54 protein-coding genes, 1 tRNA gene, 1 other RNA gene and 1 pseudogene (2 of these 57 running past the window's edge) are annotated in these 57,025 nt (G+C 65.6%); 28 read left to right on the forward strand and 29 right to left on the reverse strand.

What is annotated here, in order from left to right:
- The 4 genes from smpB to ssrA form a co-directional block, all read left to right on the forward strand.
- Positions 1-126: the end of an SsrA-binding protein SmpB gene (smpB, locus tag K3U93_RS06990; protein WP_071511060.1), read on the forward strand. It extends 384 nt beyond the left edge of the window; the window shows 126 of its 510 coding nt (coding positions 385-510); its start codon lies beyond the left edge, outside the window; its stop codon occupies positions 124-126.
- Complete coding sequence (locus K3U93_RS06995; protein WP_491562391.1) at positions 123-968, forward strand: EamA family transporter; 846 nt, start codon at positions 123-125, stop codon at positions 966-968. Before smpB ends, K3U93_RS06995 begins: the two co-directional genes overlap by 4 nt.
- Positions 969-990: 22 nt before the next feature.
- A complete protein-coding gene (locus K3U93_RS07000) occupies positions 991-1,842 on the forward strand; it encodes a maleylpyruvate isomerase family mycothiol-dependent enzyme (RefSeq protein ID WP_083010339.1) in 852 nt (283 codons plus the stop codon).
- An 89-nt stretch (positions 1,843-1,931) separates the two neighbouring features.
- Positions 1,932-2,299: a transfer-messenger RNA gene (gene ssrA, locus K3U93_RS07005) on the forward strand.
- Positions 2,300-2,353: 54 nt separating this feature from the next.
- Here the strand turns inward: ssrA and K3U93_RS07010 are convergent.
- Both K3U93_RS07010 and K3U93_RS07015 read right to left on the reverse strand, forming a co-directional pair.
- Positions 2,354-3,406 (reverse strand): DUF2510 domain-containing protein, encoded by a 1,053-nt coding sequence (locus K3U93_RS07010; protein WP_217808419.1) that lies wholly within the window; start codon positions 3,404-3,406, stop codon positions 2,354-2,356.
- Entirely contained in the window at positions 3,369-3,548 is a 180-nt protein-coding gene (locus tag K3U93_RS07015) for a hypothetical protein (protein WP_071509317.1), read from the reverse strand. Before K3U93_RS07015 ends, K3U93_RS07010 begins: the two co-directional genes overlap by 38 nt.
- Positions 3,549-3,795: 247 nt before the next feature.
- Between K3U93_RS07015 and K3U93_RS07020 the strand changes: the two genes are divergently transcribed.
- Genes K3U93_RS07020 through K3U93_RS07030 form a run of 3 tightly spaced genes read left to right on the forward strand, consistent with a single transcriptional unit; the run spans position 3,796 to position 6,269 of the window.
- A complete protein-coding gene (locus K3U93_RS07020) occupies positions 3,796-4,098 on the forward strand; it encodes an RNA 2'-phosphotransferase (RefSeq protein ID WP_230981601.1) in 303 nt (100 codons plus the stop codon).
- A gap of 9 nt (positions 4,099-4,107) precedes the next feature.
- Positions 4,108-5,850, forward strand: coding sequence for a WXG100 family type VII secretion target (locus tag K3U93_RS07025; protein ID WP_230981602.1), 1,743 nt, complete (start codon positions 4,108-4,110; stop codon positions 5,848-5,850).
- A gap of 2 nt (positions 5,851-5,852) precedes the next feature.
- Positions 5,853-6,269 carry a hypothetical protein gene (locus K3U93_RS07030; RefSeq protein ID WP_071509320.1) on the forward strand — a complete coding sequence of 139 codons (417 nt, stop codon included), beginning with the start codon at positions 5,853-5,855 and terminating at the stop codon, positions 6,267-6,269.
- Between the two features lie 507 nt (positions 6,270-6,776).
- Here the strand turns inward: K3U93_RS07030 and K3U93_RS07035 are convergent.
- Both K3U93_RS07035 and K3U93_RS07040 read right to left on the reverse strand, forming a co-directional pair.
- On the reverse strand, positions 6,777-7,571 hold the full coding sequence (locus tag K3U93_RS07035; RefSeq protein ID WP_071509322.1) for a hypothetical protein: 795 nt from the start codon (positions 7,569-7,571) through the stop codon (positions 6,777-6,779).
- A gap of 320 nt (positions 7,572-7,891) precedes the next feature.
- Positions 7,892-8,055, reverse strand: a pseudogene (locus K3U93_RS07040) (ATP-binding protein); the annotation flags it as partial.
- A gap of 287 nt (positions 8,056-8,342) precedes the next feature.
- Here K3U93_RS07040 and K3U93_RS24780 point away from each other — a divergent pair.
- Positions 8,343-8,714, forward strand: coding sequence for a hypothetical protein (locus K3U93_RS24780; protein WP_230981603.1), 372 nt, complete (start codon positions 8,343-8,345; stop codon positions 8,712-8,714).
- A 284-nt stretch (positions 8,715-8,998) separates the two neighbouring features.
- Positions 8,999-10,183, forward strand: coding sequence for a hypothetical protein (locus K3U93_RS07050; protein ID WP_139796891.1), 1,185 nt, complete (start codon positions 8,999-9,001; stop codon positions 10,181-10,183).
- Between the two features lie 162 nt (positions 10,184-10,345).
- On the opposite strand, the gene K3U93_RS07055 is transcribed toward K3U93_RS07050, so the two are convergent.
- Together K3U93_RS07055 and K3U93_RS07060 are read right to left on the reverse strand one after the other, a co-directional pair.
- Positions 10,346-10,858 carry a DUF732 domain-containing protein gene (locus tag K3U93_RS07055; protein WP_176219939.1) on the reverse strand — a complete coding sequence of 171 codons (513 nt, stop codon included), beginning with the start codon at positions 10,856-10,858 and terminating at the stop codon, positions 10,346-10,348.
- 206 nt (positions 10,859-11,064) lie between these two features.
- Positions 11,065-11,673 (reverse strand): DUF732 domain-containing protein, encoded by a 609-nt coding sequence (locus K3U93_RS07060; protein ID WP_230981604.1) that lies wholly within the window; start codon positions 11,671-11,673, stop codon positions 11,065-11,067.
- Positions 11,674-11,883: 210 nt separating this feature from the next.
- Between K3U93_RS07060 and K3U93_RS07065 the strand changes: the two genes are divergently transcribed.
- Entirely contained in the window at positions 11,884-12,135 is a 252-nt protein-coding gene (locus K3U93_RS07065; RefSeq protein WP_071511859.1) for a hypothetical protein, read from the forward strand.
- A 33-nt stretch (positions 12,136-12,168) separates the two neighbouring features.
- Here the strand turns inward: K3U93_RS07065 and K3U93_RS07070 are convergent, their stop codons facing one another.
- Positions 12,169-12,825: a TetR/AcrR family transcriptional regulator gene (locus K3U93_RS07070; RefSeq protein ID WP_083010343.1), complete on the reverse strand. Its 657-nt coding sequence runs from the start codon at positions 12,823-12,825 to the stop codon at positions 12,169-12,171.
- Between the two features lie 177 nt (positions 12,826-13,002).
- Positions 13,003-13,707 carry a TetR/AcrR family transcriptional regulator gene (locus tag K3U93_RS07075; RefSeq protein WP_083010344.1) on the reverse strand — a complete coding sequence of 235 codons (705 nt, stop codon included), beginning with the start codon at positions 13,705-13,707 and terminating at the stop codon, positions 13,003-13,005.
- Positions 13,708-14,052: 345 nt separating this feature from the next.
- On the opposite strand from K3U93_RS07075, the gene K3U93_RS07080 reads away from it, so the two are divergent.
- Together K3U93_RS07080 and K3U93_RS07085 are read left to right on the forward strand one after the other, a co-directional pair.
- Positions 14,053-14,880: an LLM class F420-dependent oxidoreductase gene (locus K3U93_RS07080; protein ID WP_083010363.1), complete on the forward strand. Its 828-nt coding sequence runs from the start codon at positions 14,053-14,055 to the stop codon at positions 14,878-14,880.
- Positions 14,881-15,009: 129 nt separating this feature from the next.
- Positions 15,010-15,927 carry an HpcH/HpaI aldolase/citrate lyase family protein gene (locus K3U93_RS07085; RefSeq protein ID WP_083010345.1) on the forward strand — a complete coding sequence of 306 codons (918 nt, stop codon included), beginning with the start codon at positions 15,010-15,012 and terminating at the stop codon, positions 15,925-15,927.
- 18 nt (positions 15,928-15,945) lie between these two features.
- Here K3U93_RS07085 and K3U93_RS07090 read toward each other — a convergent pair whose 3' ends face one another.
- Positions 15,946-17,220 carry an HNH endonuclease gene (locus K3U93_RS07090; protein ID WP_083010346.1) on the reverse strand — a complete coding sequence of 425 codons (1,275 nt, stop codon included), beginning with the start codon at positions 17,218-17,220 and terminating at the stop codon, positions 15,946-15,948.
- A 47-nt stretch (positions 17,221-17,267) separates the two neighbouring features.
- Between K3U93_RS07090 and K3U93_RS07095 the strand changes: the two genes are divergently transcribed.
- The 3 genes from K3U93_RS07095 to K3U93_RS07105 all read left to right on the forward strand — a co-directional run bounded on the left by K3U93_RS07095 (position 17,268) and on the right by K3U93_RS07105 (position 19,939).
- Complete coding sequence (locus tag K3U93_RS07095; RefSeq protein ID WP_071513342.1) at positions 17,268-17,627, forward strand: DUF488 domain-containing protein; 360 nt, start codon at positions 17,268-17,270, stop codon at positions 17,625-17,627.
- Between the two features lie 17 nt (positions 17,628-17,644).
- The gene (locus K3U93_RS07100) at positions 17,645-18,517 is read left to right on the forward strand and encodes an LLM class F420-dependent oxidoreductase (protein ID WP_083010347.1); all 873 of its coding nucleotides are present in this window, start codon (positions 17,645-17,647) and stop codon (positions 18,515-18,517) included.
- A 282-nt stretch (positions 18,518-18,799) separates the two neighbouring features.
- The gene (locus K3U93_RS07105; RefSeq protein ID WP_139796893.1) at positions 18,800-19,939 is read left to right on the forward strand and encodes a hypothetical protein; all 1,140 of its coding nucleotides are present in this window, start codon (positions 18,800-18,802) and stop codon (positions 19,937-19,939) included.
- Positions 19,940-20,278: 339 nt separating this feature from the next.
- Here the strand turns inward: K3U93_RS07105 and K3U93_RS07110 are convergent, their stop codons facing one another.
- The 5 genes from K3U93_RS07110 to crcB (K3U93_RS07130) all read right to left on the reverse strand — a co-directional run bounded on the left by K3U93_RS07110 (position 20,279) and on the right by crcB (K3U93_RS07130) (position 24,346).
- Positions 20,279-21,496, reverse strand: coding sequence for a PPE family protein (locus K3U93_RS07110; RefSeq protein ID WP_220688593.1), 1,218 nt, complete (start codon positions 21,494-21,496; stop codon positions 20,279-20,281).
- Between the two features lie 15 nt (positions 21,497-21,511).
- A complete protein-coding gene (locus tag K3U93_RS07115) occupies positions 21,512-21,811 on the reverse strand; it encodes a PE family protein (protein ID WP_220688594.1) in 300 nt (99 codons plus the stop codon).
- A 330-nt stretch (positions 21,812-22,141) separates the two neighbouring features.
- Positions 22,142-23,311, reverse strand: a complete 1,170-nt coding sequence (locus K3U93_RS07120; RefSeq protein WP_071509260.1) for a hypothetical protein — start codon at positions 23,309-23,311, stop codon at positions 22,142-22,144.
- A gap of 265 nt (positions 23,312-23,576) precedes the next feature.
- Complete coding sequence (gene crcB, locus K3U93_RS07125) at positions 23,577-23,957, reverse strand: fluoride efflux transporter CrcB (protein WP_083010592.1); 381 nt, start codon at positions 23,955-23,957, stop codon at positions 23,577-23,579.
- Positions 23,954-24,346, reverse strand: coding sequence for a fluoride efflux transporter CrcB (gene crcB, locus K3U93_RS07130; RefSeq protein WP_083010591.1), 393 nt, complete (start codon positions 24,344-24,346; stop codon positions 23,954-23,956). The genes crcB (K3U93_RS07125) and crcB (K3U93_RS07130) overlap by 4 nt, the downstream gene beginning before the upstream one ends.
- A gap of 139 nt (positions 24,347-24,485) precedes the next feature.
- Here crcB (K3U93_RS07130) and pgm point away from each other — a divergent pair, with 139 nt between their 5' ends.
- Both pgm and K3U93_RS07140 read left to right on the forward strand, forming a co-directional pair.
- A complete protein-coding gene (gene pgm, locus K3U93_RS07135; RefSeq protein WP_083010590.1) occupies positions 24,486-26,129 on the forward strand; it encodes a phosphoglucomutase (alpha-D-glucose-1,6-bisphosphate-dependent) in 1,644 nt (547 codons plus the stop codon).
- A 65-nt stretch (positions 26,130-26,194) separates the two neighbouring features.
- Positions 26,195-26,267: transfer RNA gene (locus tag K3U93_RS07140), tRNA-Ala, on the forward strand.
- 198 nt (positions 26,268-26,465) lie between these two features.
- Here K3U93_RS07140 and K3U93_RS07145 read toward each other — a convergent pair.
- The 3 genes from K3U93_RS07145 to K3U93_RS07155 all read right to left on the reverse strand — a co-directional run bounded on the left by K3U93_RS07145 (position 26,466) and on the right by K3U93_RS07155 (position 27,670).
- Entirely contained in the window at positions 26,466-26,915 is a 450-nt protein-coding gene (locus K3U93_RS07145; RefSeq protein ID WP_083010589.1) for a hypothetical protein, read from the reverse strand.
- A 228-nt stretch (positions 26,916-27,143) separates the two neighbouring features.
- Positions 27,144-27,365 (reverse strand): YlcI/YnfO family protein, encoded by a 222-nt coding sequence (locus K3U93_RS07150; protein ID WP_071509979.1) that lies wholly within the window; start codon positions 27,363-27,365, stop codon positions 27,144-27,146.
- Complete coding sequence (locus K3U93_RS07155; RefSeq protein ID WP_071509980.1) at positions 27,362-27,670, reverse strand: hypothetical protein; 309 nt, start codon at positions 27,668-27,670, stop codon at positions 27,362-27,364. The genes K3U93_RS07150 and K3U93_RS07155 overlap by 4 nt, the downstream gene beginning before the upstream one ends.
- A gap of 292 nt (positions 27,671-27,962) precedes the next feature.
- Here K3U93_RS07155 and K3U93_RS07160 point away from each other — a divergent pair, with 292 nt between their 5' ends.
- Positions 27,963-30,764 carry a DUF2232 domain-containing protein gene (locus K3U93_RS07160; protein WP_083010588.1) on the forward strand — a complete coding sequence of 934 codons (2,802 nt, stop codon included), beginning with the start codon at positions 27,963-27,965 and terminating at the stop codon, positions 30,762-30,764.
- Between the two features lie 23 nt (positions 30,765-30,787).
- On the opposite strand, the gene eno is transcribed toward K3U93_RS07160, so the two are convergent.
- Together eno and K3U93_RS07170 are read right to left on the reverse strand one after the other, a co-directional pair.
- Positions 30,788-32,071: a phosphopyruvate hydratase gene (gene eno, locus K3U93_RS07165; RefSeq protein ID WP_083010607.1), complete on the reverse strand. Its 1,284-nt coding sequence runs from the start codon at positions 32,069-32,071 to the stop codon at positions 30,788-30,790.
- Positions 32,072-32,302: 231 nt separating this feature from the next.
- Positions 32,303-33,247, reverse strand: coding sequence for a DMT family transporter (locus K3U93_RS07170; RefSeq protein WP_083010587.1), 945 nt, complete (start codon positions 33,245-33,247; stop codon positions 32,303-32,305).
- Positions 33,248-33,645: 398 nt separating this feature from the next.
- Between K3U93_RS07170 and K3U93_RS07175 the strand changes: the two genes are divergently transcribed.
- Positions 33,646-34,956, forward strand: a complete 1,311-nt coding sequence (locus K3U93_RS07175) for a sensor histidine kinase (protein WP_230981605.1) — start codon at positions 33,646-33,648, stop codon at positions 34,954-34,956.
- Here the strand turns inward: K3U93_RS07175 and K3U93_RS07180 are convergent.
- Complete coding sequence (locus K3U93_RS07180) at positions 34,938-35,606, reverse strand: response regulator transcription factor (RefSeq protein WP_071509982.1); 669 nt, start codon at positions 35,604-35,606, stop codon at positions 34,938-34,940. The two genes, K3U93_RS07175 and K3U93_RS07180, sit on opposite strands and share 19 nt — an antisense overlap.
- Before the next feature lie 271 nt (positions 35,607-35,877).
- Between K3U93_RS07180 and K3U93_RS07185 the strand changes: the two genes are divergently transcribed.
- The gene (locus tag K3U93_RS07185; RefSeq protein ID WP_083010585.1) at positions 35,878-36,162 is read left to right on the forward strand and encodes a hypothetical protein; all 285 of its coding nucleotides are present in this window, start codon (positions 35,878-35,880) and stop codon (positions 36,160-36,162) included.
- 40 nt (positions 36,163-36,202) lie between these two features.
- On the forward strand, positions 36,203-36,943 hold the full coding sequence (locus K3U93_RS07190; RefSeq protein WP_083010584.1) for an SDR family NAD(P)-dependent oxidoreductase: 741 nt from the start codon (positions 36,203-36,205) through the stop codon (positions 36,941-36,943).
- On the opposite strand, the gene K3U93_RS07195 is transcribed toward K3U93_RS07190, so the two are convergent.
- The 3 genes from K3U93_RS07195 to K3U93_RS07205 form a co-directional block, all read right to left on the reverse strand.
- Positions 36,940-39,759, reverse strand: a complete 2,820-nt coding sequence (locus tag K3U93_RS07195) for an MMPL/RND family transporter (RefSeq protein WP_083010583.1) — start codon at positions 39,757-39,759, stop codon at positions 36,940-36,942. The genes K3U93_RS07190 and K3U93_RS07195 overlap by 4 nt on opposite strands.
- A complete protein-coding gene (locus K3U93_RS07200; protein WP_176219960.1) occupies positions 39,756-40,199 on the reverse strand; it encodes an MmpS family transport accessory protein in 444 nt (147 codons plus the stop codon). The genes K3U93_RS07195 and K3U93_RS07200 overlap by 4 nt, the downstream gene beginning before the upstream one ends.
- Positions 40,200-40,436: 237 nt before the next feature.
- Complete coding sequence (locus K3U93_RS07205) at positions 40,437-40,862, reverse strand: hypothetical protein (protein ID WP_071512220.1); 426 nt, start codon at positions 40,860-40,862, stop codon at positions 40,437-40,439.
- Positions 40,863-41,000: 138 nt separating this feature from the next.
- Between K3U93_RS07205 and K3U93_RS07210 the strand changes: the two genes are divergently transcribed.
- The gene (locus K3U93_RS07210) at positions 41,001-41,846 is read left to right on the forward strand and encodes an SDR family oxidoreductase (RefSeq protein ID WP_217808424.1); all 846 of its coding nucleotides are present in this window, start codon (positions 41,001-41,003) and stop codon (positions 41,844-41,846) included.
- Here K3U93_RS07210 and K3U93_RS07215 read toward each other — a convergent pair.
- The 4 genes from K3U93_RS07215 to K3U93_RS07230 all read right to left on the reverse strand — a co-directional run bounded on the left by K3U93_RS07215 (position 41,843) and on the right by K3U93_RS07230 (position 48,775).
- A complete protein-coding gene (locus K3U93_RS07215; RefSeq protein WP_083010581.1) occupies positions 41,843-44,332 on the reverse strand; it encodes a glycogen/starch/alpha-glucan phosphorylase in 2,490 nt (829 codons plus the stop codon). The genes K3U93_RS07210 and K3U93_RS07215 overlap by 4 nt on opposite strands.
- 320 nt (positions 44,333-44,652) lie before the next feature.
- A complete protein-coding gene (locus K3U93_RS07220; RefSeq protein ID WP_071510021.1) occupies positions 44,653-44,976 on the reverse strand; it encodes a DMT family transporter in 324 nt (107 codons plus the stop codon).
- Positions 44,973-47,186, reverse strand: a complete 2,214-nt coding sequence (locus K3U93_RS07225) for a carbon starvation CstA family protein (protein WP_230981606.1) — start codon at positions 47,184-47,186, stop codon at positions 44,973-44,975. The genes K3U93_RS07220 and K3U93_RS07225 overlap by 4 nt, the downstream gene beginning before the upstream one ends.
- A gap of 65 nt (positions 47,187-47,251) precedes the next feature.
- Positions 47,252-48,775 carry an ATP-dependent DNA ligase gene (locus K3U93_RS07230; protein WP_083010606.1) on the reverse strand — a complete coding sequence of 508 codons (1,524 nt, stop codon included), beginning with the start codon at positions 48,773-48,775 and terminating at the stop codon, positions 47,252-47,254.
- Between the two features lie 112 nt (positions 48,776-48,887).
- Here K3U93_RS07230 and K3U93_RS07235 point away from each other — a divergent pair, with 112 nt between their 5' ends.
- Together K3U93_RS07235 and K3U93_RS07240 are read left to right on the forward strand one after the other, a co-directional pair.
- Entirely contained in the window at positions 48,888-49,658 is a 771-nt protein-coding gene (locus tag K3U93_RS07235; protein WP_071509988.1) for an SDR family NAD(P)-dependent oxidoreductase, read from the forward strand.
- 83 nt (positions 49,659-49,741) lie between these two features.
- Complete coding sequence (locus K3U93_RS07240) at positions 49,742-51,916, forward strand: acyl-CoA dehydrogenase family protein (RefSeq protein ID WP_071509989.1); 2,175 nt, start codon at positions 49,742-49,744, stop codon at positions 51,914-51,916.
- Between the two features lie 76 nt (positions 51,917-51,992).
- Here K3U93_RS07240 and K3U93_RS07245 read toward each other — a convergent pair whose 3' ends face one another.
- Entirely contained in the window at positions 51,993-52,337 is a 345-nt protein-coding gene (locus K3U93_RS07245) for a Zn-ribbon domain-containing OB-fold protein (protein ID WP_230981607.1), read from the reverse strand.
- Between the two features lie 52 nt (positions 52,338-52,389).
- Between K3U93_RS07245 and K3U93_RS07250 the strand changes: the two genes are divergently transcribed.
- From K3U93_RS07250 to K3U93_RS07260, 3 genes are all read left to right on the forward strand, one after another.
- Positions 52,390-53,583 (forward strand): thiolase family protein, encoded by a 1,194-nt coding sequence (locus tag K3U93_RS07250; protein ID WP_071509991.1) that lies wholly within the window; start codon positions 52,390-52,392, stop codon positions 53,581-53,583.
- 33 nt (positions 53,584-53,616) lie between these two features.
- Positions 53,617-55,062, forward strand: coding sequence for a FadR/GntR family transcriptional regulator (locus K3U93_RS07255; protein ID WP_071509992.1), 1,446 nt, complete (start codon positions 53,617-53,619; stop codon positions 55,060-55,062).
- Between the two features lie 111 nt (positions 55,063-55,173).
- The gene (locus K3U93_RS07260; RefSeq protein WP_230981608.1) at positions 55,174-56,166 is read left to right on the forward strand and encodes a sensor histidine kinase; all 993 of its coding nucleotides are present in this window, start codon (positions 55,174-55,176) and stop codon (positions 56,164-56,166) included.
- Between the two features lie 29 nt (positions 56,167-56,195).
- Here the strand turns inward: K3U93_RS07260 and K3U93_RS07265 are convergent, their stop codons facing one another.
- On the reverse strand, positions 56,196-56,396 hold the full coding sequence (locus tag K3U93_RS07265) for a hypothetical protein (RefSeq protein WP_071509993.1): 201 nt from the start codon (positions 56,394-56,396) through the stop codon (positions 56,196-56,198).
- Between the two features lie 417 nt (positions 56,397-56,813).
- Here K3U93_RS07265 and K3U93_RS07270 point away from each other — a divergent pair, with 417 nt between their 5' ends.
- Positions 56,814-57,025: the 5' end (the start) of a 2-isopropylmalate synthase gene (locus tag K3U93_RS07270; RefSeq protein ID WP_230981657.1), read on the forward strand. It continues 256 nt past the right edge of the window; 212 of the gene's 468 nt are visible here — the first part of the coding sequence; the start codon lies at positions 56,814-56,816; the stop codon falls past the right edge of the window.

The raw sequence follows: 57,025 nt of genomic DNA on the forward strand, positions 1-57,025 counted from the left end.
GTCAAGGTCGAGCTCGCGTTGGCGCGAGGCAAGCGAGCACACGATAAACGTCAGGACATGGCCCGCCGGGACGCCCAGCGCGAAGTGCTTCGCGAACTGGGCCGCCGAGCCAAGGGCATGAACTGATCGGGGCCGCTTACGCCCAGCTGTCTGCCGTTACCTACGGCGTCAGCGATTTTGTGGGCGGCGTAGCAGCTCGGCGGGTGGCCGCGCTGCGGGTGATGCTCGTGGCCTACCCGCTCGAGACGGTGGTGCTAGGTGTGCTGGCCGTGGCCGTGGGCGGGCCGATCCAGTCCGGCGCGGTCTTTTGGGGCTGTCTGTACGGCGTCGGCATGGCGTTCGGCATGTGGGCGTTCTTCGCGGCGCTGGGTGCCGGGCCGATCTCGGTGGTTTCGCCGCTGGCGGCCGTGCTCAATGCCGCGGTGCCCGTGGCGGTCGGTGTGGCACTGGGCGAGCGGCCGGGCCAAGCGGCCTCGGTCGGCGTCGCGCTGGCCCTGGTCGCGGTGATGCTTGTCAGCCGCGAGGCGACGGTCAAGGGCGCCACGCCGTATCGGTTCACCCCGAAGGTGGCCTGGCTCACGGTCGTGGCGGGGTCGGCGATGGGGCTGAACCTGGTGTTCCTTCATCAGGCGCCACACGCCTGCAAACTCTGGCCGCTGGTGTTCGCCCGGCTGTCCGCCACCGCGGTGGTGCTGGTGATGGCCGCGGCGAGCAAGAACATGCGGCTGCCACACGGACAGCCGCTGAAGCTGGCGCTGGCCGTGGCCCTGCTGGACATCTGCGCCAACGTGACCATGTTGGTGGCGTTGCACACCTGGCTGCTCTCCTTGGCCAGCATCTTGATCTCGCTGTATCCGGCCGCGACGGTCGTGTTGGCGATGGTGGTGCTGCGCGAGCGGCTGAGTCGCTGGCAGGGGGTCGGCATGGTGATGGCCATGGGTTCTGTGGCGATGATCGCCGCCGGCTGAGCGCCCGGTTTAGCATCGCTAAGTGACCAAATCGGCGCGTCCCGTCACCGAACTCGACAAGTCCGAGGTGCTGACGGGCCTTTTTGCGGTGTGGGACTCCATCGACGCGTTGCTCGACGGGCTGCCCGAGACCGGCTGGCGGGCGGCGACGCCGCTGCCCGAGTGGGACGTGAAGGCCGTGGTCTCCCACATCATCGGGACCGAGTCGTTCCTGGCCGGCATCGCCGCACCGGAGCCCGACACGGACGTTTCGGCGCTCGGCCATGTGCACAACGACGTCGGAGCGATGAACGAGTGCTGGGTTCGCCACCTCAGCGGGGAATCGGGCACCAGCGTCCTTGAGCGGTTTCGCGCGGTCACCAAGAGTCGCCGCGCGGTCCTGACGGGCCTGTCCGGGGAGGAGTGGAACGCGCTGACGCCCACGCCCGTGGGCCCCGACAGCTACGGGCGGTTCATGCGGGTCCGCGTGTTCGACTGCTGGATGCACGAGCAAGACATGCGCGAGGCGTTGCCGCGGCCGTCGTCCGACGACGAACTCGACGGGGCCGCATCGCGACTGGCGCTCGACGAGATCGCGGCCACGATGGGGTACGTCGTGGGCAAGCTCGCCAAGGCGCCCGACGGTTCACGCGTCCTGTTCGAGCTGACCGGCCCGCTGGCCCGCAGCGTCCGCGTCAGCGTCGACGGCCGCGCTCACCTGGTCGACGACTTCGGTGGGCTGGAACCCACGGTGACGATCCGGCTCGACGGGCTGCAGTTCACCAGGCTGGCCGGTGGCCGTCCCATGAGCCCCGCCCGCGCCCGCGACGTCGAACTGGGCGGTGACAAAGGCGTGGCCACCCGGATCGTCAAGCACTTGAACTTTGTGATCTGACCGCGGCCTCGGCGGGAAGATAATCCCGTTGCCGCTCGTTGATGTCGGCGTACTATTGATTGTCCTGCCGAAAATCGGTGGGGATGCGAGGGGCTGAGAGGTTTCGACTTCGCGCATCGAATCAAGGGAAGCGTGCCGGTGCAGGCAAGAGACCACCGTAAGCGTCGTTGCAACCATATAAGCGCCGTTTCAACACAGCGCGACTACGCTCTCGCTGCCTAAGCGACAGCTAGTCCGTCAGACCGGGAACGCCCTCGACCCGGAGCCTGGCGTCAGCTAGAGGGATCCACCGGTGAGTCCGGTCGCGGGACTCATCGGGACATACACAGCGACTGGGATCGTCATCCTGGCTGGTTCGCGTGACCGGGAGATCCGAGCAGAGGCATAGCGAACTGCGCACGGAGAAGCCTTGAGGGAATGCCGTAGGACCCGGGTTCGATTCCCGGCAGCTCCACCGAGAACAGTGGTTTAGGCATCGTAGACCTAGCAAACAAATCCAGCAGAGCGTCTGTTACCTAGTGCTCCGCGGGTTCGATGCTGTGTGGTCCGTCCAAACCGCTCCATTCCAGTAACGCAAAAACTGCGGATAACGCGGGTCTGGGTACCAGCCTGCGGGTGGCAAGGGGGGAGGCGTTTCCGTCGGAGGTCGTCGGATCTCGGGCTGTTTCGCTGTCGGTGCTTCTTCGACGTGATAGAGATTCCCCCTCAAGTTGTAGGCTCGCGCGTCTTGCTCTTCGGCAATCAAACGCGGCACTTCAATCGCATCGCCATCGAGAACGCTAGGCGTCGCCTCATTTGCCTTGATAGCAGAGATCCGCACTTCGGCCGCGACGGCGGATCCGGTGATGTCCGCCCAGCAGGCTGGCAGAAGGTTGCGGCGGGATAGATGCTGGACCAGGGGCAGGAATCGCTGACTCGTCTGAGGGGTGAGTTGCCCAATGCATTCGTCGTCGATACGTACCTCGATCACTGAACGGCCAGAGGCAGCTAAATGTTCGTGGAGGGTAGCGATGAGCAATCCGTAGCCGCTCGGCGGCACAAATTTCAGCAGGGAGTTTGCGTGCTCGTTTTCTTTGGTGACCTGAACGATCGTTGACCGGGGGAGGAGTGTGTGCGGGACCTCGGGGGGGTTGTTGAGCGGCAGTGCGGTGGCTGGATCGCCAAGTTTCAATTGGACGGTTGCGCCGAAATCCTTTGGTGGATCGCCGGTTGCGTCCCAGTTTTCCCAGTCGGGTCTCTCAAATGCGTATATGCGGCCCGGGACGACAGGAATGTGTCCGGAGGCGCAGACCCGGCGCACGACGTTCGCCCATTGAGGTGCGTCGACGCGCTGGATATAGCCGACAGTCTTGTTATCAGCGCGCACCGAGATCGCCCACGGGTCGTAGCGATTGTCGGGCTCGGGAATCAATTCGAAATCACGTTGAATCTCAGTACCGCCGCCGTCCCAATCGTGTGGGAGCAGGTTTCGGATTGTTGCGCCGTAATGGCTTTCGCCAACCACGTCGTATTCACACCAAGAGCTGCTACTTGTACACCACAGTGTGTATCGCATCACGGTCATTCGGTGCGATCATCTCCTGGCTCCTGGGCACCATCCGCCTGGCTGCCCCCTCCCGGATTGCGACCAGGCTGGTCAGCTGCTCGGTTTCGGCGAGCGCATGCTCGGCGCGCTCGGCGTCCGGCGCAGCGTCGTCCGTGGCCAAGGCAGCACACTATGCGACGACCAGACAACGGCCGGTCGATCGGTGAAATGTATGCGAATAAGTCGGGAGCCACCAGCTGAAGTGACAACCCCAAGCTCCTTCATGGGTCGGCGATCGGTGTGGGAAAGCCTAGCCGGATCGTGTCTCGGCTTCGCAAATTTTCGGTGCTAAAGGGTGAAGGGCGCGCGCCGCAGCAACGACCTACGATTTCCGTGCGCAATGTCGGCGGGCCGAAGGGGGACTATCTGTGGCCGATGAGTTGAAGGTCGATCCCGTTGCACTGCACCTCGGCAGCAACGACATGTTCAACGCGATCGGTGAAGCCGCTATGGATTTCCTCAGCCATGAGGACGGGCTGGCCGCGGCCGCGCCGGGCTGGATCGGGTCCTCGGAGCTGGCGTTGGGTGAGCTGGTGGCGCGGTGGCAGGTCCGCCACGATCAGCACAAGGTGCAGGTGGACGGGCTCGGGTCGCGCGTGGCCGAGGCGATGTTCTGCTATGTCATGAACGAGGACGAGTCGGCGCGGGCTTTCAGGTTGGTGCGGGGGTAGGGGTCGCGGGTGGGGCAGTTGACCCCCTATGACGTCAAGCATTGGGACCTCGATGCGATCCAGAAGGTGTTCGAGACGGCCAACGGCCGCGCTAACACCTTGCAGCGGTTAGGGGAGGACCTGCAGCAGGTCCACAACGTTTTCAGCGGCTGGCAGGGGGAGGCCGGGGAAGCGTTTCGCGCCGATTTGGGTAAGGTTCGGCGCGACATCGAGGCGGACGGTCAGGAGTCCAGACAGATAGCCGCGGCGGTGTCGCGCGCCGAGGGCGACGTGCGTGCATGCAAGCGCGAGCTGGACGAGATCGAGCGGGCCGCCGATGCTCACGGTTGGGCCGTCACGCCTGATTGGCGAATAGAGGTCGGCGACACCTGGATTGGGCGCGATCGCATGGAGTTGGCTGCCCAGCAGCAGCTGTTGCAGGATCAGCTCAATGCCGTGAGGCAGCATGCCCATCGCGCCGACCAGGAGCTCGCCGCCGCCGTCCGCGGTGCCGTGAGCGACGTCCCGGTGGATGCCGGCGCACATCCGCCAAGCGGTGGGCAAGGTGTGCCAAATCCCGCTGGCGGGGGCCAGCCGCGGTCGCTGGAAGACATGCTGCCTACTGGCAAGCAGCCGACGAGCGGCCAAGGCGACCAGCCCCCACCTGGCAGTCTGCCGGACCTTTTGAGCCGACTTAACCAACCGGTTGCTCTCCGCGCACCATCGACCCAGCCGAAACCGGCAGAAGTGGAGAGTTTTAAGACGATGGCTCGCCAATCCATGATCCGCGATGGTGTGCCGCCGGATCAGATTGAGGCGCGCCTGGATGACGTCGTAGGCCGTACTCAGCGGTGGATCGACAAAGGGATGCCGAGCTACGTTCCGCCCGAGCCAAAGGCCCCGCCGCCACCGGGGTTCGCCGAAGGATTCGGTGACCGCTGGTTTGCTACCGAACAGGGGATCAAAAGCCTCGTCGGGCAAGGAGGACCGGGAGCACCCGGGGTGCTCGAGTCATGGGAGCAGATGCTCAAGGGCACCGTCGAGACGGTCCAAAACCCGGTCGGCACGGCGATCGGGGAAGTCAAGAACGCGTTTGACTCACCAACTCCGGCCTACTATCTAGGCGCCAAAACCTCCGATGCCGCCACTACGCTGCCCTGGCTGGTCTTCGGCGGCGAAGGGGCGGCGGCAGGTGAACTTGGCGACATTGGCCCCGGTGCGCTCGACACCGGTCCAGCGGTTTCACCGCACGCACCGGTCGGCTTCGATCACCCCTTCGGCTACAACCCGTGGGCGGAGCAGGCGGCCACGGATCTCACTTCCGCGTTCGGGCACGGAGGGCCCACGACGAGCCTCAGCCGGCAACTCGCTGACATGTCGACTCACTACGTTGGTGACGATCCAGACCGAGTAGTCCTGGGCAAGTTCGACGGCCAGCAGAATGGCTACATCGGCGACGCCAGAGGCCACGGCGGAATCTATTTCGACACCGGCGACCCAACCTGGGATGCCATCACTAGCGGACTTAGCGAGTCCGAGGCCAAAAGTCTGGCCTGGCAAGTCAACGAACAGTTCCTCCGCAGCCAACTGGAGAATCATGTCGGACGGATCGAATACCTCCTCGATCGTGACAAGTATTCTTCGCTGGAAGACATGATGTTTGGTCGTACCGGTTCCTTTTCCGCGATGGAGGTAGAGTTTCTGAGTAAGAATGCGGTGGCGTACGGATACCAACGCATTGGCGATGCTTGGGTTTATGTGGGAGGTGGATAGGGATGGCCTCTAAATTTTCCACAGACGTCCAAACAATCGTGGGACCATTGTTAACGGAACATGGCTTTGTTCTTGATGAGATTGACGACAGCCCGGACGAAGGCGGGAGAGGTCAGCACATCGTCTATTACCGTTCAGATGATTGTAAAATCCAGGTCTACGAGTCATCCCGGGAAGGCGAAGTGAATTGCATGATTGCGCCGTTGGATGTTCCGAACGAGTTCGGCTTACGGGCCAAGAAATGGCAGTACCTTACTCGGTTCGCTAAACGGCCCGATCTTCCACTGGAAGAGTTAGCCGAGTTAGCCAGAGTTGAGTACGAGGCCTACGCGAATCCGCTGGAGTGGGTGCGAGATCGCATCGTGAAGTACTATGAGGCGGCGCATGCTGGCATTCTCGAAATGTACGGAAAAGGGTGACCCCATATCACAGTCACTTCTAGGCATGACCGAATGAGTTTGAGAAATGCGCGGTCACCATCTGGCGGCTCAATTGCACCCGCGACAGGCGCATGCGACGTCACCCGTCCTAGCTGCGACGGAGGCCGCGACGCGGTCGAAGCGTACCAACTCGGACCAGTGGCGGACCCGTTCAAAATCGACTTTGCGCTTGAAGCGAAGTGCTACGCCGAGATGAACTCCGGTTGGCGTGCGACAGGTCAGCAGGCTGGTTTCGCGCCTGCGGCACCGCAATTTCGGGGTCTCCGTCACGCTTTCGTATTTCACCCGCAGGTATACGACGAAGTGCGCGCAGACGGCCGCCCCATCGCGCTGGTCTGCGGTCGCGACGTCGCGGATACCCTACGGGCCACGGATATGGGGACGTGGTGGCGGTGAAGTCGTCGCTCGATACCTCGTTCCCTGCCGAAGCGGAAGCTTGAATCCTGCTCATCGAAGGGTCGCTGCCCAACAACGGGTTCGGTCAGATCAGGACCTCTGGTCGAGCAACCGCACGACATCGACCATTAAGCGGAACGCCGAAAGAGTGGGGTAGAGCACGCGGCTGAGATCGCTCGTCAGTCTGAGGTTGAGCACGCCGGGGTCGGCGGTCTCGTACTGCTCCTGCTCCGACATGCCAAGGACGGCCCAGGGTCGACCGTGCGCGAACACGGAGCACAACTGCCATGGCAGCAGTGGAGCCGCGTCCGTCGAGTGCTCCTCGGTGTACTTAACCGCTGTACTGCTGCGATAGCCCTCCCGCACTTTCGCGGTCGAGATTTCGCGCGGGGTGGCGACGGAATCGAGTTTGGCCAGTTTGGCGTCGCGCGTCGTCTCGTCGGCCAGCCCGAGCGGTTCCAGCGCGATCCGTTGTTCGTTGAAGTTTCTCGCGTGCCAGCGCAACGTGCGCTCGATCCGTTCGTTGCGCAGCGACGGATGCAGAATCCAGAATGCCGCAGACAGGTTTTCAAGCGATCCGCGCACGAGACTGTAGACCGCATCAGCGTGCAACAGGCGCAGGTCGACTACGAGCGACTTTGCGGCATGAAGGTGATCCACTCCGCCTACGAGGCACATTCGAGCAGCGTGAGACACGCAGTACGGGCTGCTCTTCTTGTCGTCGCCTGACAGCGACGAACCGGGGCGTACCGGGAAGTCATTGGGATCTTGGATTCGTTCGGTCATCCTGTCGATGCTCGGCGCGATCTCCAACCATTTCGCCACCACCCGCTCTTCGGGCAGTTCGGCGGCCACCTCGTCAACACTCACCAGACGATCGTCCATCTTTCCACCGACAAGACCCCTTAGATGCGTTGGGGATATATCTCTCGAGCTGCGTAATCTCTACTCCGCCGTACCTCCGACTGCACCGATACCGCCGTGAACCCCTATACGACCGTAGCCAAACGAACCAGGGTGTCCAGGGGCATGAGGAATTTGTCAACGGCGGCCGAAAATTGACCCCTTTTTCACCGCGTCGACACAAGGTCAGTTTTCAGACGTCGCCGACCGAATTGCCCGGTGGTGATCAGAAGAACTGCCCGCTGGCGGCCACGAAATCTGCCCAGGGGTTGCCACCAACGGCGCCGGTATGGCGGTTGGGCCAAGGCGTTCACCCCCTTGCCGACCATGGCTTGGGTGAGTCGGATGTTGTCGCCGTTAGTTGGCAGACGCGAGCATGGTGGAGGAGTCGGCCGACGGTGGCGGTGGCCAGTGTCTTGGGCATGAGTTCGTCGAATCCTGCGGGGTGGAGGTTGCTCGACACGGCATTCCGCGCGACCACTCCTGACGCCGCCGCAGCTCCGGCGCCCACCGCAGCCGCCTCTGCCCGTCCCGCCAACCGGTCGGCCACTGACCGCCTCGCGGGACTCAGCACGGTGGAGGTCCTCGGCAAGAAGCACCGCATCGTCTTCTCGGCGCGGGCAGAGCAGGGTGTCGTGTTGATCGAGGTGATCTGCGCCGGCCCCCGTACCGGGAACGCGGTGTACGACGTCGCCAACGCCCTCGTGCGGTCGGGGCGGCTCACAAGAGGAAGCGACCCAGCTCTGGGATGCGTTGGCGCTGCTCGAGGTTGTCGCCGAGTGTGCGGGGATCGACGGCTGGGACTACCGGCCCCGCCCCGCCGAAGCGCATTTCGTCCGCGCGTTGGTGCAACTCGGCCTGCTTCCCGAGGATCTCGCTGGAGTTGTTTCCCGAGCCGAGGCGGAGGCCGCGATGCGGGACGGCTACGACGAGACCGGACAGCCCGACACCTACGCCGCGCTGACCGCCGTCATGCGGGCGGCCCGCACCCGGTCGGACTACGGGGACGTGACGGACATCCTCCGTCGCCGGTCCGAGGAACGGTGCGGCGCGGAGATGCCGCGGGCGCGGGCCACGTGCGTCCGCCGTGTCGGACACGCGGGTCCGCACCGCGCGACCGGATGAGGCCCGTGTCGGAGGGTTAGCTAGTGAAGTCGACATAGCTGAGCAAACTTATGTTTGCGGTTATCCGCTAGTAGTTGCGCATTGAACTAAAATTCGGGGGGGGGGGTAACTCCAGGCTTTTTAAAATATCTATGAACATTGGTTACTTTATCCAACAACGTTTGCGATACGCGACGTTCGCTGGCCCAACTTGGACGGTATCAGCCGAACTCGCCCGGAACTCAGGTTGTTCTCAGCTACCTTCTGACCATCGTCATCCGAATACCCGATCTAAGGAGATGGTCGTGGAACTTACAGCCCGCCCCCACATCACCGCTGGGGTCGCCCTGGCCAGCGCCGCCGTCCTCGCCGCCGGTCCGCTGGCCCAGCACCTGCCCGACCTTCGCCTGGCCCAACCGTTATCCCAGGTGAAGGTGTCCGACATTCGGCTTACCGACGCCGCCGACAGCGTGGTCGACCTGTTCACCGGGGTTGAAAGTGAACTCGCGGGACTTGCCGGCGGGGCCGCTGCGACCGCCGTACCCGCGGACGTCGTCAGCTCCATTACCGGGAACGTGATCGTCCAGACCTGGAACGACGCCTACAACACCGTCGTCACCAATCTGCCGCAGCTTGCCAATCAATGGCTTGCGGATCCATTCCCGGTGTTGCAGCAGATCGGTGACAACTGGGTCGGCTATGCCAACGCCTACGTCTTGGCCTACCAGCGGGCGGGCTTGGCGGCTGCCAATACTTTTGGCCCGGGCGGCACCGCCTGGCAGGCCATTACCACGGCGAATGCCACGCTCGCGGCGGGCGGCCCAAACGCTGTTACCAATGCGTTGAATCAATTTTTTATCGGGGTGGTAGAGAACCCGTTCATTAGTATCGGTGAGCCGCTGGAAGGAATCTTGCGTATCCCGGGTAATGTGCTGGCGAACGTCTCAAACCTGTACAACTGGACGGTTTCCGCGCCTAGCGTCTTAGACCCCAACTTACTGACGGATCTTGCCGACGACCTCACGGAGAAATTACCCCAGCTCGTAAGTTATGGTGTGGGGCCCTCTCTTGGTTCGGCGTTGCAGGCATGGAACGCTGGGAATCCGATAACGGCATTCACCTATTTATTGAATACTCCCGGTGCGTTCGTTGACACGCTGCTCAAGGGCATCCAAACCAACCCGAGAGTGGCGCCTAGGTCTGGACTCTTAACCCTGGCAATAAACGGATGGCTTGAGCAGCTGATCCATTTTGGCCCCACGTGGGGCCAACAAATGGCCGCCCCTCTGGCGGCCACGCCCCAGCAATTCGTGAACACGCTGACCAACGGGTGGAGTCCGATGATCAACAGCTTGAGCACTCAATTGACGGCAATGCTGCAGGGCCTGCCGTCGTTCGTGTCGAATCTCCCGTCGATGATAAGCAACTTCGGCGGAGCGCTGGCGGGCCAAATCGGATTGTTGATCGCCAATCTCCTCAAGTTGCTGTAACTCCGGCGGTGGTCGCCGATGCGAGCCGGTGACCGCCAAACGGCGATCGGTCCCCTTTGCGAGTTATCTGGCGAAGGGGACCGATTGTTTGTCGGCACGCTCATGCGATGGCTCACCGCGAGAACCGACGGGTATGGATTTTAGGCGGATCGCGTCGCACGCCTACTTTTGCGCACTTGGGCAGTAGGCGCCGATGGCGGCCTGAGCCAAGTGCTCGGCATCGTCATGCGTGAACCGCGGGGACCCTGCGGTGACATCCTGATTCTCGGCAGCCAAGATGTCGTTCACCGTCGAGTCGAGCGGCTCCGGCGTCGGCGGCAGCAGCGAAAAACAGGTGTGATGACCAAACTCCATGAACCGCTGACGGACGCCCTCGATGCCGTTATCCGTGATCCCGTAATTGGTCAACATGGACAGGAACCGACTGTCCGCTCCGTCAGCCGGGGCTGACGCTTTCCGCGATGCAGTAACCGTCACCGTCTGCAGCGCCGACGATGACGCCGTCCTGTCCCGCAGGAAATAGTCGGCCACGGCGCTCAGGCCGACCAAGGCAGCTAACGCGATGGCTGTCGCTAGGACGATGACCCCGATGGCCTTCGACCCGGGTGGGCGTGCCGGCCGTGGCTGCCTGTGGAGCTCCGATCGGGTCGGGACGCCGTGGTCCTCGGCAGTCATGCGCTGCCTCCTTTGACTCCCGGGTCGTCGCCACGGGCGCTCGCGCTGCATGGACTAGGTCCATACCCTGCCGGACTTTCCCAGGTCACGCCAAGTCCAATCACTATAACTACGATCGCATTTTCGCGAGGCAATCAGGGGCCTGGGTCCCAAACGGCGTAGTCACAGCTGTGCCGGCGGTGACCGGTCACCGGTGATCGCGACGATTACGACCCTCCGCTAACCAGATTGCCGTTTTGCGGGCAGTACGCGTGAACCGAGATGGCCACATAAGCGTCGGCATCGCCGGCGAGTGCCGGATTGCTCGCGCGAAACGCCGCGACTATCTGAGGCACCGTCATCCCTTGACGGATGTCGTCGCACACCATCTTGCCGTTGTAGACGGCGGCCTCGGGATTGGCGAATGAGATGCCCCGGTCGTTGAGGGCCTGTATGTACTTATTGTCCTGATCTGGTGTCGACGCGATCGACGGCGGCGCAGCGGATGGCGATGACGCCGTGGTCGGTGCGGTAGGGACAGATGTCGCGCCGGTGGGCGGCGGCTGCTGCCCCTTGGTATCCGGGGTTAACACCCAAAAAACCAGAATGATCGCCCCTGCCAGCGCGAGACCGCCCAGGAGCAGCGCACCGGCTTTGCGCCAAGTCGCGCTCCATGATTGGCGGCCGGCCGTCGGTTCGCTCCGTTTGCCATCGCCGTCGTCGTCGCGCGGGGATATGCGACCGACTTCATCCGAAGCCGCATGATTAGGCGCCGCTACCGTCTCGGCGCGGTCGACCGCGAAGGTTTCATCGGCACCTCCGAGCGGCTCGGCCATGAGGGCCATGGTAAGCCCGAGAACCAGATACGAAGTGCCGGGAATGACCGCGCCCACCTTTGCGCTTTCAACCGACGATGTGAGAGCCTCACATCGCTCGGTGCCAAAAGGTGTCCGGGCCGTCAGAAGCTCTGCCGTGCTTGGGAGTGCGGTTATGTCGGTCTCACGCGTCGCCGCCGGCATGGTGCCGCGGGTCGGATCGAGCGCGCGATGAACCTGCTTCGGCGCGTGCTGCGATATCAGGTCAGCATCGGGGCGCTGATCGAGGTGGCGCTGTGGCTGGCGATTCCATACCTGTCCATTGGCTTCGTGTGGGCGATCGTGCACGCCGAGCAGACACAGCGGGTTCAGGCGCGGCTAGAAAACGTATTGCCGGCAGGCGCCGACGTTGTGGCCTTCGGACTAACGGCGGCGCTGTGGCCGGCTTCGATCCAAATCACCGATGCGTGCCCGCCCGCGTGATAGGCAGCGGGACACGGCCTTTCGATGGGTCCGCTAGGGTGTACCGTTCTCGGCGATTTGATCGATCGTCCGCGGCGTCACGTCCAGTCCGCGCAGGCAGAACCGGAGCGTACGTTCGCGGACTTCGGCGCGGTCCCAGCGATGTGTCGTCCACTGCCGCTGAGTGGCCGCCCACACCACGCCGTCTATCGACTTTGCCGCGGTCGCCGGAACGACGTCTTGAAACACGCCAAGCTCCAGGCCGCGCTGAAGCTGCTCGACGAGCGGCTCGAGAATTGCGTCGTACGCCGGCGACGCCATCCCGGCGGAGGAGAACATCTCCGACTGGGCCTGCAGCGACAGGCGCCGTAGCTTGAACTCGGTGTTCTCGTCGAATGTGAGGTCGAGCCGCCCGTCGATCCAGGCGGCCACTCCCTCTACCGGGCTGGCGGTGTTCGCCATTTTTCTTCTCAGCCTTAGTGTTTCGACGCGGGCCAGCTCCAAAAAGACCGCCGCAACCAACTGGTCCTTCGATTCAAAATGTCGGTAGAACGCACGGGTACTCAGCTGAGCGCGTTCCAGGACCGCGGCGATGCTGAGCCCGCGGGCTCCCCCGTCGTGCATCGACTTCGACGCGGCGGTCAGGATCGCGCAACGCACATTGGGGTCGGGGGCAAGCTTGTCGCGTCGTCGCGACAACGGGCGGCTCATGTGCGCCTGCCAAGGGTGGTCAGGTTCTGCAGCTGTGTCATAGGTGCGTAAGTACCCCGCGAAACCGTCCGCGAAAACACTCCGTCGTTAGGCCGTAATCGAGCGGGCCCAAGTATCCGAAATCAACGTTTTCACTTAACGTGGCGAGGCTGCCGGCGGTGTCGGGCCAACCGAGGGCTAACCGGCGGGCACGTCAACCCTGGTGATTCGTTCGATCGTTTCTGGCGTCACGCCCAGCCCCCGCAGGCAGAACCGCAGCGCACGTTCGCGAACTTCCCCACGGTCCCAATGATTTACCGTCCACTGCCGCTGAGTGCCCGCCCACACCACACCGTGTATCGACTTTGCCGCGGTCACCGGAACGATGTCCTTGAACACCCCAAGTTCCAGGCCGCGCTGAAGCTGCTCGACGAGTGGCTCGAGGATCGCCGTGTGTGTGGGCGAGACCATCTCGGGGGAGGAGAACACCGTCGATTCGGCCTCCAAAGCCACTTGGCGTAGTTCTGTTTTGATGTCTTCGTCGAACGCGAGGTCGAGCCGTCCCTCGATCCAGGCGGCCACCGCCTCAACCGGTGTGGCGGCCGCCGCCATTTTTGTTCTTAGTCGAAGCACTTCGAGGCGGGTTATCTCGAGAAAGACCGCCGCGACCAGCTGGTCCTTCGATTGGAAGTGTCGGTAGAACGCGCGGGTGCTCAGCTGAGCTCGAGCGAGGACTGCGGCGACGTTGAGCCCTCGAACCCCCTGCTCCCGAACGCATTTCGACGCCGCGGTCACAATGGCGCGGCGCACATCAGGATCGGGAGCGAGCTTATTTCGTCGTCGCGTGCCCGGCTGGCCGTTGTATGACTGGTTGCGTGTGAGCGGATCCCCCTGTTCCGTCATAGATAACGAAAATAATCCGCTAATCGTTCGTACACATGCACTTTCGTCAAGCCGAAGTTAACAAAATTATCAGTCATGTGTGCAATGAGTCAGGCCCATGTTGGCGGGCGCATGACCCGGGCGAAGGCGCGACGGTGTCAGTCAACGCAGCTTCTCAGCCCGTCGAGCGCGGCATCGGCAAATCGATTGTCGTGGGAAGACGTTTGCCGGTATCCATGCCGGTTAGGTTCCTCACATCGCCGCGCCGGAGGCCAGGAACTCGCTATCTGAAAATGGACGCTCTCAATCAATCGGCCGATCACCGCCGGGCCTGACAGCGGAGCCGCGATGCGGTTGACTGTCGGCATGCGCTTCGGTGTCCTGACTTTTGTTACCGACGAGGGAATCGGCCCGGTGGAGCTGGGCGAGGCGCTTGAGCAGCGCGGGTTCGCGTCGCTGTTCCTCGCCGAGCACTCGCACATCCCGGTCAACAACAAGAGCCCCTACCCGGGCGGTGGCCCGATCCCGCCGAAGTACTACCGCACATTGGATCCGTTTGTGGCGTTGACGGCCGCGGCGGTTGCCACCGAAAGGCTGCTCGTGGGCACCGGAATCGCGTTGATCCCGCAACGCGATCCGATACACACGGCCAAGGAGGTGGCGTCGCTGGATCTGGTGTCCCAGGGCCGATTTCGCTTCGGCGTCGGCGTGGGCTGGTTACGCGAAGAAATCGCCAACCACGGTGTCGATCCCGCCGTACGCGGCCGCGTGGCGGAGGAGCGACTGCGCGCAATCATCGAGATCTGGACCCAGGAGAAAGCGGAGTTCCACGGGGAATTCGTGGACTTCGACCCCATCTACAGTTGGCCGAAGCCGGTGCAGAAGCCGTATCCGCCGCTGTACCTGGGTGGCGGGCCGGCGAGCTTCAAGCGCATCGCCCGGTTGGGTGCCGGCTGGATTTCGCTAAGCCAATCGGCGGAGGTTTTATCGGAACAGCTTGAGCAACTGCGCGCGGTCGCCGGTCAGGACGTGCCGGTCATCAACATCCATCAGGGTGAGTCGACGGCCAAAGACCTTGAGGGCTACCGCCGGTTGGGAGTCGACCATGTTTTGGTGGAGCTGCCGACCGAGCCTCGCGACCAGACGCTTCGACGTCTGGATGGGTTGCGGGCCGAGTTCGCCAAACTGGCGTAAAGCTCTGCGGCCAGTGACTCGCCGCCGCCGCGGATGCGGGGGCGCGCCGACCACCCGTTTTGCAATGCGGCTACGGTTTAGTGGACACGAGTTAGCACCCACGGAATCAAGATGACGACAGATCACGCAATGTACGAACAGGTCGACGGTCAGGCACCGGATCCCGCCGACATCGGCTCACGGATCGATCCTGTGCTCGCCCGCAGTTGGCTACTGGTCAACGGCGCGCACGCCGACCGGTTCCAGTCCGCGGCGCATTCCCGCGCCGACATCGTCGTGCTCGACATCGAGGATGCGGTCGCGCCCAAAGACAAACAGGCCGCCCGCGACAACGTCGTGCGGTGGCTCGGCGCCGAAAACACCGACTGGGTCCGCATCAACGGCTTCGGCACGCCTTGGTGGGCGGACGATATAGCGGCACTTTCCGACACCCCGGTCGGTGGGGTGATGCTGGCGATGGTCGAGTCGGTGGACCACGTCACCGAGACCGCCCGACGACTGCCCAACGTCCCCATCGTGGCGCTGGTCGAAACGGCCCGCGGCCTGGAGCGCATCACCGAAATCGCCGCGGCCAAGGGCACGTTCCGGCTTGCCTTTGGCATCGGCGATTTCCGCCGGGACACCGGTTTCGGCGAAGACCCGACGACGCTGGCCTACGCGCGGTCGCGCTTCACGATCGCCGCCAAGGCGGCCAACCTGCCCAGCGCCATCGACGGGCCGACGATCGGCTCCAACGCGTTGAAGCTCATCGAGGCTACGGCCGTTTCCGTCGAATTCGGGATGACGGGCAAGATCTGCCTGACGCCGGACCAATGCGCCGTCGTGAACGAGGGACTGTCCCCGTCGCAGGACGAAATCTCTTGGGCCAAAGAGTTTTTCACCGAGTTCGAGCGCGACGGGGGAGAGATCCGCAACGGCTCCGACCTGCCGCGCATCGCCCGGGCGACCAAGATCCTCGAGCTGGCCCGCGCTTACGGCATCGAGGTGTCCGACTTCGACGACGAACGGGTTCACTCGCCCGCGCCGTCGGATACCTATCACTACTGAGCCGAGGATCAAGACTACCTACGCGGCGTGCTTTGCGAGCGCGACGCCGATTCGTAATTCGACGCGGCTGAAGGCGATCGTGGGTGCGCGTGGTGGGGCCGCCGACCGGTAGGTTTTGCCCGTTGGCGTGGTGAATTCGGCTGTGTGAGTGTGGGTTTCGTCGATACTCGCGCTGACCCGCCAGCCGGCGCTCTCTTTCGTGTAGTTGCAGCGCTCGCACAAGCCGAGACCGTTGTCCGCGCTGGTGGCGCCGCCCTGGGCCCACGGCTGCGCATGGTCGCGGTGGCGGATCGGCGCGTCGCAGTAGGGGGTGCGACAGCGCTGGTCTCGCCACCCGATGAAGTCGGCCAGGCCGCGCGGAAAAAGCCGCGCCCGTGACTCCATCGCCACCAGCGCGCCGACCCGGGGATGGGCGTAGAGCCTGCGCAGCGTCGCCCGGGAGCGTCGGTCGGTGACAGCGTTGGACACCATCGCGCGGGCGACGGCCGCCGGGATCGGGCCATAGCCGCTGACATCGGCCGGCGCGCTGTCACCGCCCAGCAGCGTTTCATCGGAGAGGACCAGATTCACCGCGACCGGAACGGGAACCGCCGCGTCGCGGCCCGTGACCCGTTCAACGAGGGTGTCTGCCATGACCTGTCCGCGCGAGCGCCCGTCGCAGCGGGTGTCCGCCTCGCGGCGCAGCGCCGCGTACACCGAAACTCCCTGGGCCACCGGCAACAACGCGGTCAGATACGTCATGGTGTCGGGCGCGGGCCGGATGGTGACCGTGCGTTCGTTTTCGGCCTTGGCCGCTCGTTCCACGACGGCATGCGGGTCCAGCCGGTAGGCGATCTCCTTGGCGGCCGCGGCCACCCGCGCGTCGCCCATTCCCTCAAGCTTGGCCGGGTCGGCGCACAACTCGGCGTCCAACGTGCGGCGGTCCTCAACGTCCAGGCACGCGCTCTCCCGCACGATCAGCGTGGCCCGCCACTCCGACAGTTCCCCGCATTCCAGCGCCGCCAGCGTGTACGGCATCTCGTGCACCAAAGCCTTGGCAAAGCCCAGATGCCGGCCGCCCCGGGCCGGTGAATCCCGTCGCGCCAGCGCGATCTCGCCGGCCAGGCCACGTGCCCGCTGCGCGGTCGGCACACCCGCGGCCGCCTCGGCGGCTCGACGCGCCGTGTCCAGCGCGGCCGCCGCGCGGGCCTGGCCGGCCGCCGCCGCGGACTTGATTCGCTCCAGCTCGGCGATGCGCGCGATCAGCGCCGATTCGTCGGCCAGAGGGTCGGCCGCGGCCAGTGCTTCGAACATGTGTTCGAGTATAACAGGACCACCGACATTCCCGCTACCCTGGCGGGATGAGCGCCAAAAGCCGGATCCGGACGGCGCGCGTGTACGACGACGCCAGCCCCGACGACGGCCAGCGCGTCCTCGTCGACCGCATCTGGCCGCGTGGGCTCCGCAAGGACGACCCGCGGGTGGGCATCTGGTGCAAGGACGTGGCGCCGTCGAAGGAACTGCGCGAGTGGTATCAGCACAAGCCCGAACGGTTCGGCGAATTCGCGTCGCGCTACAAGGCCGAATTGCGGGACAGCCCCGCGCTGGAGGAGCTGCGCAAGCTGACCAAACGCGGCGTCGTCACCCTCGTCACGGCGACCCGCGAACTCGACATCAGTCAGGCGGCCGTCCTCGCAAAGGTCCTGAGCGCCTCCGCTTAGCGTGAGACGATCGTGCGATGCGGCTGGGATTGCACGCGCTCGGAATCGGGGCGGGCGCCGACCGGGCGGTGATCGACGCCGTCGCGTCGGCCGCGGACGGCTGCGGCTTCGCCACCCTATGGGCGGGCGAACACGTCGTCATGGTGGACCGGCCCGCGTCGCAATATCCATACTCCGACGACGGCGTCATTGCCGTTCCGGCACAGGCGGATTGGCTTGACCCGATGGTCGCGTTGAGCTTCGCCGCCGCGGCCACGTCGCGGATCGGCGTCGCGACGGGCGTGCTGCTGCTGCCCGAGCACAACCCGGTGGTGGTGGCCAAGCAGGCCGCGAGCCTAGATCGGCTGAGCGGCGGTCGGCTGACACTTGGGGTGGGCGTCGGCTGGTCCCGGGAGGAATTCGCCGCGCTCGGGGTGCCGTTCGAGGATCGCGCGGCACGCACCGCCGAATACGTTGCCGCGATGCGCACGTTGTGGCGTGAAGACGTCGCCTCGTTCGACGGGAAGTTCGTCGGCTTCGATTCGATCCGGGTCAACCCCAAACCCGTGCGCGACCGTCGCATCCCGATTGTGGTCGGGGGCAACAGCGATCCGGCGCTGCGGCGCGTGGCGGCATGGGCGGACGGCTGGTATGGGTTCAATCTCGACGGCGTGGCCGCGGTGCGCGAGCGGGTCGACAGACTGGAGCGGCTGTGTGCCGAGTTGGGGCGTGATCGTGTTGAGTTGCGGCTGTGCGTGGCGCTGCGCAGTCCCAGCGTCGGCGACATCGATGGGCTCGCCGAGTTGGGCGTCGACGAGTTGGTTCTTGTGGGAGCGCCGCCGGACCGCCCCAAGGACGCCGCCGGCTGGGTTGCGGCGCTCGCCGACCGCTGGACGGGAGCGCTCACGTAGAGCCCCCGCCGGCGGATTGCTGCTCAGGCGGGCAGGTTGAGCAAATTCATGTTTGCGGTTAACCATGGATAGTTTCGAACTGAACTAAAATTCGGGGGGGGGGTTAACTCCAGGCTAAAAAAATCCCATACAAGCACTGGTTACCTGTCTACAAAAAATTTGCGAAATCCGACTATTGCGTGGCCAAATTCGACCGTTCGACCCAAAAACACCCGCAACCGATATTCCACTCAGCTACCTTCTGACCATCGTCGTCCGAATACCAGATTCAAGGAGATGGTCGTGGAACTTACAGCCCGCCCCCACATCGCCACTGGAGTTGCCCTGGCCGCCGCCGGCGTCGTCGCCGCAGCTCCGGTCACCCAGCACCTGCCCGATTTAGCTCAACGCCTCTCTCAGATGAGCGTGTCCGAAATCCGCCTCACCGACGCCGCGGGCGGCATGGTCGACCTGTTCTCCGGCGTGGAAAACGAACTCGCCTCGTTCACCAACGGGGCAAGCGCGGCAGCGGTGCCCGCAAGCTTCCTCGGCGACGTCGTCAACCCGTACGTCAGCACGATCGAGACCGCATGGTCCGGTATCCAGACGATCGGCAACGACTGGCTCGCCAACCCTTTCCCGGTCCTGTCGCAGGTTCTGACCAACCAGGCCAAATACGCGAACATACTCATTCCCGACGTCACAAAATTCCTGCAATCAGAGTTCAGCTACGTGACGACGGGAATGGTGCCGGCCTTCCAATCGGCGGCCTACTTGTTCTTCAACGGCCAGCCCGAAACGGCGATGACAAACCTCACCAAGTCGCTGTACGACGGTTTGTTTATCTTCCCAGGATTCAGCCTCGCTTCTGCCTTGGCGATCCCGGGCGACATCGCAACCAACTTCACGAACGCGGTCAAGGCAGTGACGAGCGAGTTTACCCTTTTGGACAATGTCGGTTCGCTTTTCTGGCCATTTCTCCAGGCAACGAGAGCGTTCGGAATTGCCGCGCAAAATTTTGAAGACGCAACCACCCCGGCAGCGGCGCTACAGGCCATCGCACAGGCTCCTGCAGTGGTAGCGAATGGATTCCTCAATGGCGGTGCTGACTCATTTAGCGCATACCCCGGACTTCTAGGCGTTCCCAATGTTAATTCCGGAGCGGGCGCTGTCTATGAGTGGCTGATCTCTCTGCCCCAGTCGGTCGCGACGTCGCTGGGGGCGAAGGCCGGAACGAACATATCCGCCAACCTGCCGAATGTGTTCAATGGGGTTTTCAATACGCTGTCGACCAACCTCGGCAATTTCGCCAACAGCATCGGTAGTGGATTGACGTCGATTCTGCAAGGTATTCCGTCGGCACTCGCAAATCTGCCCTCGATGATCGGTGCCCTTGCTACCCAGATCGGATCGTGGATCACCGCCCTCCTTGGGCTCCTCTGAGTCCGCTGGTGGGTCGCCGATGCGAGCCGGTGACCCCCAACGGCGTTCGGCCCCCTTCTCAAGGGGGCCGAACGTTTTCGGCGCGGTTGTCGGCTGGGCACGCAGCTATTCGGTCCCCATGACCGATACCAGTCGGACGACGGGCGACCAGAATTCATCCATGACGCCACCGTTGGTGGCCTCATCTTCTATGGCCCGGACGCGCCCATCAAGGCGGCCCTCCCTACTGGGCGTCGCATGCGAATGAATTATCGGCCATGAGCATCTACGTATGGCCCGCGCCGGCGTCGGCAACCTGGCCCGACTGAGCTGAAAGCCATTGGGTTGCAATGGGGTTTGTTATCCGCCGAGGGGTGAGCGGGGCATGAATTTGATGGGTGGCATTTTGGTGGCGATGCCCGCGGGGCTGTGTTCACCGCCCAGAGCGCCCGCGAGGGCTTGGGCTAGTGGGCTGGTTTGCATCCCAGCCACAGCTTGAGACAGCGGCACGCTGCTCACACTGTTAGACGGCAACAACGGCGCGGCCCGGCTCAGCTCACCGAGCCCGCCCGCGGCATTCGACCAGCCCGGCGGAATCGAAAGCCCACCCAGCTGGGTGGCGCTGGCCAACTTCGCCGAGATCGAGGACCCGAACGTACTGAGCTGATTGCTGATCCCCCCCACCACCAGCTTCATCTTGTCATCCACAAAATTACCGATCGTGGTCAACAATTCCTCCGGCCCCGAGGACACCAACCCCGCCCCACCGTTTTGACCCATCGAACTCATCTGCATCAACATCTGCGCCGGATACATCGCAAACTGCGCCACCACCGCAGCCTGCTGCAAACTACTCGTCGAACTCACACTGCTCAACGCGGTCGTGCCCAACGACCCCAACCCCAACTGACTAAGCACCCCCGCCAACGGACCCGAGGTCGTCAACGCCCCCAACGTCCCATTCACGGTGGTACCCAGGCTCGTCAACCCCGCCAAAATGCTGGACCCGTCGGTGATCCCGGCCGCCGGCGCCCCCACCACCGCCGCCGCCGTGGTGGTGGTGGTGGCCGGCGGTGTACTAAACCCCTGCACCTGCACCGCACTCGTGGCCGCGGCGGCATAACCATTCATCGCCGCCACATCCTGAGCCCACATCTCCACGTATTCGGCCTCGGTGGCCGCGATCGCCGCAGTGTTCTGCCCAAAAATATTGCTCGCCACCAACCCCGCCAACAACACCCGATTCCCCGCCACCACCACCGGGGGCACCGTCATCGCAAACGCCGCCTCATAGGCCGCCGTCGCCGCCTTCACCTGCACACCAGCCTGCACCGCCTGAGCCGCCGTCGCACTCATCCACGACACATACGGCGCCGCCGCCGAAACCATCGCCGCCGCCGAGGGACCCGACCACCCCCCACTTAACCCCGCAAGCACCGACTCATAGGACCCCGCCGTCGCATACAAATCCGTGGCCAACCCCTCCCACGCCGCCGCCGCAGCCACCAACGGCCCCGACCCCGGACCCGTATACATCAACCCCGAATTCACCTCAGGCGGAAAAAACGCGAAAAACATCCCAACCCCACCCCCCTAACTAGCCGCAGCAATATTAGCCACCTCAGTCACCGCATACGCCGTACCCCCACCCGCCAACGCACTAACAAACGCCTCATGAATCTGCGTCGCCATCAACGCCACCGTCTGATACGCCAACCCATGCGCAGCAAACTGCGTCGCCACCAACCCCGACACCTGATCCGCCGCCGGCGCCACCACCTGCGTCGTCGGCCCCGCCACCACCCCATTCTGCGCCGCCATCGACGCACCAATACTCGACAAACTATCCGCCGCAGCGACCAACAATTCCGGCGTAGCCCGCACAAACGACATAACCCCCACCCCTCTCACAAAACCGCCAAATTTAGTTGCCAGCGGCTGCGCCTAAACCGCTGACGGATCCATGCTGCCGTTGGAGTCGGCGCCCAAAACACAGCTGGGCGACCGGAACGCGTTCAGGTCGTTCCTACAGCGGGCAACATTACGACGAACATCTCCCCCCACGGCGATCATGAGAGTCCTTGCCGAGCAAAGCTCACCACACTTTTCCGTACTGAATTGGGCACCGCGACTTCTGCCGCAGCGCGCGAAAGCTGCGGTGCGGGCGTCCTTCCTGCACAGTTGTGGTGCGCAGGAAGGACGCCCAGCCCCGATTCCCAACTCCTACAGCAACGCCAAGAGCAGCGACGGCAGATGCAGCAGCAGTCCGCTGATTAGGTTCGGCGTCAGGGTGGCCGACAGCTGCGCTGCGGCGTTGGCGAGCAGCGGGCCAATTGTCGAGCTGAGGTTTCCTGCCAGCAGCGACGGTTGCACCGCATCGGCCAAATTCGGCAGTAGCGACGCGGCCGGGGCCAACACATTGCTCAGCGATACCCCGGCTTGCGCCGACGCACTGGTCAACGTGCCCGTCGACGAGCCACCCAGCGCGGCGGCGAGTTCGTTGGGCCAGGTGTACAGCAGTTGCTGAAGCAGGCTGCCGCTATTGAGCAGGCCGGTGAATGCCTTGCCGGTGGGGTTGAACACGGTGTTCGGGTTGATGTAGCCATTGAGAAGGTCGCCGACCAGGTCGGCGGGCACCTTGAGAGTGTCGGTCACCGCCCCTCCGAAGTTTCCGGAGGACAGGTCAGCCCCAATGTTGCCGAGGTCCCCCAAGAACCCGAAAGTGACGCTGATCTGCGGAGACAGTAGGGCACCGGTGAGGGATTGCAGGTTGTTGTAGTTCAAGAACGTCTCGACCACATTCGTCAAGGTCTGCAGGAATTGCCCGGGGAGCGTCGGCGTCGGCAGCGCGCCGGTCTTGGAGGTGCTGAGGATTGGGCTCAACAGGGGTTTCGTAATGTGCTGCAACGCCTCCAACGACCATGTGTCGTAGAAGCTGTAAGCGCTGTAGAAGTTGCCTTGCCCGAGAGCGGTCAGGATCTCTTGCAGCGTGCTGCCTGACTCCGTCACGCCATTATGCGTCAGGGTTCCCCCTAACAGCCCGAAGACGAAACCATCATCACCGCCGTACCAGCCGCCATAGAGCGCGGACTGCAAAGCTGACTCGGTGCCCGAAAACGCAGTGTTGAGTAGGCCGCCGGTACCCGACAGGTTGGCGCCGATCTGCTGCAGCAACCCGGGAATCGCAACACCGGCCTCGCCGCCCAGGGTCTGTAGGTTGGTGACCGCTTGACTGACGACATCTTGGTAGTCGCTGACCACATCACTGATCCCGCTGGTGAGCTGTACCGCCCGGTGCTCGATGGCTCGGTACTCGGTGCTAGACACGACGTTTGGCGCCAGCGGATTCACGGCGATGAGGCTGGCGCCGATTACGGCGACACCGGCGGCCATCAGCCGGTTTACCTGGGTCCCCGACTGCGAACGGTCGGACCGGAGGCCATGACCACTCGAATCGGGACGAAGAGCTACTTGCACGGCATCTCCTATTACTCAGCATCAATGGGGTGTGTCGCCAGAAGTGGGGACCAAACGAACGCTACCTAAGAATAGGCTGAGACACAATAGGCTTGCCTAACCTCACTGAGGTTAGGCATGTCTCACTTTTTCGCCGCGTGTCGTTCGCGCCCCGGCCGCCGCAACAAGGTGGCGTGCCGGTTCAGATCCGCGCCGCTATCCATTGGCCGAGTAGCGCGGCGGCCAGGCCGAGCACGACGCTGACCGCGATATTGGCCAGCGCCCAGAGCATCTGACGCTCCTCGCCGAGGCGCTGGGTTTCCAGCATCCAGGTGGAAAAGGTGGTGTAGGCGCCGACGAACGCGGTGCCGGTGAGCAGGGCCGCCTCCTTGCTCAGAGTCAAGCCCCCGAGAAAGCCCAGTAGCGCGGCCCCGCTGACGTTCACCGTCAGCGTGCCGAACGGAAACAGCTGGGCGGCCCGGCGGGCGACCACGCGGTCGACCAGGAAACGCAGCACCGACCCGATGCCGCCGATGAGCACAACGCCGACCCAGACCAGAGCCGTCGTGACTGCGGCCGTCACCCTCGCACCCGTGCCCGGCGAACCAACTTGGTGGCCAGGTGCACCGCCAGCAATCCCAACGTGATGCTGGTGACGGTATAGCTAATGGCCAGGCCCCAATGGCCGTGCTCGATCATCCTCAGCGTCTCGATCTGCACCGTCGAGAAAGTGGTTAGCCCGCCGCACAATCCGGTGCCGAGCAGGGGGCGCCGGTAGTTCGACGACGGCAACCGCTCCAGCAAGCGGGTGGTGAAATAACCCACGAGGAAGGCGCCGACGATGTTGACGGTGAAGGTCGGCCATGGCCACTGCTCGGTGTCGGGGGCGAGGGTGCTCAGCGCCGCACGAGCCAGGCTGCCGAGCCCTCCACCGGCGAAAATCGCCGCCAACTCCCGGTGGTCGTGTGCCACGCCTAATTCCCTTCGGTGCGCGAACGGTCGTTAGCAGCCTATGGGCAGACTGACCAGAGGGTGAACCCGGGAAGTACCTGAGAAGTCGGGAACGTGCCTGAGATGTCAGAGCGTCGGGTTACGGGCAGAATTGGTAGCCGTGGCCAACCCGCGTGCCGGTCAGCCGGCCCAGCCCGAAGACCTTGTCGATCTGCCCCACCTGGTCACGTCGTATTACTCGATCGAACCCGATCCCAACGACGTCGCCCAGCAGGTGGTGTTCGGCACCTCGGGTCACCGCGGTTCGGCGCTCGACGGAGCGTTCAACGAAGCCCACATTCTGGCGATCACGCAGGCCATCGTCGAGTACCGCACGGCGCACGGCACCACCGGGCCGTTGTTCATCGGCCGTGACACCCATGGCCTTTCGGAGCCGGCGTGGGTGTCGGCGCTGGAGGTGCTGGCCGCCCATGACGTCGTAGCCGTGGTCGACTCCCGCGACCGCTACACGCCGACGCCGGCGATCAGTCACGCCATCCTCACCCACAACCGGGGCCGTACCGAGGGGCTGGCCGACGGGATTGTGGTGACGCCGTCGCACAATCCGCCGTCCGACGGTGGCTTCAAGTACAACCCGCCCAACGGCGGCCCGGCCGACACCGACGCGACCAACGCAATCGCCAAGCGCGCCAACGAGATTCTGCGCGACGGGGTTTCGGCGGTGAGGCGGGTGCCGCTGGCGCGCGCCCTGGGGACCGTCCAGCGTCACGACTACCTGGGCAACTATGTCGACGACCTGCCCAACGTGGTCGACGTCGCCGCGATCCGCGGGGCCGGGGTGCGTATCGGCGCCGACCCGCTCGGCGGGGCCAGCGTGGACTACTGGGGCGCTGTTGCCGAACGGCACAACTTGGACCTCACCGTGGTCAATCCGCTGGTCGACGCGACGTGGCGGTTCATGACGCTCGACCACGACGGCAAAATCCGGATGGACTGCAGCTCGCCGGACGCGATGGCTGGGCTCATCCGAACGATGTCTGGCCACCCGGACCGCTACCAAATCGCCACCGGCAACGACGCCGACGCCGATCGCCACGGCATCGTCACCCCGGACGCGGGGCTGCTCAACCCGAACCACTATCTGGCGGTGGCCATCGACTACCTCTACACCCATCGGCCGTCCTGGCCGGCCGGCATCGCCGTCGGCAAGACCGCGGTCAGCTCGTCGATCATCGACCGGGTGGTCGCCGGCATGGGCCGCAAGCTGGTCGAGGTGCCGGTCGGGTTCAAGTGGTTCGTCGACGGCCTGATCGGCGGCACCATCGGCTTCGGCGGCGAGGAGTCGGCGGGGGCGTCGTTCCTGCGGCGCGACGGCTCGGTGTGGACCACCGACAAGGACGGCATCATCCTGGCGCTGCTGGCTTCCGAGATCCTGGCGGTCACCGGGCTGAGTCCGTCGCAGCGCTATCGGGAGCTGACCGCCGAATACGGTGCACCGTGTTATGCGCGCGTCGACGCGCCCGCCGATCGCGAGCAGAAGGCCCGGCTGGCCAAGCTGTCAGCCGAGCAGGTGACCGCGACCGAGCTGGCGGGGGAGCCGATCACCGCGAAGCTGACCGCCGCCCCGGGCAACGGCGCGCCGCTGGGCGGATTGAAGGTGACGACGGCCAACGCGTGGTTTGCCGCGCGACCGTCGGGCACCGAGGACGTGTACAAGATCTACGCCGAGTCCTTCCTTGGGCCCGAGCACCTGGCCGAGGTGCAGCAGGCCGCCCGTGAGGTGGTGAACCAGGTCATCGGGTAAGGCGCCCGACCAGCGACTTTGAACGGATCTTGCCGGTGGTGTAGCTTCGATGGGCACAACTTTTCGGGGCTATGGCGCAGCTGGTAGCGCACCACACTGGCAGTGTGGGGGTCAGGGGTTCGAGTCCCCTTAGCTCCACTTTTTGGATAATCTATCGTGACCTGATTTTTTTTGGTTTCAGCGTTAGCTGTCCCCGTCGTCTGGGTTGCTTTTTGACGACAACGAGCGGTTCGGGGTGTCGCCACATTCAGGTATGGATACCTCGAAGCATGGCAGCCCATCCGCTTTCGCCGTGGTAACCGCGACCGGCGGTGGCGGGAAGCGAGCCCACGGTGTTCATGTCGTGTCGATCTCAGCCGTGCTGTCGTGGGAATGGACCGCCGCAGCTTGCGGGGTAGGGGCCGTGATGATACGAGCCGCCCGTACCTCAAGCTTGCGCATCTTCTTGAGCCGTCGAGCGGCATTTCGGTAGTGCTGGGCGCCGGCTTCGGCCAGCTCGTTCTCCACCAGCTCGGTGTGCACAGGCAGTGCGGCGAGAGGGTCGAATTTCTCGTATGCCTTGGCGAGGTCACTCCAGGTGCGGTCGTCGTCAAGGCCAAGGTTATGGGCGAGGTTCCACGCGAGTGGGATGTCCTTGAGATGTGCCAGCGCAAAGACCACGGTGTCGCGCGGCATTGGTGCCAGGCGCGCGAATACGTCTTCGCGGTAGTCAGGCCACGCGGCGCTGGTGGCCTGATAGAGGTCTGCGGCGGTGGTCGACGATGGCCAGCGGCGGAATACCTCCACCCGGGCAGCCAGCAGGTCGTCGGGTCTATACCTAGCGAGGAGTTCACACCAGTAGTTTGCCGCCCGCCGCGACTGGTGGCCGGAGTCGAAATCGGTTGCCTGCTTTGCCCAGTCGATCGCGAGGTCGGTCTGGCCGATTTCCTCTAGGGCCTCGGCGGTGTGCTGACAACGACTTCCAAACCGGTACCGCCGCGAACCGTCTCTCGAGCACTTCGTTGGTCACGAGATTTAAGCCGGATGGCGAAGTTCGTGTTCGACCGCGCGGCGAATCCACGAGGAGACCGACCGGTCGTCCGCAGCTGCCGCCGCGCGTACTTGCTCCAACAGCTCGGGCGGGAAGCGGACCGGAACGGTGGCGGTCAGCCGACGGCGCCCTGGTCCCTGGGGTTCCTGGTTTTCCGGGCGCGCGTAGAACTCGTATTCCTCGTCGGGGGTCATGGGGTGGTTCATCTGTCTCTCCGGTATTGATCAGCGAGGTGTTTGGAGGCTTCGTAGCAGCCGATGGGGCGGCATCGTTTGGGGTTGCCGTTACGAGCAGGGGCGAGGGGCACCATCAGGACTGTGCCGTCGATTTCGGCGACCATCAGCCAGTGGGCGGGTGGTTTGGCGGGGTAGAACATCGGGTCGGAAGCCCAGACTTCGCGGACGTCCTCGATGCCCAGGTGTGGGTGCTTGAACAGGTGGGCGACTTGAGCGTCGATCTCGAACGGATCCTCTTCGTCGAGCAAATCCAGATCGAACAATTCGTCCGCCACATGTCAACTGTAATACAAACGGATACAAATATCCGGCTGGTTGGAGACTTTGCCCGCTCCCGGCAGTGTGGGGGTCAGGGGTTCGAGTCCCCTTAGCTCCACCACAAGGGCGTTGAGTTCAGCGACTTCCTCAGCGACCTCTCAGCGGTCCGTTAATACCCTGGCGCTCCAAATGTTCAGCACTGGTCGCTTCACGCGTATTCGAAATGATGCCAACGACTGTCGCGCGCCATCGGTCAGGCTCGGTCAGGTTCGGTCGCTACCACCCAGCGAGCTGGCGCAGGCATCGGTGATGGGTGCCCTGTGCGCGGCGATCGCGATCGTTGCGGTCGTCCTCCCGCACGCAGGGGGGCTGGGACTATTGGGCACGGTGCCGATGGGGCTGCTGGCCTATCGCTACCGGCTCCGCGTGCTGATCACCGCGACGGTCGCCGCTGGGGTGATCGGCTTCCTGGTGGTCGGTTTGAGTGGGTTCGGGGCGGTCGCGCTCTGCGCCTATGTTGGCGGGCTGGCCGGAATCGTGAAACGCCGTGGCCGCGGCACGCCGACCGTGATCGCGGCATCCTCGGGCGCCGGTGTTGTGGTTGGTGCCGTGGGTGTCGTCGCGTTGACCGTCCTGACCCGGCTTCGGCAGCTGGTGTTCCACGCGATCACCGCCGCCGTGGACGGAGTCGCGGCCGTCCTGGCACGGGTGCCGCACCTGCAGGCGGCCACGCAGGAGCTCAAGCGGTTGTTCGCCGAAGCACTGGATTACTGGCCGTGGCTCGTTCTCGGATACGCCGTGGTCGCGATCGTGGTCGCTTCGCTGATCGGCTGGTGGGCGCTGTCGCGGGTGCTGGAGCGGCTGGGCGGCATTCCCGATGTGCACAAACTGGACGCGTCGGCCGGCAACGGGCCGATCCAGCCGGTCCCGGTGCAGCTGGACGAGGTGCGCCTCCGCTACCCACACACCGACCACGACGCGCTGCGTACGGTCAGCCTGGACGTGCGGGCCGGCGAACATGTCGCGATTACCGGCGCCAACGGCTCGGGGAAAACCACGCTGATGCTGATCCTGGCCGGCCGCGAACCGACATCGGGCACTGTCGAACGCCCCGGCGCGGTGGGCCTCGGTCAGCCCGGTGGCACCGCCGTCATCATGCAGCATCCGGAAAGCCAGGTGCTGGGCACGCGGGTCGCCGACGACGTGGTCTGGGGACTGCCGCCCGGCAAGATCACTGACGTCGGCCGGTTACTCGCCGAAGTCGGGCTGGCCGGCCTCGCCGAACGCGACACTGGCGGCCTGTCCGGCGGGGAACTGCAGCGCTTGGCGGTGGCCGCGGCACTGGCGCGGGAGCCGGCGCTGCTCATCGCCGACGAGGTCACCAGCATGGTCGACCAGCAGGGCCGCGACGCGTTGCTGGCCGTGTTTTCCGGCCTGACCGACCGCCACCAAACCGCTCTGGTGCACATCACCCACTACAGCAACGAGGCGGTTTACGCCGACCGCACAATCAATCTCAGCGATTCGCTGGACAACACCGCTATGGTCGAGACCGCGCCCGCGCCGGCGCCGACGGCTGCGGCGGGACACCAATCCCAGGCGCCGGTGCTCGAACTCGCGAGCGTCGGCCACGAATACGGCAGTGGCACCCCGTGGGCGCAGACCGCGCTGCGCGATATCAGCTTCGTGGTACACGAGGGCGACGGGCTTTTGATCCACGGCGGCAACGGCTCCGGTAAGTCGACGCTGGCGTGGATCATGGCCGGATTGACGACTCCGACCACAGGCACCTGCCTCCTCGACGAGCGCCACACCTCTGAGCAGGTCGGCGCGGTTGCGCTCCAGTTCCAAGCGGCCCGGCTGCAGCTGATGCGCAGCCGCGTCGACCTGGAAGTGGCATCGGCGGGCGGGTTTTCGCCGGACGATCACGCCCGGGTGACCGCGGCGCTGGCCGTTGTGGGCTTGGATGCCGCGCTGGCGAAGCGGCGCATCGACCAGCTCAGCGGCGGCCAGATGCGCCGGGTGGTCCTGGCCGGGTTGCTGGCGCGGTCGCCGCGCGTCTTGATCCTCGACGAGCCGCTGGCGGGGCTGGACGCCGCCAGCGCGCGCGGTCTGGTGCGGCTGCTCGCGGATCGTCGCCGCGACACCGGCCTGACCGTGGTGGTTATTTCGCATGACTTCGCAGGGCTGGAGGAGCTGTGCCCGCGCATCCTGCACCTGCGCGACGGTCTGCTGGAACCGGCGCCGGACGCGGCCCGGGGCGATGAGTTGACGGCGACCACACCGGCGCGGCATCCGGCCCGGCGCCCACCTCGACCCGTTGTGCTGCTGCGCCCGGTGCCCGGACACTCCGCCATCCACCAGCTGTGGGCGGGCACCAAACTGATTGTTGCTTTTGGTATTTCGGTGTTGTTGACGTTGTACCCGGAATGGCTGACGATCGGACTTGTGGCCACACTGGTGCTGGCGGGAGCGTGGGTCGCCCACATTCCCCGAGGCGTGCTGCCGTCGCCGCCGCGCTGGCTGTGGATCCTGCTGGCCGTCGTCGGCGGCACCGCGATATTGGCCGGCGGTGGTCCGCAGATCCAGGTGGGCACGGTTTCGCTCGGTCTCGGCGGCCTGTTGGAATTCCTGCGCCTCACCGCGCTGTCGATCGTGTTGCTCGGGATGGGCGCGCTGGTGTCGTGGACGACCAACGTCGCCGAAATCGCGCCGGCAGTAGCCACTCTGGGTCGCCGACTGCGACCATTGCGAATCCCGGTCGACGACTGGTCGGTCGCGTTGGCGCTCGCGTTGCGTACTTTCCCGATGCTGATCGATGAATTTCGGGTGCTCTACGCCGCGCGCCGGTTGCGGCCCAAACAGACACCGCGGACTCGCGGGGCGCGCCTGCGGTGGCTCGCGGCAGACGTGATCGACCTGATCGTCGCGGTCGTCACCGTGACACTGCGGCGCGCAGACGAGATGGGCGACGCGATCACCGCTCGCGGCGGCACCGGCCAGATCTCGGCGGCCCCGTCGCGGCCGAAACGGGCCGACTGGGTGGCACTTTCGATCGTATCGGTGGTGTGTGCGGCCGCCTTGGCGGCAGGGTTGGTGTTGGGCGGCTGATCTGGGCCGCTGCTTGAGATGCTTTAGAACCGCACCAATGCCGGCACGTCCGCAAGCGTGCAGTTGGGGATGCGTTCGGCTGCGCGCAGCAGAAAGTTGAGCTTTTCGATGCGCTCGCCCGACCGCGGTGCGCCGTTTTTCTGGAACGGCGCCCCCAGTCCGACCGCCAGGTCCATCACGACATCGTCGATAACACCACCCGACCTACCCGACGGGATCGCCAGAATGGCGTTCTGCGAGGCGTATTCGAAGCAGTCCAGCGCCTCGGCGATAGTCCCCACCTGATTGGGCTTCAGGATGAAGCCGTCCACGGCCGAGGTCTTTACGGCGCGTTCCAGGCGGTCGCGGTTAGTGACGATCAGATCGTCGCCGAGGATGATCGAGCGGTCAATGTTCTGAACCGCTTTCGTAAACCCCTCCCAGTCATCCCCGTCGAGCAGGTCCTCGATGAATACCATCGGGAAATCCTCCGACAGCGCCCGGGCATAGTCGATCAGAGCCTCCGCGGTAACCCGCTCGCCGTTCAATGCGTATGTCTGCGTGCTCTTCTCGTACACCTCGCTGGATGCACAGTCCAGTGCAAACGCCATGACGTCGGCACAGCCGGCGCGCTCGACCGCCTCGGCCAGCAGCTCCATCACGATTCGCGGGTCGCTGGACGGAGCGACATACCCGTACGACGCTGCCACCAGCGGTGCCCGGCCGAGTCGCCGGGCAAGCACCTCGCCCAGCGCTCCAAACAAAGTCACCCCCTTCTCGACTGCGGACTCGATGGAGTCGGCGCGATAAGGCACCACCAGGAATTCGTTGAACGTCTGGAAGACATCCCCGTAGCGGCCGCCGTTGATCATGTTGAAGCTGGGCGCCGGCACGGTTGTCGGCGGTTTGAGTCCGAGCAGTGAGCCGACGTAGTTGTAGGTAGGCATCCCCGCCGCGGCGGAAGCCGCACGCAGCAGCGCGATCGAGGTGGAGTAGATCGCGTTTCCGCCGAGCCGGTGCTTGTCCGGGGTGCCGTCGAGTTCGATCATGACCCGGTCCAGGGACCGCGGGTCGTCGAGTTCGGCGCCGACAAGAACGGGGGCGATTTCGTCGGTCACGACGGAGACGGCGCGATGCACGCTAAGCCCGTTATATTCGGCCCGGTCTCCGTCACGCAGCACGAACGCTTCATGCACGCCGACCGAGGTTCCCGTCGGCGATGCGCCGCGGCCGACATGACCGGTGTCGGTGGTGATTTCAACCTCAACCAAGGGACGTGCCTTGCAGTCCAGCAGCTGACGGGCGACGACGGATTCGATCCGCATCAACGACCTCCCGGTGCCCAAAATCGTGCTACCCGCAAACCCCGCACCAACGCAACGCGTGTCCCGATTCGCTACCGCGTCCTGCCCGATGGCAAGTATCAGCGTCACGAAACGCCATCCAGCGCAGTCGAATCCACGGCCACCGTGCCGGAAAGGCAAGGCGCTCCGTCCATCGACATGGCAGCGCCAGCTTATGACGGGACCGCTGAGAAGCCGCTGAGAAACTGGGTGACCTCATGCCCACGCGTGGGGCGCCGCGCCGTCATCTCGGTGGCTGCTGTCTTGCCAAGGGCATTCTTTGGCAGTTTCTGCCGCATCCTCCGTCGACATGGCCGCGGCTTCGCCCCGGGCCAGTGCACCGGTGGCGATGAAAACCAAGATCACTCCGGCGAGCAGCACGAATTTGTCTGAGCCGCTGGTGTGCAGCGTTTCGCCGAGGACAGACATACCCAGTATCGAACCGATCACTGGCTTGGCTACGACCGACGTCGGCAGCGCGGCGGTGAGCGAGCCGGCGCGGAATGACGACTGTTGAAAGACCATCCCCGCCAGTGCGGCCGGTATCCAAAAATAGAACTCAGCGGTGCTCAACAGCGGCCCCAAGCCTGCCCTGGCCGCCTGGATTACCGCTTTGGTAAGCACCGCGAACAACGCCAGCGACGAGCCGGCGACGAGCGCAAACAACATCGCAGCGAACGATGCCGACCAAATGCGGGCGCCGAGAACGCAGAAGACCAGCGCCGGGCCCATGATCGAGGCGACCACAATCCAGGATTGCAGCGAGCCGCGCGCTGCGCCGGCGCCCGGATCGCCGACGGCGACGAGTACCGCCAGCGCGCCGGTCAGCAGAAGCGCCCAGGTCCATTCCCAGCGAGTCAGACGGCGACGGGTCATCCGCGCGTAGATGGGCAACGCGAACAGCAGCGCGGTCACCTGTAACGCCGTCACCATCACGACCGATCCCAGCGCCAGCGCCGCGGCCTGCAACGCATAGTTGGCGATCGCCCCTCCGGCCCCCAGCCACCACCGCACATCACGCACCGACAGGCAAAAGAGCTCGAGGTGGCCGACGTTTCTGTCGGTGATCTCCTGCGCGGATCGTTGCCGGACCACATTGCCGAGCGCGGACGCGAAGGCAGCGAATAGGGCCAGGACAACGGCGACACCCGTTTTCGTCATCCGCGGCTTCCTTTCAGCGGTCGGTTCGCATGCCATGGACCCGCCGGCCGCATCGATGTCGGCGCGGCTCCATGTCCACCGCGGCGACTGGTATTGGCGGAACGAAACACTCTGCAATGCAGTCGAATCCAGCGGCCGCGCGCGGGAGGGGTGAGATGAACCGTCGTCAACATGGGAGCGCCAGGATATGGGCGGGTCGCTGAGAAGCCGCTGAGGACGGCATCGAGCTGGATACCGGGCGCCAACAAGATCGTGAGCTCGGTGGTTCCCAGCGACTCTCAACCTTGCAGAATCAGACTATGAGGGTGTCATCCTGGCCGCTACGGCGAAGTGAGCTCGCGCACCTGCTGCGCGTGCCCCACTTGGGTATCGCCGCTCGCTCGGCCACGGTCTCGGCGATGGTGGTCCTGTTTGCCCTTACGTTCGCGGGTGCGAGCTTGGACCTGATCTTGTATCGGTCGTTGCTGGCCGGTGTCGACGACGCCACCGTGGGCAGAGTTCGCGCCATTGTTGACGCCCTGCACTCGGATTCGCCCGACGATCTAGACAGCACGCTGCTGACCACCAACCAGCGAGTGGTCGCAGTTCAAGTGGTAGACCCCGATGGCAAGGTGGTGAGGCGGTCCGGGTTGGCGCCTGCAACACCGCTGATACCCATTACCGAGTTTGATCTCAACTTGCGCCGCGGCATGCCAGACGATGCGGTGCCCAAGGACGACATGCGTGTGAGTGCGCAAAGGGTCAACACCGCAGCCGGTGAGTACACGGTGATCGTCGGAGGAGGTAGCGAGGCAGTCGAGGCGACCGCACGGATCGTCGCGCTGCTGTTCGCCTGCGGCGCACCGATCATCATCGGGGTAGCGGCGACTGCCAGCTACAGGCTCGTTCGCCGGTCACTCCAATCCGTGGACGCTATCCGCAGCCGGGTGGCTGAAATCTCAACCTCCGACTTGGCCGAGCGGGTACCCGTTCCCGCGAGTCGTGACGAAATTGCAGCCCTGGCGGTCACCATGAACGAAATGCTGGAGCGCCTCGAAGCCGGCCACCGCGCGCAAAAGCAGTTCCTCAGCGACGCCTCTCACGAACTACGCAGTCCGCTGGCCACCATCGTCTCCGGATTGGAAGTCGTCGAAGCTCATCCCGACCTACTCAATGCGGAATTGGTGATCGACACCCTGCTTCCCGAGGCCCACCGCATGCGCTTGCTCATCGAGGATCTACTTTTACTCGCCCGCGCCGACGAACAAAGCCTGGTGATGCGCAAAGAGCAGGTGCCGCTCGACGAACTTGCCGAAGTGGAGGCCGCTCGTGTGCGGCGCGGCGTGCACTGCGCGATCCACACCACAATCTCCCCGGCGCGTTTGATCGGCGACTCGGCAGCGGTCTCGCGGGTGATCCGCAATCTGGTGGATAACGCTGTCCGCCACGCGAAATCGCGCGTCGACATCAGCGTCGGCAGCCGAGGCGACAACGTCGTACTCATCGTCGGTGATGACGGCCCAGGTATCGCCCCGGCCGACCGAGCCCGGGTCTTCGAACGGTTCCTGCGCTTGGACGCAGACCGCGCCCGCAGCGGCGGGGGAACCGGCTTGGGCTTAGCGATTGTCGCCGAGGTCGTGGCGGCCCACGGTGGCACGGTCAGTATCGACGACCGTCGCGGTGGCGGAACTACGATTATCGTGACGTTTCCTCAACAAACCAACCGGTAGCCGACACCACGAATCGTCTCAATAGTATTGGTACCGAAAGGAACATCGATCTTGCGACGCAGATACCCTACATACACCTCAACAACATTGTCAGGCCCCTGGTAGTGGGCATCCCACACGTTGCGCAAGATCTTGGCCTTAGTCACCACCCTGTCCTTGTTGCGCATGAGAAACTCCAGCAGCCCGAACTCACGAGGAGTCAACGCGATCTGCGTCGCGTCGCGTTGCACCATGTGCCGAACGGGATCCAAAGATAGCGATCCAGCGGTCAACACCACCGGCCGCTCTGGCGCGCCGCGGCGCACCAACGCGCGCAGGCGCGCCACCAGCACTCGAAACGAAAACGGTTTTGTCAGGTAGTCATCGGCTCCAAGGTCGAACGCGTCGGTCTCGTCGTACTCACCGTCCTTGGCGGTCAGCATGAGCACCGGCGTCCAAACGCCTCGCGCTCGCATTCGACGCAGCACCTCGTATCCGCTGTGCCCGGGGAGCATTATGTCGAGAACCACCACGTCGAAGCTGTTCTCGGTGGCCTCGTGCAGACCCTCGACGCCCGTGCCAACGGCGACTACGACGAAGCCTTCGGCCTTCAACCCCAAAGACAGAGTCGCCGACAATCGTGGCTCGTCCTCGACGAGGAGAACTCTCATGTCGGTACGCTACTTCGCGCGCCATGTGTGGGAAAAATCGCGGCGAATCACTGTGTCAAGGTTTGCGGCTTCGCGCGGTGCCACGGTGGTATCAAACAGGCATCATCCAGGCCACGGGAATGACTCTGCGTTCCAGCGAGCAGCAAGCGGAAGCGCTGCGCCGGCAGGCCGCCGCGCTGCTGCACTCGCTGGCGCGGAAGGCCTTACTTATTGGCCAAGGCGTAGCTCGCGCGTGACCTCGCCGCGACGCTGAGGAAGAACGCTCATCATCATGACGGTGCTTGCGGGAATCGCCGCTCTCGCGACGGCGGCATGTGTCGGCTACTACTTCGGCCGGCGCGCGGGCTCGACGCCGTCAACCTGGAGGAAGCGAACGGGTCGGATCGCGCTGGGAAGGCTGGCGATCAGTCTGCTCGTGTTGCTGACCGCACGCCGCATCCGGCAGGGCTTCCGGGCCGGGCGTATGCTCCCCGGCGCGGTGCCCCTCTGGGGACTGAGAGTGCTTGCGCCACTTGAGCTGTTGCGCGGCGGCGTTGCGCGGATGCGATCCTATTGAGGCGCGCCAGCTCGGTGAGCCAGGGAGGACGGGAACCGGTATGTCGGGACTAGAGGGCAAGGTAGCGCTCGTGACCGGTGCGTCGTCGGGCCTCGGCGCTGAGACGGCCCGGCTGCTTTCCCGCCAGGGCGCAACGGTTTTCGGCCTAGGCCGGGATACGGGACGCTTGGCCGAAGTGTTCGCCGACGTGGAACGGGGTTCATACGCGTCGGTGGACGTTGCTTCGGCGCAGGCCTGCAGGGACGCGGTGGAACAGTGCGTCCGCGAGTTGGGCGGACTGGACGTCCTTATCAACATCGCCGGGCGACACCAGATGCGGCGTACGGAGTCGATGACCGACGACGACTGGGCGCAAGACCTTGCGGTCAACCTGAACGGGCCGTTCTACCTCTGCAGGGCCGCACTGCCCCACCTGCTGGAGCGAGGCGGCAACATCGTTAACGTCAGCTCCATTGCCGGCGTCGAAGGCCAGGCCTATTCGGCCGGCTACTGCGCCGCCAAGCACGGGCTCATCGGGCTCACTCGTGCCCTGGCCGTGGAGTACACCGCGGATCGCTTGCGCGTCAACGCGGTATGTCCGGGCGGCATGCTGACGCCGCAACTCGAACGGTTCAGCGCGCCGGACAACCCGAACTTCGACCTGATCATGCGCACGGCCTCGCCACGCGGCATGATGGCGCCCCTCGACGTCGCGAACGTGATCGCGTTCCTTGCCAGCGATGCCGCCGCCGCCGTCCACGGCGCCGTCTATCGGGTCGACAACGGCAAGGGCGCCGGCTAAGAGACCCGTTGCGGTAGCGGGCGGGAACGCACCAGCGTCGGCCACCAGAACCACGGACCCAGGATCCTGAGGATGGACGGCACCACGAACGAACGCACGACCAGCGTGTCGAGCAGCAGGCCGATGCACACGGTCGAACCCACCTGACCGATCGTTCGCAGATCGCTGGTGAGCATTGCCAGCATGGTGAACGCGAACACCAAGCCCGCGGACGTCACCACACCGCCCGTGCTTCCGAGCGCGCGGATGAGACCGGTGTTCAACCCGGCCCCGATCTCCTCCTTGACCCGGGCGATCAACAGCAGGTTGTAGTCCGAACCCACCGCCACCAGGATGATGAACGTCAGCGGCAACACCAGCCAGTGCAGGGGCAGGCCGATGAGATGCTGCCAGACGAGCACGGAGAGGCCGAATGCCCCGGCATAGGAGAAGGCCACCGTGCCGGGAATGACCAACGCGGCGACCAGGCTTCGCGTGAGGAACATCATGATCAGAAAGATCAGCACGAAGGCGGCGATCGCCGCGATGAGCAGATCGGATGCGGCGTATTCCTTGATGTCCTTGTCGTTGGATCCCGAGCCGCCGATATAGACCCTCGCGCCGGCCAACGAGGTCTCCTTCAAAATCGTGGTTATCGCCCCGGGGAACCGTTCGACATGTTGCACGCCTTCGGGGCCCATGGCGTCCCCCTCGTGGGTGACGATGAACCGGGCGGCCTTGCCGTCGGGTGACATCATGAGCTGCATGCCCGTCTTGACGTCTTCGTTGTCGAAGCCTTCTCGGGGGATGTAAAAGAAGTCATCGCTGCGGGACTGGTCGAAATCAAGGCCCACATTGATCATGTCGTCGAATGTCTGGTCGGTCTGGGTGGACTGCAGATCCGCGGAGCCGTAGCTGTTGATCAAACGGGCCTGTAAAGCCTCCGAGTCGTCGGCCGTGAGTTTCAGCTGCGTGATTATCTGCGGCAAGACCCGATCAATGACCTCGAGGGAGGCCACGGCATCCTTGATGTCGTCGGCCATTTTGTCGATGCCGTCGAGCGCCTCGAACACCGACCTGAACGTCCAGCAAATCGGAATGTCGAAACAGTGCTTCTCCCAATAGAAATAGCTGCGGATCGGCCGGAAGAAATCGTCGAGATTCGAAAGTTCCGACCTCAATTCGTCGGTGACCTTTTGCATGTCCTCCATGGTGAGGACCGTTTTGTGCATCTCGTCCGACATCTGTTGGAAGAAGCCGATCTCTTTCCGTAAGACCGCGACGGTGTGCCCCGTGATCTGTGCCTGCTCGTCGGTATTCATGTTTTGCTGCCTGTTGAACGGGAGCTGTTGACCGTTCCCGCTGCCTTGCGTGGTGAACAAATAGGGAATCTTGGCGCGTTCCAATGCCCGGCCCATCGGCCTGGTGATGCTTTGCACCATCGCGACGCCGGGAAGGCGAATGAGACTTCTGGCCACCCGGTCCAAGGAGATGAAATCGGCCGAGTTCCGCATATCGTGGTCGGTCTCGACCATGAGCATCTCGGAGAACAGTTTGCTCTTGGAGAAGTGCCGATCCGCCGCCGCGAAACCCTGATTGGCCGGGGCATTGGGCGGCTGGTAGGCGCGGTCGTCGTAGTTCTGCCGGTAGGTCGGCACGAAGATCGCCCCGATCATCACGACGGCGGAACTGGCCGCCAGGATCGGCACCGGCCAGCGCACCACGCTCGCCCCGATCCGCCGATAGAGCCGGGCCTTCACCTTCTGTTTCGGGTCGAAGAGCCCGAAGAGACTGCCCACGGTCAACAGGGCCGGGCCGAGCGTCAGCGCCGCCGCGATGGTGAACAGCATGGTGATCGCGACGGCCGGCCCCATGGTGTGGAAGTAGTTGAGCCGCGCGAAACTCAGGCAGTAGCACGCGCCGGCGATGGTCAGCCCGGAGCCGATGATGATGGGCGTCACGCCCCGGTATGCGGTGAAAAACGCCTCCTCTCTGCTTTCGCCGGCCTGTCGCGCCTCGTGATAGCGACCCATCAAGAAGATCCCGTAATCGGTCCCCGCTCCCAGGGTCAGCGCGACGACGATGTTCACGGCGAATGACGAGAGTTCGATGTACCCGAGATGCCCGAGGGTTGCCACGATGCCCTTCGCGGCCAGCATCTCGATCAGGACTCCGGCCAAGGGGACCAGCAGGGTGGATATGGAGCGGTACACCAACAGCAGCATCACGACGATGAGGATGATCGTGACGATCGTGACGTTGTTCAAACTCGAATTGGCAATGGTCAGCGTGTCCGAGGCGAGCGGAGCCGCGCCGCTGACGTAGACCTTGAGTCCGGGCGGCGGCGTGTCCTTGGCGACGATGTCGCGAACGGCCTCGACGGACTGGTTCGCTTGCATTTGGCCGATATCGCCCGCGAGACGCAACAGCACGAATGCGGCCTTACCGTCGACGCTTTGCGCCCCCGCCGCGGTGATCGGCTTGCCCCACAGGTCCATGACGTACTGGACGTGCTTGGTGTCCTGCTTGAGCCGGCGCATCAAATCGCCGTAATACCGATGGTCCACGTCGCCCAACGGTCGGTCGGCTTCCAACACGACCATGGTCAAGCTGGTCGAGGTGGACTCGTGGAACTTCTCACCGATGCGCAGCATGGCACGCTGCGACGGCGCGTAGTGCGGGATCATCGGCCCGGCGAGTTCCTCTGCGACCCTTTCCACTTGGGGTATGAAGGTGTTCGTCGTCACGGCGAGGAGGGCCCAGAAGACGATGATCGGTATCGCGAGGATCCGGACGGTTTTCGCGAGGAAGGGCCGTTTGGCCCGATGTTCGCTCATGCGGATTTCACCCTGCAGGTGACGTCCGCGTCCTCATGGGTATCCGACTGTTCGTCGCGGACAACGCCATTCACCAGTATCCGGCAGCCCAGGCGACCACCATGCACCTGCGCCGAGACGCTGCCCGACACCACGGTGAGTGTGGTCGTCTCCGTGTGCGACCACGGCAGGGTCGTGAGATCGACCCGGTGCGGGCGGCCGTCGATGTCCACGTAGACGAGCATTCCCCCTCGCCCGACGGAGCCGAACAACTCGTAGGTGAGTCGTTTGGGAGTCGTCTGCTCAGGCGCTTGCGGGCCGTTGACCGTGATGACGGGCCCGGGAGCGGAGAACTGGTGCACCTTCCACATGCACACCACACCCACGCTCACCGCGACGACGGCAACCAACGGCATCCAGGCGCGCGCCAAGACGGTCCTGCCGATTGGACGCGGGCTCACCCGATCACCTCCCCGAACCCGTCCGGGACCTCGTGTTCTCGCTTCGTCCCCGGCTTTCCCGCACCGGCAGGCAAACCCGGGGTTCTATATCAACTAGGTTGACATATGGACGTGCCGAGCGTATCAGCACGGGGGCGGAACACGAACAGCGGGTGTGGGGGCGTTGTCACCCGCGGGTCCCGTCGGCGGCTCAGCTACCCCGAATGGGAGCAACAATGCTGTGAGGTCGCGAATGACTCACGACGCTTTTTGCAAGCGCTTTTTCAACCGTGCGCTGCTGAGCAGCCGAAGGGCCAGGTTCGTCGACGTCAACATGGGGATCACCCCGAGAAATGTTCGCTCGGAGGGCGTGGCGCCGTGCAGGTGGTAAAGACTGCCGAACACATAAAAGCATCCCAGCATGAACAAAGCGCCGGGGATGCAGTACGCCATCAAGGAGCTACGATCGGCAACGATTTGTTTCGCAAAGTCCAACTCTTCCTTCGACATTGGCTCGCGCTTGCGCAACTTCTTCACAACCACCCTGGCGCTGCCAATTTCTTCGCTTATCGGTATGGGTGTTCGGGCCTCCATCCGTCTTACCAATACGGAAGCAAAGGCGGCCAACACCAACGCCAGCGCGAAGGCGAGCACCGTGAGATAACCGAATAAACTCACGTCCATTATTCCAGTCCTTTGCTCGGCCGTGGCGATGGACCCATATTTCTCCTGGCAGGAAGGTTCGAGTCTCCTAACCCCACAGACTAACTTGTTACGTTGCCGTCGCCGGACCTTGCCAACGTGAATTAGAACGTGTTCTAGTTGGGCGGTGACGCTCCAGGGCCCGCCGGCCGGCGCATCGTGACCACCCGCCGCAGTCCGTTTCGGACCGATCTCCTTGCGGGAAAGGTGGCCTTGGTCACCGGCGGCGCCACCGGGCTGGGCCTGGAGATCGCCCGGGTGTTGGGCGCCCACGGCGCCCGGGTCGCCCTGTGCAGCCGGAAGGAGGCCAACCTGCAGGCGGCCGTTGCGGCGTTGCGGCGCGAGGGAATTGAGGCCACCTACGGCGTCTGCGACGTCCGCCGTCACGAGGAGGTGACGGCCGTCGTCGAGCACGCGTTGCGCGCGTTCGGTCGGCTCGACGTCGTGGTCAACAATGCCGCCGGAAACTTCCCCGTCCCAATCAGCGGCCTGAGCCCCAACGGATTCAAAGCCGTGGTCGACATCGACCTGCTCGGGACGTTCAACGCATCGAAGGCGGCCTACGAGCTATGGCTACGTGACCACGGCGGCGCCGTGGTGAACATCAGCGCCGCAATCCAGTACCGCGGCATGGCCCTGCAGGCGCACGTCGTTTCCGCCAAGGCCGGCGTCGACGCGCTGACCCGCGCCTGCGCGATCGAATGGGGGCCCGACGGGGTGCGGGTCAATGTCGTTGCCCCCGGGGCGATGTCGGGAACCGAGGGAGTCAAGCGAATCGCCGGCGACGACCGCCACCGCACCGCCCAGAACCCGCTGCGGCGTCCCGGTTCGACCACCGAGGTCGCCGAAGCGGTCCTCTTCCTGGCCAGCGACGCGGCCTCCTACGTCACGGGAGCGACACTGGTCGTCGACGGCGGCGGTTGGTTAACTGCCAGCGGGATACCGGACTTGCCGGGCTACCGCTAGACGGTCACGGTCAGCGGCCAGACGTTCCAGATCTCGTCGCAGTACTCGGTGATGGCGCGATCCGACGAAAACTTGCCGCTGCGCGCGGTATTCAGGATCGACATCTTCGTCCAGGAGTCCCTGTCCCGCCAGGCGGCGCTCACCCGCTCCTGGCAGTCGATGTAGGACGCGTAGTCGGCGCACACCAGGAACGGGTCGTCGTGGCGCAGGTTGTCCACCAGCGGCCGGAACACCCCCGTGTCGCCGCGCGAAAAGGCCCCGGTGGCAATGAGGTCCAAGGCCGCGCGCAGCTCGTCGTTGCCGTCGATGTAATCGGCCGGGCGGTAGCCGTCGGCCTTGAGCGCCTGGACCTCCCGCACCGTCAGGCCGAACAGGAAGAAGTTCTCCGGCCCGACCTCGTCGCGCATCTCGACGTTCGCGCCGTCGAGCGTGCCGATGGTCAGGGCGCCGTTGATCATGAACTTCATGTTCCCGGTGCCCGACGCCTCCTTGCCCGCGGTGGAGATCTGTTCGGACAGATCGGCGGCCGGGTAGATCATGTGCGCGTTCTTCACGCCGAAGTTCGGCACGAACGCCACTTTGAGGAACCGGTTGACGTCCGGGTCGTTGTTGACCGTCTCCCCGACGGCGTTGATCAGCTTGATGATTCGTTTGGCCATGAAGTAGCCCGGGGCGGCCTTGCCGCCGAAGATGAACGCGCGCTGGGGAATCGACAGGCCGGGGTTCTGCTTGAGCCGGTGGTACAGCGTGACGATGTGCAGGACGTTGAGGTGCTGGCGCTTGTACTCGTGGATGCGCTTGACTTGGACGTCGAACATCCAGTCCGGGCTGACTTCGACGCCCGCGGCCGAGCGGACGTATGCGGCGAGGCGCGCCTTGTTGCCGCGTTTGATGTCGCGCCACTGCGTACGGAAGGCGGCGTCGTCGACGAACGGTTCCAGCCCGCGCAGGCGGCCCAGATCGGTCAGCCAGCCGTCGCCGACGGTGCGGTCCAGCAGCTCGCGGAGCCCGGGGTTGGCCAGCGCCAGGAAGCGGCGCGGCGTCACGCCGTTTGTCTTGTTGCTGAACCGCTCCGGCCACATCTCGTAAAAGTCTTTGAGCACACTGGCTTTCAGCAGGTCAGAGTGCAGCGCGGCGACACCGTTGATGGCGTGGCTGCCCACCGTCGCCAGGTGTGCCATCCGGACGAACTTGGCGCCGTCGTCGCCGATGAGCGACATCCGGCGCACCCGGTCCTCGTCGCCGGGGAACCGGGTGCGCACCTCGTCAAGGAACCGGCGGTTGATCTCGTAGACGATCTCGAGGTGCCGCGGCAGCGATTCGGCGAACATCTCCAGCGGCCAGGTCTCCAGCGCCTCGGGCAGCAGGGTGTGGTTGGTGTAACCGAACGTCGCGACCGTGATGTCCCACGCCTCGTCCCAGTCCAGCCGGCGCTCGTCTACCAGCAGCCGCATCAGCTCGGCGACGGCGATCGAGGGATGGGTGTCGTTGAGCTGCAACGCAAACCGCTGGGGGAGTTCTTTGACGGAGAGGTCGGCTAGATCATCGACGATGTGCAACACGTGCTGCAGCGAGCAGGACACGAAGAAGTACTGCTGCAGCAGGCGCAGCCGCTTGCCCACCTCCGGCTCGTCGTTGGGGTACAGCACCTTGGTGACCGTCTCGGAGGTGACCTCGTCCTCGACGGCCTTGTAGTAGTCACCGGTGTTGAAGGCCTCCAACGCAAACGACTTGACGGCGCGCGCGCTCCACAACGTCAGCACGTTGCACGTGTTGACGCCGTAGCCCTGGATGGGCGTGTCGTAGGCGACGCCCTTCAGCAGCCGCCCCGGCACCCACCGGACGCGGTCGTGGCCGGCGTCATCGGTGTAGTGCTCGACGTAGCCGCCCCATTTGACCGGGTAGTTGACGTCGGGTTTGGCGATTTCCCAAGGGTTTCCGCTGTCCAGCCAGTTGTCGGTCTGCTCGACCTGCCAGCCGTCGCGGATCTCCTGGTCGAAGATGCCGAATTCGTAGCGGATGCCGTAGCCGATCGCCGGGCGCTCGAGGGTGGCCAGCGAGTCCAGGTAGCACGCGGCGAGCCTGCCCAGGCCGCCGTTGCCCAGCCCCGGTTCCTCCTCGCACGCCAGGACCTCGTCGAAATTCTGGCCCATCGCCGCCAGCGCGGTCTTGGCCGCCCGCTCCATGCGGAGGTTCAGCAGGTTGTTGCCCAGCTGCGGACCCATCAGGAATTCCGCCGACAGGTAGCAGGTCACCTTGCGGCCGAGGTCGAGTGAGGTCTGCGTCGAGGCCACCCGGCGGTCTTGCATGCGGTCACGCACGGCCAGCGCGAGCGCCCGGTAGTAGTGCTCGGGCCGCAGCGCGGCGGCCGGGCGGCCGATCGAGTAGCGCAAGTGATCGGTGATCGCCCGGTGCAGCGCGGCCGCCCCCATCCCGGTGCGGGAGTGCTCGGCGAGGTCGGCCCGTGCCGGACCGGTGGGGGACATTCCGTCGGAGGGTGTCTGATCGACATCGGTCATCGTGGTCCTACTTCCTAGAGATTGGGACAGCACGTCACCCGTGCGCAGGCCGCCAGTCTGGCAGCGGTGTTTGCACACCAGGCGCGCAATTGACGTCGGCCGCGTGAACGCAAGCCCACGCGCTGGCGACGAAACGGCGCGCGCCGGGCACAGGCCCGGTCCCTTACCGCCGCAACCGAAGACCTAACCGGTGGCGGTCATGTGGTCGTCGCCGGCGGCCCACGATCGGCCCGCGCCAGATGACTTCGGCGTTGACCCCGGCGATCACCATGCTGCTTGGGCCGCGGTCAATGCGCGCCGGCCAGGTTCAACGTGACCACGCCGGCGATGATCAGCGCGACGCCGACGACCTTTGCCACGGACAACGAGGAGCCGAGGAACAGCACGGCGATCACGACGATGGTGGCCGTACCGATTGCCGACCACAACGCATACGCGACGTCCGTCTGCATGCCCCGCGAGATCGACAGCGCGAGGAACACGAACGAGACGGCGTAGCCGACCAGACAGAATGCGGTCGGCCACGGTCGGGTGAACCCCTCCGTGCTCTTGAGCAGGCTGGTCGCGGCCACCTCCGTGAAGATCGCGCAGAAGAGCAATAGGTAAGTCACGACGCCTCCCACAGCCTTTGCAACTCTCGCTCGGTGGCGGTCGGAATCAGACCCGACGGCGCGAATCGTTTTGACGGCACCGGGTCGTCTTCGGTCAACGGCCTGCCGCCACCACGAATCGTTTTGAACGCGACGACAATTCCGGCGATCACCACAATGACGACGACCACCGCGAAGAGAATCGACAGGGCGCCCTGGACGAAGGTGTTCCTGATGACGTCGTCGAGCTGATGGGCGTTTTTCGCCGAACCGAACGCCGTCTTGCCCGCTTGTTTGGCGGCCAGGTACCGATGGTGCTGTGCCCAATAGCCGACGGCCGGATCCGCGGAGAAGATCTTCTGCCACGACGCGGTCAGCGTGACCGCCAGATCCCACAGCAGCGGGGCGCCGGGGATCAAAGCCCATTTGAGTAGCCCCTTCTTGATGACCACCACGGTGACGACGGTCAGCGCCACCGCGGCCAGCAGCTGGTTGGCGATGCCGAACAGCGGGAACAGCGTGTTGATCCCGCCCAGCGGATCCGTCACACCCATCAGCAGGATGCCGCCCCAGGCCGCGGCCACGGCCAGGCTGCACACCCATACGCCCGGGCGCCAGCTCGGGTTGCGCAGCCTGGTCAGCGGGCCACCCACGTTGCCCAGGGTGTCGGAGAGCATGAAACGCGCGACCCGGGTGCCCGCGTCGACGGCCGTCAGGATGAACAGCGCCTCGAACATGATCGCGAAGTGGTACCAGAACGCCTTGAGGCCCGCGCCGCCGAACGAGCGCTGCAGCACCTCGGACATGCCGACCGCCAGCGTCGGCGCCCCGCCGGTGCGCGACACGATCGACTTTTCGCCCACGCCGGCGGCGGCCTGATTGAGCTGGCCCGCGGTGGCCGCAGGCCCCGACAAGCCGAGCCGGTTGACGTAGTCCGCGGCGGTGGCCGCGGTGCCGCCGGTCTGCGCGGCCGGCGCGTTGAGCGCGAAATACACGTGCTGGTCGAGGATCGCCGCGCTGATCAGCGCCATGACCGCGACGAACGACTCGGTGAGCATGCCGCCATAGCCGATCAGCCGCATCTGGCTCTCCTTCTCCAGCAGCTTCGGCGTCGTCCCCGACGAGATCAGCGCGTGAAACCCGGACAGCGCGCCGCACGCGATGGTGATGAACAGGAACGGGAACAGCGAGCCGGGGAACACCGGTCCGTCGCCGCTGCTGGCGAACCGCGAGACCGCGGGCGCCTGCATGACCGGGTGGGCCACGCAGATGCCGACCGCGAGCAGGCCGATGCTGCCGACCTTCATGAACGTCGACAGATAGTCGCGCGGAGCGAGCAGCAGCCACACCGGCAGCACCGACGCGACGAAACCGTAACCGATGATCAACCACGACACCGTCACCGGTGAGAGGTTGAACCAGGCTGTGCCCCAGTGTGTTTCGCTCACCCAGTCGCCGGAGGCCACGGCGAGCAGCAGGAGTGCCAGGCCGAGGAGCGAGACTTCGGCCACCCGGCCGGGGCGCAGGAACCGCAGATAGCAGCCCATGAAGAGGGCGATGGGGATGGTCATGGCAATGGAGAACACGCCCCAGGGGCTCTGGGCCAGCCCCCGCACCACCACGAGAGCGAGCACCGCGATGATGATCACCATGATGACGAAGGCCCCGAGGAGGGCGGCGGCGCCGCCGGTGGCGCCGAGCTCGTCGCGGGCCATCTGGCCCAGAGAACGGCCCCGCCGCCGGGTGGAGATCCACAACACCAGGTAGTCCTGCACGGCGCCGGCGAACACCGCGCCGACGACGATCCAGATGGTGCAGGGCAGGTAGCCCATCTGGGTCGCCAGCACCGGACCGACGAGCGGCCCGGCGCCGGCGATGGCGGCGAAATGATGGCCGAACAGCACCCGCCGGTCGGTCGGCACGTAGTCGGAGCCGTCGTCGAGCACTTCGGCCGGCGTGGCGCGGTCGTCGCGCGGCCGCACGATCTTCAGCTCGATCAACCGGGCATAGAAGCGGAATCCGATGACGTAGGTGCAGATCGCCGCGACCACGAACCAGACCGCGTTCACGGTCTCGCCGCGAGCGAACGCGACGATCGCCCACGCGATGGCGCCGATCACCGCGATCACGGCGAAGACGACTTTGTGCCGGGTGGTGATGGGGGAGCGGTCGATGATCGCCACGGGCGGCAGGTCGACGTCGGTAACGACGTAGGTGACGTCACCGGCCACGTGGTCTCCTCTTTCGTGTGTGCGGGTGTGAATCTACCGACGCCGCACCGGCGCGTCGCGGCGGATCAATACAGCGCCCGCACGGCGTCGATGGTGTCGGCTTCGGCCGGGCCCTTGTCGCTGCGGTAGCGCACCACCCGGGCGAACCGCAGCGCCAGCCCGCCGGGATAGCGCGACGACTTCTGCACACCGTCCAGGGCCACCTCGACCACCTGCTCGGGGCGCAGTTTGACGACGTAGTTGTCCGTCGGGCCGACGGCGAGTTCGGTGAATCGGGCGGTCTGCCAGTCCAGCATGGCGTCGGTCATGCCCTTGAAAGTCTTTCCGACCATGACGAATTCGCCGGTGACCGGGTCACGGGCGCCCAGGTGGATATTGGAGAGTTTGCCGCGGCGGCGCCCCGACCCCCATTCCACGGCGAGCACCACCAGATCCAGGGTGTGCACCGGCTTGATCTTCAGCCAGCCCGCCCCGCGCCGGCCCGCGAGGTAGGGCGCGTCCGGCGCCTTGGCCATCAGCCCTTCGTGGCCGGCGGCCAGCGTGGCGTCGAGGAAGTCGGCGGCCCGCGCAGGGTCCGACGTCACCAGCCGATCGACCCGTTGCGCGGGCGGCACCAGCGCGTCCAGGGCGGCCAGCCGGTCGGTGGTCGGCGCGTCGAGCAGGTCGAGCCCGTCGCAGTGCAGGATGTCGAAGAAGAACACCGAAAGCCGCTGTGCGGCAACCGCGGCCGCCACGTCGACGGCGCGGCCGAACCGGGAAGCGGTGACCTGGAAGCGGTGCGGCCGGTTGTCGGGCCGCAGCGCGATCGCCTCACCGTCGGCGATCAGGTCGGTGACGGGCAGTGCCAGCGTCGCCTCCACCACCTCGGGCAGCCGGGCGGTGACGTCGTCGAGGCTGCGGGTGTACACCGTGACCTCGGCGCCCGCCCGGTGGATCTGCACCCGCGCGCCGTCCAGCTTTGCCTCGAAAATCGTTGTGCCGCCATGACGTTCGAGCGCATCGGCAACGCCGGACGCGGTCTGCGCCAGCATCGGGCCGACCGGCCGGCCGACCCGCAGGGCGAACGAATCCAGGGCCGCGCCGGACAGCGCGGCCACCGCGACCGCCGGCAGGTCCCCGCCCAGCATCGCGGCGCGCTGCACCGCGGCGGCGGGGATCCCGGCGGCCTTGGCCACCGCGTCGGCCATGATCCCGGCCAGCGCGCCCTGGCGTAGCTCGCCGCCGAGCAACCGCAGCAGGAAGGCCTGCTCGGTTTCGGTCGCGGCGGCGAACAACCCGGCGACGAGTTCGGCGCGCCTGGCTTGCGCGCCCTTGCCCGATACGGCCCCGATCTCCGAGAAGATGGCGTCGACGCCGCCGACCGTCAGCGCCGGATGCGGCGCCGGCGGCGGACGCGACCGCAGCGACGCCCAGCCGACCCCGATCTGGCGCTGGCGCAGCTCACCCGAGAGCCACGCCACGACAATCGCGACCACGTGCGGGTCGGCCGCGGCGCGGCGCAGCAGGTCGGCGATGTGCGCCACCTTGGTCAGGCGCGACGACGTGGCGCCCACGTCAAGCGACGTAGTCGCCACGTCGATGAGGAGCACGAAGTTCAGCTTGGCATGGCTCGCCGACAACCCCGCGAAACGGACAAGCTAGCGTGCCTACGTAACGTTACAAATTGCGCAGATTCTGACAAGGCTGATAAGGAGGGTCCGGATGGAGATCAACGGAAAGAAGGTCGTCGTCATCGGCGGCGCGTCGGGGATGGGTCGCGCCACCGCCGAGCTGCTGGCCGAACGCGGGGCGGACGTGGTGGTGCTCGACCGGGAGGGTTCCGACGGCAAGACCGTTGCCCAGGGGGTTGGCGGCGCGTTCTATCCGGTCGACGTCACCGACTTCACCGGCACCGAGGAGACGCTGCAGACCGCCGTCGACAAGCTGGGCGGCCTGCACGTCACGGTGACCACCGCCGGCGGCGGCATCGCCAAGCGGACGTTGACCAAGTCCGGTCCGCACGACCTCGAATCCTTCCAATCCGTGATCGACCTGAACCTCATCGCCACCTTCAACATCAGCCGGCTAGCGGCCGCGCACATGGCCAAGAACGAGCCCGAGGACCCCGAACAGACAGGGGAGCGCGGCGTCATCATCAACACCGCCTCGATCGCGGCGTTCGAGGGCCAGATCGGGCAGGTCGCCTACACCGCCGCCAAGGCCGCGATCGCCGGCATGTGCCTGACCATGGCCCGCGACCTCGGGTCGATGGGGATCCGGGTGCTGGCCATCGCGCCGAGCCTGTTTTTGACCGGGCTGACCGCGATGGTTCCCGACGAGATGGCGTCCCAGCTCGTCAAGGACGCGGCCTTCCCCAAGCGGATGGGCCGGCCCATCGAGTACGCCAAGCTGGCGGCGGCCATCGTGGACAACCCGATGCTCAACGGCCAATGCATTCGGCTGGACGCCGGCCAGCGGTTCGCGCCCAAGTAGTGCGCCCGTCGCCCCCTCCTTGCAATAAGTACACTCTTTAGGCAGCCAGACACACCCCGGTAGCGGCGCGAGGAGGACCCGTCATGGGTATCGCACTGACCGACGACCATCGCGAACTCGCGGGGGTCGCCCGCGCTTTTTTGACCTCGCAAAAGGCGCGCTGGGCCGCGCGATCGCTGCTCGACGCGCCCGACGAGGGCCGGCCCGGATTCTGGCAGGACTTGGTGGAGCTCGGCTGGCTCGGCCTGCACATCGACGAGGAGCACGGCGGCTCGGGATACGGGTTGCCCGAACTCGTGGTGGTGATCGAGGAGCTGGGCCGGGCGGTGGCGCCGGGACCGTTCGTGCCCACCGTGATCGCGTCGGCGGTGATCGCCAAAGTCGGTACCGCCGAACAAAAGTCGCGCCTGCTGCCCGGGCTGATCGACGGAACCGTCACCGCGGGAATCGGCCTGGGCGGCCAGGTGCGGCTCAAGGACGGGCTGGCCGACGGTGAGGCCGGCATCGCGCTGGGCGCCGGGCTGGCCGACCTGCTGCTGATCGCCGCGGACGACGACGTGCTGCTGCTGGAACGCGGCCGCGACGGCGTGTCGGTGGACGTGCCCGGCAACTTCGATCCGACCCGGCGGTCCGGGCGCGTCCGCCTGCACAACGTGAGCGTCACCGCGGCCGACGTTTTGTCGGGGGCACGGGCGTCGGCCCTGGCGCGGGCGCGGACATTGCTGGCCGCCGAGGCGGTGGGCGGGGCGTCGGACTGCGTCGACGCCGCCGTCGCCTATGCCAAGGTGCGCCAGCAATTCGGCCGCACCATCGCGACTTTCCAAGCGGTGAAGCATCATTGCGCGAACATGTTGGTGGCCGCCGAGTCGGCGGTCGCCGCGGTGTGGGACGCCTCCCGCGCGGCCTCCGAGGACTCGTCGGAGGACGAAGCGCAGTTCCGGCTGGCCGCCGCGGTGGCGGCGGCGCTGGCGTTTCCGGCCTACGCGCGCAACGCCGAACTCAACATCCAGGTGCACGGCGGCATCGGCTTCACCTGGGAGCACGACGCGCATCTGCATCTGCGTCGGGCGCTGGTGATCGCCGCGCTGTTCGGCGGGGACGCGCCGGCCGCCGACGTGTTCGGGCGCACCGCCGCCGGCGCCGTCCGGGAAAACAGCCTGGACCTGCCGGCCGAGGCCGAGGAGCTGCGCACCCGCATCCGCGCCGACGCCGCCGAGATCGCCGCCCTGGACGGAAAAGCCCAGCGGGACAGGCTGATCGAGACCGGCTACGTGATGCCGCACTGGCCCAAGCCGTGGGGCCGCGCGGCCGACGCGGTCGAGCAGCTGGTGACCGAGGAAGAATTCCGCGCGGCGGGCATCAAGCGACCCGACTACTCGATCACCGGGTGGGTGATCCTGACGCTAATCCAGCACGGAACACCTTGGCAAATAGAAAGATTCGTGGAGAAGGCGCTGCGCCAGGACGAGATCTGGTGCCAGCTGTTCTCCGAACCCGACGCGGGGTCGGACGCGGCATCGGTCAAGACCCGCGCCACCCGGGTCGACGGCGGCTGGAAGATCAACGGGCAGAAGGTGTGGACCAGCGGGGCGCAGTACTGCGCCCGCGGCCTGGCCACCGTGCGCACCGACCCCGACGCCCCCAAGCACGCCGGGATCACCACGGTGATCATCGACATGAAGGCGCCCGGGGTCGAGGTGCGGCCGTTGCGGCAGATCACCGGCGGCTCGGAATTCAACGAGGTGTTCTTCAGCGACGTGTTCGTGCCCGACGAGGACGTTGTCGGGGCACCCAACTCCGGGTGGACGGTCGCGCGGGCGACGCTGGGCAACGAGCGGGTCAGCATCGGCGGCAGCGGGTCGTTCTACGAGGGCTTGGCGGCGAAACTGGTGCGACTGGCCCAGGCGTCAGATCGGTTGGCGGGCGCGGAAATCCGGGTCGGGTACTACCTTGCCGAGGATCACGCGCTGCGGCTGCTGAACCTGCGCCGCGCCGCCCGCAGCGTCGAAGGGGCGGGCCCCGGCCCCGAGGGCAACGTCACCAAACTCAAGCTGGCCGAGCACATGATCGAGGGCGCCGCGATCTCGGCGGCGCTGCTGGGGCCCGAGCTCGCGCTGACCGACGGGCCCGGCGCGTTGGCCGGCCGGATGATCATGGGCGCGCGCGGCATGGCGATCGCCGGCGGCACCTCGGAGGTCACCCGCAACCAGATCGCCGAGCGGATTCTCGGCATGCCGCGCGACCCGCTGATCAGCTGATTTCTTTCTCGCGAGCGTGCGTGTCTGTACAGCGACACGCCGCGTGGGCCGGCATTCTGCGCACGCTCGCGGCGGGTCAGGCGGGCCCGAACAACGGCGCGCCGCCGCCGCCCCTCTCGGGCCGCATGTCGACGGGCATGCCGCACGTGACCGAATCCGGCTCGCAGCCAACGATATTGGCGGCCACCCGCAGCCCATCCTGTTCGGCGAGCTCGATGATGGCGATCACGTAGGGGGTCGGGATGTCCGGGTTATACGGGTGGTAGTTGACCGTATAGGTGAACACCGTGCCGCGTCCGGATACCGGCCGCGCCACCAACGGGCCGCCACAGTCGCGGCATTGGCCGGCCGCCGGATGCACCCAGCGCGCGCAATCGTCGCAGTGTTCGATGAGCAGCTGCGATGTCGGCTCGCCTGGCACGACCAATACAGTACACTCAATTGGTTCGGCGCGGCTCGACGGGACGGTGCGCATGACGTATTTCGAAAAAGACGCGATCTTGTCCGGCATCGGCATCTCCCGGATCGGCCGTCGCACCGGCATTCCCGGCCGGGAGCTGACCATGGAGGCGGTGCGGGCCGCCATCGGGGACGCCGGCCTGGCGCCCGTCGACGTCGACGGGATCGCGACCCTGGGCGACACCCCGGCCACGGAGGTCACCGCCGAATTGCGGATCGAGGCGGCCGACTGCGGGGCCGGATTCGGCACCGGCGGCCTGCTGAGCCCGGTGATGTCGGCGTGCCGCGCGGTCGCCGAACGCCGAGTGCGCCACGCGATCGTCTACCGCACGATACAGATGCTCGGCGGCACGGTCCCGGTCAAACCGCAAGAGAATGCGCCCGCCCCACCGCTGGCGCGCATGTTCGAGACCCCGGAGGGCGCGCCCCGGCCCGCCGTCGGTGCGATGGACGACATTAACGAACTGGTTGCGGCCCAAGCTTATTCGGCCGCGAACTGGCTGGCGCTGAACTGCCGTCGGCACATGGAACTGTACGGCACCACCAAGGAACAGCTGGGCTGGCTGGCCCTCAACGGCAGGCGCAACGCCGCCTTGAACCCCCTTGCGGTCTATCGCGATCCGATGACGATGGCCGACTACCTGGGTGCGCGGCCGGTGTCGACGCCGTTCGGGCTGCTGGACTGCGACGTCCCCGTCGACGGCTCGATCGCGGTGGTGGTGTCGCACGCGGAGTACGCCCGCGACTGCCCGCACCGCGCGGTGGCGGTGGAGGCGATCGGCGGGTCCGACGGCGCCGGTGGCTGGTTCCACCGCGACGACTACCCCAAGATGGCGATGTCGGACGCCGCCGCACAGATGTGGTCGCGGACCGGCTTGATGCCCGCCGACCTCGACGTCGCCGAGTTGTACGACGGCTTCACGTTTCTCACCATCGCGTGGCTGGAGGCCCTCGGGGTCTGCGGTGACGGCGAGGCCGGGCCGTTCGTCGAGGGCGGCGCGCGGATCGCCCGCGACGGCGACCTGCCGCTGAACACCTACGGCGGCCAACTCTCGGCCGGGCGCATGCACGGCTACTGGGCGCTGCACGAGGGGTGCCTGCAGTTGCGCGGTGAGGCGGGGGAGCGGCAGGTGTCGCAACGCCCGGAGGTCGCCGTGGTCTCCGTGGGCGGCGGTCCCGTTGCCGGATGCATGTTGCTCACGTGTTGAGATAGCGTGCGGGGCAGTGTAATTGAGCCGCAGATGAGCGTGGACAAACTGGCCTCGAAGGTCGCCCGCCGGATCGAGGCGGACATCGTTCGCCGCGGCTGGCGGATCGGCGAATCCCTTGGCTCCGAACGGGCCTTGCAACAGCGCTACGGCGTGAGCCGATCGGTGCTGCGGGAGGCCGTTCGCCTCGTCGAACACCACCAGGTTGCCCGGATGCGCCGCGGACCGGGCGGCGGGCTGCTGATCTGCCAGCCCGACGCCGGCCCCGCGACCCGCGCCGTCGTCATCTATCTCGAGTACCTGGGCACCACGCTGGACGACTTACTCAACGCGCGCCTGGTGCTCGAGCCGCTGGCGGCCTCCCTTGCCGCGGAACGGATCGACGAAGCCGGCATCGACCGGCTGCGGGCGGTGCTGCACGGTGAGGAACGCCGGAAGCCGGGTTCACCGGCGCCGCGCGACGAGTTCCACATCGCGCTGGCAGAGCAATCCAAAAGCCCCGTCCTGCAACTGTTCATCGACATCCTGATGAGGCTCACCACCCGATACGCCCTGCAGTCGCGCGCAGACTCGGCGAGCGAGGCCATTGAGGCACTCGACCAGATGCACCACGACCACGGCCAAATCGTTGCCGCCGTCACCGCCGGAGACTCGGCGCGGGCCAAGACGCTCAGCGAACGTCACGTCGAAGCGGTGACCGCCTGGCTGCAGGAACATCACCCCGGCGACGGTGCGAGCGGGCGCGGTGCCCCGAAGGGCCGGGGGCGGCTCGACCGTGACGCACCCCACGGCAAGCTCGCCGAGACGCTGGCGCTGACCATCGGCGACGAAATCGCCGCCGCCGGCTGGCCTCTCGGTTCCGTCGTCGGAACCGAGACCGCGTTGCTGGAGCGCTACCGGGTGAGCCGCGCGGTGTTCCGGGAAGCGGTGCGGCTGCTCGAATATCACTCGGTCGCGCGGATGCGGCGCGGACCCGGCGGCGGGCTGATCGTCACAAAACCTCAGGCGCAGGCCAGCATTGACACCATCGCCCTGTACCTGCAGTACCGCAAGCCCAGTCGCGAAGACTTACGCCGCGTCCGGGATGCCATCGAGATCGACAACGTCGCCAAGGTCGTCAAGCGGCGCGCCGAACCAGAGGTGGCGGCCTTCCTGAAAAGCCACGGATCCGTGCTCGATAAAGACCTTCGGGGAACGCCCGGCGACACGCGCCAGGCCGCCGTCGAGGAGTTTCGGTTTCACCTCGGGCTGGCGCAGCTGGCCGGCAACGCGCTGCTGGATCTGTTCCTCCGCATCATCATCGAGCTGTTTCGCCGGCATTGGTCCAGCACCGGTCAGGCGCCGCTCACGTGGGCCGACGTCGTGGCTGTCGAGCACGCTCATTTGCGGATTCTGCAGGCGATCGAGGCCGGCGACGACAGCCTCGCCGGCTACCGCATCCGTCGTCATTTGGACGCCGCGGCGTCCTGGTGGCTCTAGCACCCTGGCGTCGCGCCGGCGTGGACGTGAGCGGTTCGGTGCATAGCGAAGGCCGTTCGCGGGTATGGGAATGGGAAAAGTTAGGGGCCGGTCCGGCAGAGGTTGGCGGTAGTGATCGAAAGCGAGAGCGCGGGAATGACGGCGGGCACGGGAACCGGGCAACCCGGGTTCGTTCATTCCGCGCTCCTTTACCACTCACAGCGGGAGTACCTGGACGCCGTGGTGCGCTTCGTGATCGATGGTCTGGCGATGGACGAGGCGGTGCTGGTCGCGGTGCCGGGCGACAAGCTCTGGTTGCTGCGTGACGCGTTGCGCGGCGCGGGCGGCTGGCCGGCCGGGTTGCATATGGCCGATATCGCCGAGGTCGCCCGCAACCCGAGCCGGTTTATGGCGATGGAGGGTTCCTTCGCCGACGAGCACGCCGGCCGACGGGTGCGGGTCGTCAGCCAACTCGCCTGGCCCGGCCGCGGCCGGGACGAGTTCGTCGCCTGCATAGAGCACGAGGCGCTGGTCAACGAGGCCCTCTCGGGTTACCCGGCGACGGTGCTGTGCCTTTACGACGCGGGCCGGCTGGACGACTGTGTGCTGGCGGACGCCCGCGCGACCCACCCCCTGCTGTGGAGAGGCGGTTTGCTGTGTCCCAGCGCCGATTACGCGCCGGGGGACGTCCTGGAGCGCTGCAACCAGCCGCTGCCCGTCAACCCGGGGGCCGTCACGTACATGGTGAGCGAGTCTGCGGACCTTCGCCCCGCGCGGTCCTTTGCGGTCGACTACGCCGGCTGGGTTGGGTTGTCCCAGGACAGCATCGAGGATCTGCAACTGATCGCCACGGAGCTGGCCACCAACAGCCTGATGTATACCGGCGGGGCGTGCCGGCTGGCCTTCTGGCGCAACGACGAGCACCTGGTCTGCGAGGCGCGCGACACCGGGCGCTTTGACGACCCGCTGGTCGGACGCTTGGACCCGGGGCCCGGCGGCCCCGCCAGCCGCGGGCTTTTTCTAGTCAACGCCATATCCGACCTGGTGCGCACACACACCACGTCGGCCGGAACGACGATCCAGGCATACCTTCGGTTCGGCCCGTCGCCGCGGCCGAATGGCTGAGACCTGACTATTGCTCTTCTGTGTACCGATCAGGCGCCGCTGTGCGCCGGCGCCACGACCGAGCCGCCCGGCGCCGGGGCGCTCTTGGTGGAGGGCGGGGCCGGTGCCGGGCCGGGGCCGGCGGTGCTGCCCCCTGCGCAGCCAGCCGCCAGCACCGCGAATACCGCGGCCAGCAGCGCGCCCAGTGTCCGAACCAACAGCATCGGCTTGCCCGTCTTCTTCGCCGTCATAGATCACGCCTTTCGTCGCCTGCTACTCGTCCGTTCGTGGTATGAAAGCCCCACCGCCCCAAATGTTATCGTCATCGCCCGACAGCGCGAGCCGTATTGGCCGCCGGCTGCGGAAGCGCTTGCCCGGCAAGGCTTTAAGCCCGCCGACCGAGAAGGCATGGTTGACAACCTGATTCGCGGTAGTCGACGTACAAGCGGCCACCCCTGCCGACACGAAAATGAATTTGCATTGCCGCCGCGGGGCGGCTATCGTCGGCGCTCGTGCGTCTTCGTCAGCGTGCCGTAGTAGCCAGCACCCGCAGCGGGGTCTGATCCAGACCGGCCCCCCGCTGTGGGTCGAAAGCTACTACCGTCGGTCGCCCCTGCTGACCAGAGAAGACCGACACAGTGTCTCTTTCCGAACTTGCCGGGCCGGGTCTGGACCCGGCCGCCGCATGGTTCGGCCACCACTTCGGCGCCGCATTGCCCTGCGGCCTGCGGGAGGAGGCCGCCGCGATGTCGTGGGAGAGCTTCGTCGCGGCCTACGGTCGCACGGCCGGCCCGATTCGCCTGGGCCACTGGGCCTGCACCGACGCCGAGCGACCCGCCGGGCGGCTCGGTCCGCAGGCCCGCAACTTCCGCGCCATGAT

The organism is Mycobacterium malmoense, from assembly GCF_019645855.1.
Lineage (GTDB): Bacteria > Actinomycetota > Actinomycetes > Mycobacteriales > Mycobacteriaceae > Mycobacterium > Mycobacterium malmoense.

Coding starts and splice junctions, on each gene's coding strand:
- K3U93_RS07190 (WP_083010584.1), top strand. CDS start 36,203: ATGTCGGGACTAGAGGGCAAGGTAGCGCTCGTGACCGGTGCGTCGTCG.
- K3U93_RS07055 (WP_176219939.1), bottom strand. CDS start 10,858: ATGACTGCCGAGGACCACGGCGTCCCGACCCGATCGGAGCTCCACAGG.
- K3U93_RS07090 (WP_083010346.1), bottom strand. CDS start 17,220: ATGTTCGAAGCACTGGCCGCGGCCGACCCTCTGGCCGACGAATCGGCG.
- K3U93_RS07085 (WP_083010345.1), top strand. CDS start 15,010: ATGTACGAACAGGTCGACGGTCAGGCACCGGATCCCGCCGACATCGGC.
- K3U93_RS07265 (WP_071509993.1), bottom strand. CDS start 56,396: ATGACGGCGAAGAAGACGGGCAAGCCGATGCTGTTGGTTCGGACACTG.
- K3U93_RS07060 (WP_230981604.1), bottom strand. CDS start 11,673: ATGGCCGAGCCGCTCGGAGGTGCCGATGAAACCTTCGCGGTCGACCGC.
- K3U93_RS07075 (WP_083010344.1), bottom strand. CDS start 13,707: ATGACGGAACAGGGGGATCCGCTCACACGCAACCAGTCATACAACGGC.
- K3U93_RS07195 (WP_083010583.1), bottom strand. CDS start 39,759: ATGAGCGAACATCGGGCCAAACGGCCCTTCCTCGCGAAAACCGTCCGG.
- K3U93_RS07255 (WP_071509992.1), top strand. CDS start 53,617: ATGAGCGTGGACAAACTGGCCTCGAAGGTCGCCCGCCGGATCGAGGCG.
- K3U93_RS07240 (WP_071509989.1), top strand. CDS start 49,742: ATGGGTATCGCACTGACCGACGACCATCGCGAACTCGCGGGGGTCGCC.
- K3U93_RS07110 (WP_220688593.1), bottom strand. CDS start 21,496: ATGTTTTTCGCGTTTTTTCCGCCTGAGGTGAATTCGGGGTTGATGTAT.
- K3U93_RS07030 (WP_071509320.1), top strand. CDS start 5,853: ATGGCCTCTAAATTTTCCACAGACGTCCAAACAATCGTGGGACCATTG.
- K3U93_RS07235 (WP_071509988.1), top strand. CDS start 48,888: ATGGAGATCAACGGAAAGAAGGTCGTCGTCATCGGCGGCGCGTCGGGG.
- K3U93_RS07095 (WP_071513342.1), top strand. CDS start 17,268: ATGAGCGCCAAAAGCCGGATCCGGACGGCGCGCGTGTACGACGACGCC.
- K3U93_RS07115 (WP_220688594.1), bottom strand. CDS start 21,811: ATGTCGTTTGTGCGGGCTACGCCGGAATTGTTGGTCGCTGCGGCGGAT.
- K3U93_RS07070 (WP_083010343.1), bottom strand. CDS start 12,825: ATGAGCCGCCCGTTGTCGCGACGACGCGACAAGCTTGCCCCCGACCCC.
- K3U93_RS07035 (WP_071509322.1), bottom strand. CDS start 7,571: ATGGACGATCGTCTGGTGAGTGTTGACGAGGTGGCCGCCGAACTGCCC.
- K3U93_RS07100 (WP_083010347.1), top strand. CDS start 17,645: ATGCGGCTGGGATTGCACGCGCTCGGAATCGGGGCGGGCGCCGACCGG.
- K3U93_RS07160 (WP_083010588.1), top strand. CDS start 27,963: ATGGGTGCCCTGTGCGCGGCGATCGCGATCGTTGCGGTCGTCCTCCCG.
- K3U93_RS07170 (WP_083010587.1), bottom strand. CDS start 33,247: ATGACGAAAACGGGTGTCGCCGTTGTCCTGGCCCTATTCGCTGCCTTC.
- K3U93_RS07120 (WP_071509260.1), bottom strand. CDS start 23,311: ATGGCCGCCGGTGTCGCCGTAATCGGCGCCAGCCTCATCGCCGTGAAT.
- K3U93_RS07150 (WP_071509979.1), bottom strand. CDS start 27,365: ATGAACCACCCCATGACCCCCGACGAGGAATACGAGTTCTACGCGCGC.
- K3U93_RS07080 (WP_083010363.1), top strand. CDS start 14,053: ATGCGCTTCGGTGTCCTGACTTTTGTTACCGACGAGGGAATCGGCCCG.
- K3U93_RS07205 (WP_071512220.1), bottom strand. CDS start 40,862: ATGGACGTGAGTTTATTCGGTTATCTCACGGTGCTCGCCTTCGCGCTG.
- K3U93_RS07175 (WP_230981605.1), top strand. CDS start 33,646: ATGGTGGTCCTGTTTGCCCTTACGTTCGCGGGTGCGAGCTTGGACCTG.
- K3U93_RS07065 (WP_071511859.1), top strand. CDS start 11,884: ATGAACCTGCTTCGGCGCGTGCTGCGATATCAGGTCAGCATCGGGGCG.
- K3U93_RS07185 (WP_083010585.1), top strand. CDS start 35,878: ATGACGGTGCTTGCGGGAATCGCCGCTCTCGCGACGGCGGCATGTGTC.
- K3U93_RS07250 (WP_071509991.1), top strand. CDS start 52,390: ATGACGTATTTCGAAAAAGACGCGATCTTGTCCGGCATCGGCATCTCC.
- K3U93_RS07215 (WP_083010581.1), bottom strand. CDS start 44,332: ATGTCCCCCACCGGTCCGGCACGGGCCGACCTCGCCGAGCACTCCCGC.
- K3U93_RS07180 (WP_071509982.1), bottom strand. CDS start 35,606: ATGAGAGTTCTCCTCGTCGAGGACGAGCCACGATTGTCGGCGACTCTG.
- K3U93_RS07010 (WP_217808419.1), bottom strand. CDS start 3,406: ATGACCGTGATGCGATACACACTGTGGTGTACAAGTAGCAGCTCTTGG.